Annotated in this window: 45 protein-coding genes (1 of these 45 running past the window's edge); 23 read left to right on the forward strand and 22 right to left on the reverse strand. The window is 36.9% G+C overall.

Going from position 1 to position 57671, the window contains the following annotated elements; genetic code table 11:
- A partial coding sequence (locus QUH73_RS04950) for a hypothetical protein (RefSeq protein WP_289529353.1) occupies positions 1 to 224 on the reverse strand: 224 nt, incomplete at its 3' end.
- Positions 225 to 602: 378 nt separating this feature from the next.
- Between QUH73_RS04950 and QUH73_RS04955 the strand changes: the two genes are divergently transcribed.
- Positions 603 to 1616, forward strand: coding sequence for an AAA family ATPase (locus QUH73_RS04955; protein WP_289529354.1), 1014 nt, complete (start codon positions 603 to 605; stop codon positions 1614 to 1616).
- A gap of 33 nt (positions 1617 to 1649) precedes the next feature.
- Here the strand turns inward: QUH73_RS04955 and QUH73_RS04960 are convergent, their stop codons facing one another.
- The 3 genes from QUH73_RS04960 to QUH73_RS04970 all read right to left on the reverse strand — a co-directional run bounded on the left by QUH73_RS04960 (position 1650) and on the right by QUH73_RS04970 (position 5503).
- On the reverse strand, positions 1650 to 4151 hold the full coding sequence (locus QUH73_RS04960; RefSeq protein WP_289529355.1) for a S8 family peptidase: 2502 nt from the start codon (positions 4149 to 4151) through the stop codon (positions 1650 to 1652).
- 18 nt (positions 4152 to 4169) lie between these two features.
- Positions 4170 to 4940: an HNH endonuclease gene (locus QUH73_RS04965; RefSeq protein WP_289529356.1), complete on the reverse strand. Its 771-nt coding sequence runs from the start codon at positions 4938 to 4940 to the stop codon at positions 4170 to 4172.
- Positions 4941 to 5080: 140 nt separating this feature from the next.
- A complete protein-coding gene (locus tag QUH73_RS04970) occupies positions 5081 to 5503 on the reverse strand; it encodes a very short patch repair endonuclease (protein ID WP_289529357.1) in 423 nt (140 codons plus the stop codon).
- 766 nt (positions 5504 to 6269) lie between these two features.
- Here QUH73_RS04970 and QUH73_RS04975 point away from each other — a divergent pair.
- Positions 6270 to 6983, forward strand: a complete 714-nt coding sequence (locus QUH73_RS04975; RefSeq protein ID WP_289529358.1) for a hypothetical protein — start codon at positions 6270 to 6272, stop codon at positions 6981 to 6983.
- A gap of 225 nt (positions 6984 to 7208) precedes the next feature.
- Here the strand turns inward: QUH73_RS04975 and QUH73_RS04980 are convergent, their stop codons facing one another.
- The 6 genes from QUH73_RS04980 to QUH73_RS05005 form a co-directional block, all read right to left on the reverse strand.
- Entirely contained in the window at positions 7209 to 7772 is a 564-nt protein-coding gene (locus QUH73_RS04980; RefSeq protein WP_289529359.1) for a transposase, read from the reverse strand.
- Positions 7773 to 7908: 136 nt separating this feature from the next.
- Positions 7909 to 8523, reverse strand: a complete 615-nt coding sequence (locus QUH73_RS04985; RefSeq protein ID WP_289529360.1) for a GyrI-like domain-containing protein — start codon at positions 8521 to 8523, stop codon at positions 7909 to 7911.
- A 178-nt stretch (positions 8524 to 8701) separates the two neighbouring features.
- Positions 8702 to 9211: a GNAT family N-acetyltransferase gene (locus QUH73_RS04990; protein WP_289529361.1), complete on the reverse strand. Its 510-nt coding sequence runs from the start codon at positions 9209 to 9211 to the stop codon at positions 8702 to 8704.
- Between the two features lie 101 nt (positions 9212 to 9312).
- Entirely contained in the window at positions 9313 to 9762 is a 450-nt protein-coding gene (locus QUH73_RS04995; protein WP_289529362.1) for a hypothetical protein, read from the reverse strand.
- 291 nt (positions 9763 to 10053) lie between these two features.
- On the reverse strand, positions 10054 to 11409 hold the full coding sequence (locus tag QUH73_RS05000) for a sensor histidine kinase (RefSeq protein ID WP_289529363.1): 1356 nt from the start codon (positions 11407 to 11409) through the stop codon (positions 10054 to 10056).
- On the reverse strand, positions 11399 to 12763 hold the full coding sequence (locus tag QUH73_RS05005) for a sigma-54-dependent transcriptional regulator (RefSeq protein ID WP_289529364.1): 1365 nt from the start codon (positions 12761 to 12763) through the stop codon (positions 11399 to 11401). Before QUH73_RS05005 ends, QUH73_RS05000 begins: the two co-directional genes overlap by 11 nt.
- 448 nt (positions 12764 to 13211) lie before the next feature.
- Between QUH73_RS05005 and QUH73_RS05010 the strand changes: the two genes are divergently transcribed.
- The 9 genes from QUH73_RS05010 to QUH73_RS05050 all read left to right on the forward strand — a co-directional run bounded on the left by QUH73_RS05010 (position 13212) and on the right by QUH73_RS05050 (position 32120).
- Positions 13212 to 14465 (forward strand): efflux RND transporter periplasmic adaptor subunit, encoded by a 1254-nt coding sequence (locus QUH73_RS05010; protein WP_289529365.1) that lies wholly within the window; start codon positions 13212 to 13214, stop codon positions 14463 to 14465.
- Between the two features lie 72 nt (positions 14466 to 14537).
- Complete coding sequence (locus QUH73_RS05015; protein ID WP_289529366.1) at positions 14538 to 15227, forward strand: ABC transporter ATP-binding protein; 690 nt, start codon at positions 14538 to 14540, stop codon at positions 15225 to 15227.
- A 47-nt stretch (positions 15228 to 15274) separates the two neighbouring features.
- Positions 15275 to 17593, forward strand: coding sequence for an ABC transporter permease (locus QUH73_RS05020; RefSeq protein WP_289529367.1), 2319 nt, complete (start codon positions 15275 to 15277; stop codon positions 17591 to 17593).
- Positions 17594 to 17656: 63 nt separating this feature from the next.
- Positions 17657 to 20008 carry an ABC transporter permease gene (locus QUH73_RS05025; protein ID WP_289529368.1) on the forward strand — a complete coding sequence of 784 codons (2352 nt, stop codon included), beginning with the start codon at positions 17657 to 17659 and terminating at the stop codon, positions 20006 to 20008.
- A 15-nt stretch (positions 20009 to 20023) separates the two neighbouring features.
- Complete coding sequence (locus tag QUH73_RS05030) at positions 20024 to 22414, forward strand: ABC transporter permease (RefSeq protein WP_289529369.1); 2391 nt, start codon at positions 20024 to 20026, stop codon at positions 22412 to 22414.
- A gap of 71 nt (positions 22415 to 22485) precedes the next feature.
- Positions 22486 to 24852 (forward strand): ABC transporter permease, encoded by a 2367-nt coding sequence (locus tag QUH73_RS05035; protein ID WP_289529370.1) that lies wholly within the window; start codon positions 22486 to 22488, stop codon positions 24850 to 24852.
- A gap of 61 nt (positions 24853 to 24913) precedes the next feature.
- Positions 24914 to 27280: an ABC transporter permease gene (locus QUH73_RS05040; RefSeq protein WP_289529371.1), complete on the forward strand. Its 2367-nt coding sequence runs from the start codon at positions 24914 to 24916 to the stop codon at positions 27278 to 27280.
- 72 nt (positions 27281 to 27352) lie between these two features.
- A complete protein-coding gene (locus QUH73_RS05045; protein WP_289529372.1) occupies positions 27353 to 29719 on the forward strand; it encodes an ABC transporter permease in 2367 nt (788 codons plus the stop codon).
- Between the two features lie 16 nt (positions 29720 to 29735).
- Entirely contained in the window at positions 29736 to 32120 is a 2385-nt protein-coding gene (locus QUH73_RS05050; RefSeq protein WP_289529373.1) for an ABC transporter permease, read from the forward strand.
- A 186-nt stretch (positions 32121 to 32306) separates the two neighbouring features.
- Here QUH73_RS05050 and QUH73_RS05055 read toward each other — a convergent pair whose 3' ends face one another.
- The 4 genes from QUH73_RS05055 to lpcA form a co-directional block, all read right to left on the reverse strand.
- Positions 32307 to 32879 (reverse strand): GNAT family N-acetyltransferase, encoded by a 573-nt coding sequence (locus tag QUH73_RS05055; protein WP_289529374.1) that lies wholly within the window; start codon positions 32877 to 32879, stop codon positions 32307 to 32309.
- Positions 32880 to 33228: 349 nt separating this feature from the next.
- The gene (locus QUH73_RS05060) at positions 33229 to 33900 is read right to left on the reverse strand and encodes an inorganic pyrophosphatase (protein ID WP_289529375.1); all 672 of its coding nucleotides are present in this window, start codon (positions 33898 to 33900) and stop codon (positions 33229 to 33231) included.
- A 637-nt stretch (positions 33901 to 34537) separates the two neighbouring features.
- Entirely contained in the window at positions 34538 to 36076 is a 1539-nt protein-coding gene (locus tag QUH73_RS05065) for a YifB family Mg chelatase-like AAA ATPase (protein ID WP_289529376.1), read from the reverse strand.
- A gap of 205 nt (positions 36077 to 36281) precedes the next feature.
- Positions 36282 to 36857, reverse strand: coding sequence for a D-sedoheptulose 7-phosphate isomerase (gene lpcA, locus QUH73_RS05070; RefSeq protein WP_289529377.1), 576 nt, complete (start codon positions 36855 to 36857; stop codon positions 36282 to 36284).
- Positions 36858 to 37066: 209 nt separating this feature from the next.
- Here lpcA and QUH73_RS05075 point away from each other — a divergent pair, with 209 nt between their 5' ends.
- From QUH73_RS05075 to QUH73_RS05100, 6 genes are all read left to right on the forward strand, one after another.
- Positions 37067 to 37870 carry an ion transporter gene (locus tag QUH73_RS05075; RefSeq protein WP_289529378.1) on the forward strand — a complete coding sequence of 268 codons (804 nt, stop codon included), beginning with the start codon at positions 37067 to 37069 and terminating at the stop codon, positions 37868 to 37870.
- A gap of 260 nt (positions 37871 to 38130) precedes the next feature.
- Complete coding sequence (locus QUH73_RS05080) at positions 38131 to 38436, forward strand: hypothetical protein (protein ID WP_289529379.1); 306 nt, start codon at positions 38131 to 38133, stop codon at positions 38434 to 38436.
- 114 nt (positions 38437 to 38550) lie between these two features.
- Entirely contained in the window at positions 38551 to 40533 is a 1983-nt protein-coding gene (gene mutL / locus QUH73_RS05085) for a DNA mismatch repair endonuclease MutL (RefSeq protein ID WP_289529380.1), read from the forward strand.
- 94 nt (positions 40534 to 40627) lie between these two features.
- Entirely contained in the window at positions 40628 to 41449 is an 822-nt protein-coding gene (locus QUH73_RS05090; RefSeq protein WP_289529381.1) for a rhomboid family intramembrane serine protease, read from the forward strand.
- A gap of 21 nt (positions 41450 to 41470) precedes the next feature.
- Positions 41471 to 42403 (forward strand): rhomboid family protein, encoded by a 933-nt coding sequence (locus tag QUH73_RS05095; RefSeq protein WP_289529382.1) that lies wholly within the window; start codon positions 41471 to 41473, stop codon positions 42401 to 42403.
- Between the two features lie 4 nt (positions 42404 to 42407).
- Positions 42408 to 43481, forward strand: coding sequence for an endonuclease/exonuclease/phosphatase family protein (locus QUH73_RS05100; protein ID WP_289529383.1), 1074 nt, complete (start codon positions 42408 to 42410; stop codon positions 43479 to 43481).
- A gap of 5 nt (positions 43482 to 43486) precedes the next feature.
- On the opposite strand, the gene QUH73_RS05105 is transcribed toward QUH73_RS05100, so the two are convergent.
- From QUH73_RS05105 to dnaE, 4 genes are all read right to left on the reverse strand, one after another.
- On the reverse strand, positions 43487 to 44209 hold the full coding sequence (locus tag QUH73_RS05105; protein ID WP_289529384.1) for a toxin-antitoxin system YwqK family antitoxin: 723 nt from the start codon (positions 44207 to 44209) through the stop codon (positions 43487 to 43489).
- A gap of 148 nt (positions 44210 to 44357) precedes the next feature.
- Positions 44358 to 45278 (reverse strand): DUF58 domain-containing protein, encoded by a 921-nt coding sequence (locus tag QUH73_RS05110; RefSeq protein WP_289529385.1) that lies wholly within the window; start codon positions 45276 to 45278, stop codon positions 44358 to 44360.
- Positions 45279 to 45359: 81 nt separating this feature from the next.
- A complete protein-coding gene (trxA, locus tag QUH73_RS05115) occupies positions 45360 to 45677 on the reverse strand; it encodes a thioredoxin (protein ID WP_101310028.1) in 318 nt (105 codons plus the stop codon).
- 47 nt (positions 45678 to 45724) lie between these two features.
- On the reverse strand, positions 45725 to 50101 hold the full coding sequence (gene dnaE, locus QUH73_RS05120; protein WP_289529386.1) for a DNA polymerase III subunit alpha: 4377 nt from the start codon (positions 50099 to 50101) through the stop codon (positions 45725 to 45727).
- A gap of 292 nt (positions 50102 to 50393) precedes the next feature.
- On the opposite strand from dnaE, the gene QUH73_RS05125 reads away from it, so the two are divergent.
- Both QUH73_RS05125 and rimM read left to right on the forward strand, forming a co-directional pair.
- A complete protein-coding gene (locus QUH73_RS05125) occupies positions 50394 to 50939 on the forward strand; it encodes a 30S ribosomal protein S16 (RefSeq protein ID WP_289529387.1) in 546 nt (181 codons plus the stop codon).
- A gap of 10 nt (positions 50940 to 50949) precedes the next feature.
- On the forward strand, positions 50950 to 51492 hold the full coding sequence (rimM, locus tag QUH73_RS05130; protein ID WP_289529388.1) for a ribosome maturation factor RimM: 543 nt from the start codon (positions 50950 to 50952) through the stop codon (positions 51490 to 51492).
- Positions 51493 to 51566: 74 nt separating this feature from the next.
- Here rimM and QUH73_RS05135 read toward each other — a convergent pair whose 3' ends face one another.
- Positions 51567 to 51989 (reverse strand): acyl-CoA thioesterase, encoded by a 423-nt coding sequence (locus QUH73_RS05135; RefSeq protein WP_180327299.1) that lies wholly within the window; start codon positions 51987 to 51989, stop codon positions 51567 to 51569.
- Positions 51990 to 52226: 237 nt separating this feature from the next.
- On the opposite strand from QUH73_RS05135, the gene QUH73_RS05140 reads away from it, so the two are divergent.
- Positions 52227 to 52946 (forward strand): head GIN domain-containing protein, encoded by a 720-nt coding sequence (locus QUH73_RS05140; protein ID WP_289529389.1) that lies wholly within the window; start codon positions 52227 to 52229, stop codon positions 52944 to 52946.
- A gap of 35 nt (positions 52947 to 52981) precedes the next feature.
- Here the strand turns inward: QUH73_RS05140 and QUH73_RS05145 are convergent, their stop codons facing one another.
- Positions 52982 to 53545, reverse strand: a complete 564-nt coding sequence (locus QUH73_RS05145) for an L-threonylcarbamoyladenylate synthase (RefSeq protein WP_289529390.1) — start codon at positions 53543 to 53545, stop codon at positions 52982 to 52984.
- A 95-nt stretch (positions 53546 to 53640) separates the two neighbouring features.
- Positions 53641 to 54459: a 2,3,4,5-tetrahydropyridine-2,6-dicarboxylate N-succinyltransferase gene (locus QUH73_RS05150; RefSeq protein ID WP_289529391.1), complete on the reverse strand. Its 819-nt coding sequence runs from the start codon at positions 54457 to 54459 to the stop codon at positions 53641 to 53643.
- Positions 54460 to 54733: 274 nt separating this feature from the next.
- Between QUH73_RS05150 and QUH73_RS05155 the strand changes: the two genes are divergently transcribed.
- The 3 genes from QUH73_RS05155 (at position 54734) to QUH73_RS05165 (ending at position 57285) form a co-directional block, all read left to right on the forward strand.
- Positions 54734 to 55477 (forward strand): uracil-DNA glycosylase, encoded by a 744-nt coding sequence (locus tag QUH73_RS05155; protein ID WP_289529392.1) that lies wholly within the window; start codon positions 54734 to 54736, stop codon positions 55475 to 55477.
- 110 nt (positions 55478 to 55587) lie between these two features.
- Entirely contained in the window at positions 55588 to 56430 is an 843-nt protein-coding gene (locus tag QUH73_RS05160; protein ID WP_289529393.1) for a carboxypeptidase-like regulatory domain-containing protein, read from the forward strand.
- 21 nt (positions 56431 to 56451) lie between these two features.
- Complete coding sequence (locus tag QUH73_RS05165; protein WP_289529394.1) at positions 56452 to 57285, forward strand: carboxypeptidase-like regulatory domain-containing protein; 834 nt, start codon at positions 56452 to 56454, stop codon at positions 57283 to 57285.
- Here the strand turns inward: QUH73_RS05165 and cls are convergent.
- A protein-coding gene (cls, locus tag QUH73_RS05170) for a cardiolipin synthase (protein ID WP_289529395.1) crosses the window boundary here: on the reverse strand, positions 57269 to 57671 show its final stretch. It continues 1070 nt past the right edge of the window; the window shows 403 of its 1473 coding nt (coding positions 1071-1473); its start codon lies off the right edge, out of view; the stop codon is at positions 57269 to 57271. The genes QUH73_RS05165 and cls overlap by 17 nt on opposite strands.

A 57671-nucleotide genomic window follows, 5' to 3' on the forward strand; every position in this document is an offset into this window, starting at 1 on the left:
TCCCTACCATGCACAACACAACATAAATCCACACAAATAATTTGTTCACGAAAACCGTAGGGACACGACATGGCGTGGCCTTTTATTTTCAGGTGTCCCTGATTTTCAAATTCAATAAAATGTTTGTTTGATGATTGCAAAAATTTGCAGATTGTTTGGAAATAATTGATTGGGATTCGGTGAATGGTCATTAAAACGGTAACACCATGGTGTTTTACGGACACGACATGTCATATTTCGGTCACACCATGGTGTGACCCTACCGCGCAATGCATGCGATATTCATTTTAAAAACCTTTGGGTTAAACCCCTACACAAACAAAATGCGCCAACAATTGGGATTGCCATTGCTTATAAAAATTTGCAACTAATCTCATCAAGCAGAATAATAAAATATTTCACAAGTCAATTTTAAATATCCGAACATTCTTAATTAAATAAATTAGCTTTGTTGTTAATATTAAACCTTAATTCTACATTTTCATTTTTCATACAGTCAAACATTTTTTTCTTAAAATCAGACTATCTTCATAATCAATTAAATTATTGCACTTTACTTAAATTTAGTTTATTTTGTAGTAGTTTGTTAATATACGCTAAGAATGACTCAATCTAAATACATAAAAGAAATTGCTAAATATGGTCTTGAAAACGATCAGGATAGGTTGTTGCATGCCCTTAATGAACTTATTGATCATTCTAAGAAAACAAGAAAGACAAATTTCGCGCTACAATTACAATCCTTATTAAAAGATTCAATAAGGCAGCAGTCTTCGACTGGATTAGCTATTCATGGATCTAAAAAACATATTTCACAAGAAGAAGACAGAGAGATTAATGAATTCATTCTTGAAAAATTAACTTCAGATTATAGTTTTGATAATTTAGTATGTACTGATAATATTAAGGAAGAACTAGATTATTTTGTCCAAGAACATCGGAGAATTGAAATTTTACAAGAATTTAATCTTCCTGTATCTAATAAACTCCTTTTTCATGGACCTTCTGGCTGTGGAAAAACATTAGCCGCATATGTATTAGCAGGAGAGCTAAATAAATTAATGATTGTGATTAATTTAGGTGCAATCGTCTCTTCAAAATTAGGTGAAACAAGTAAGAATCTTTCGAAGATATTTAAAAGAGCAGCAACAGAAGACTGTATAATCTTTTTAGATGAATTTGATTCTTTAGGAAAGGTTAGAGATTTTTCTCAAGATCATGGCGAGATGAAAAGAGTTGTAAACACCATCTTGCAATTGTTTGATTATCTACCACAAGATAATATTATAATTGCTGCAACTAATCATGCAGATATGATTGATACTGCTTTGATGAGAAGGTTTGATTTACAGGTAAATCTGGAATTACCAGACGAAACTCATATTAAAGAAATCATTAACAAAACTCTTAGTAATGGTATTTTTGAATTTGATAATAAGAGGAATTTGGCTAAAATCATAAAAGCCTGTCAAGGTTTATCGTATTATACCATTCAGAAATCATTAATTACAACTATTAAAAGAAGTCTATTAAGTCTCGATCATCAAAAGAAAGATCTTAAACCTAAGATTGATACTAAACTTTGGATTTCTTTAATCGAAAAAGAACAAGCATAAAAAAAGCTCCAAAATTGGAGCTTTTTTTTATTACTATAATTCTGCTTCTAGGTCACCCTCTATTATTGCAGATGGAATTATCTCAAGATCATTTATTAATTTTATTTTATTGTATAATTTCCCTTCTAAACATGATTTCTTTTGGTTATCGGAGACTCTTATTACCAATGAAAAACTATATTCATTGGGTAATGTTTCCGTTACGAAATCGGGTAATATTTTATGAAAATGGGATCCAATAGCTAATTTAAAACAATTGTTTTCATTAATAATATCCTCCCTTTTTGCAGTGAAATTCATTTTCTGAACATTACTTAACATTTTACTACGATCCATACCATCTTGGTATTGTGACCATCCTTCCTTAAATGCAAAACTACTTTTAGAAGCACCTGTGATACCAGTATAAACCGTTCGATTACGCCCAGCTTTATCTTTAGTTTTATGACTTCTTTCTAGGGGGACATTTTTAAAAATACCGAAATTTATATTTACAGGGCAGTAAGCAATTTGATTATTGTTTATAGGTTTAAAGTTATAACAAAGTGTGACTTCAAATTTCAATAAGCTTTTTTCTTGCTCTACCGTATTGAAATAATCAGGAATTTGAAGTGTGAAATTTCTACACCTGTTAATGTTGATTTGATCTTCTAAAATTAATGTCGCTGAGTTCTCATCTGAAAATAAGCACTTTTCACTATTAGGTACACCATGTCCAACGAGGCAATTGAATTCTGAATTAGTGAATGAATCAAATTTCTTATTCTTACTAACCTTTTTTGAAGAATTAATGATTAGTGCTTTAACTGTTTGTGGTTTTAATGTGGGATATTTATTTAATATTTTAGCAGCTAAGTTTGCTATAAGAGGAGTCGATAAGCTTGTTCCAGTCTGTTTAATTATTATGTCATTTTTATTAGCTGACAACACTTTCAGTGCAGATGAACCAGCAGGCTCTACGATCCATGAATTATTAAAATCCCATCTTTGCAAACTAAAGTTTCCGCCTGCAAAAACAACATCAGGTTTAATTAGCTTAGGGTTTGGTTTTTTCATCCGTTTGCTATCTAAATGATATTTTCGGGTATAAACGGCAGGTTCATCAGCACTGGAGAGGGGTAATTCACTGTTTGTTAGTTTTTGATCTTCAAAATTGTCTCCAATCGCTCCAATAGTCATATTATTCATGCTTTCAGAAGGACTCTTTAAATTAGAGCATGATTTTTTGAAATGATCTGGATATTCAGCATCTAAATTATTCCAATCCAATTCAGAACCTTGATTAGCTGTACTAATAAAAATTAGAATATCGTAATCAAAAGCAAGTTTGTCCAGTTGGTATGCATATTCAGAAATATTATCATTTGACTCTAAGTGGCTTTCATAGTTTATTGTTAATGTAAATAATTTGATATTTAAAGAAGGGTCTTCACAAACTGTTTTTATTAAACTAAGAACATCTGTGTTAATTATGTTTCCAGAACTTTCACCTAATATTTTCATGGACAATACCATTGCATCCGCATAGATTTCAGCCTCAAACCCATTTGATAATTTACCCCCGAGTGCAGCTAGAGCAGCTACAGATGTTCCATGTCCATATCCTCCATCAGCCTCATCTACTAATGGATTCATTCCATTTATAGCGAAAGTATTGTCCTTATTTATTATAATACTTGATAAAGGTGTTTCTGAAGATATTCCCGTATCTATAATTCCAATTGTTGGTATATTATTATGTGCAAAAATTTTAAACGGATAGCCCTTCATGTTTAATCCAAATTTATTTGGATATGTTATTGTATGACGGAAAGAATTTACTGAATGGATGGCATCAAAATTTCGAGCAATAATTTCGATTAATTCTCTTGGTACTTTTGGTATTTCAAAACTTTGGATTTCCTCATTGAAGATGAATTCAATTTTATTCTCATTAAGATATTGTTTTAATGAATTCGTTGTTGGCTTAATAAAGTCGTAATCCATTAATGCTGAGTCGATCATCTCAAAATAAATTGCATATTCAGGTTGAGTATATCTTTGTAACCTGTCAGTTGTTGTGTGAAGTTTAAAGTTTTCTATGAATAGAAGGTTCCTATTATAATTCGGAGTGTTATGATTTTCACATTTTACAAAATTCCTAAGGTTTAACCAAAATGATTTAAAAGCTATTTTATCAATAACAGTAAATAGACCTTTTGTATTAAAATCAAAATACTTTAATGGAGCTAAACCAAAATCGCTTAAGTAACTTTTTTCAAAATCATTCGCTTTAAATAAACCATGAAAATGAAGTTCGATTGAAATGATTTCTTGAGGAACAGGAGCGTCTTTAATTCTTTCTTCTTGCCTTTTAGAATACTCATGTTTAAAATCCCTTATTGACTTTTCGAAAACTTTGACTTTTTCAGGGTATTCATTTATTTCTTCTTCTTCCTCTTTGTCCTTGGAATTGCTAGGGTATCTAATTCCATATTTAAAGTTAGCATTTGCTTCCGGAGCTTTATTAAAAAGTAAATGAGGTTTTAAAGCCATTGTAGTATGATTTGAGTATTAATAGTTTATTAAATCGTTTCTATGTATTGCAAGAAATTCCTCACTCGGCAACCCCCTGCTAGGTAAGATCATCTCTTGTCCTTCCAGTTTGCCGAAATGGTTTTGATAGTATGCTTTGGTGCAGTGTTCTTTTAGGTTTTTGGAGAGAATCATGCGGTAATCCTCATCGAAACTAATTAGGTGTTGGTCGAATGCCTTGTCGTAGAGTGAAGAAAGGCAAATGCCATTTTCAGGGTTTAATCTTTCCTTTTCGTTTTCGGCCCAAGGGATGATGTGACTGGCTATGAGTAGTTGTGGCAAGTCGATACCTGTAACTGCACATTTGCTGTGATAATTGGTGAGTATCATCTTACGAAAAAAGTTTTGGTTCACCCGTGTTTTCACGTATCGTTCGCGGGTTTCGCCAAGCAAGTTGCCTAGTTCGGGAAGTTGTGCCTGATATTTATTTTCGATGCTGTTGCCCTCGAATTGCGCAAGAATTCGTTCGCTTTCAAATATCAGTGCTTCCCTGTCATTCTGAAACTCCACAAAAATATCTTCAGTTGCTTTGCCTGCATTTGCATGTCCTTTTTTACCCTTGCTTTTTACAACCGGATCGAGACTGGCTAAATTCGAAAGTTTAAAACTAACTGCGCCGGGACTTCGGCCAATGCGTTCGGCCAATTGAATAATCTCAGGATTTGTTTGGGTAATCTTTCGATATTCGGTTTGCAGGTATAGGTTAAAGGCAAGAACCAATTCTTCTCTTGTCCAATTCGGGTTTCGCATTTAAATTGAGTTAGGTTGTTTGGGTTCTCTCAAAAGTAATAAAAATATCATAATACATAACCAATCTTCACAAATGCCTTATTCACAGAATTAGAACAACACTCTAGTAAACTTTAAGGTAAAAACAGAATAAGCTATCACTATTTTATTTTCCGAAAATATGATAAAACAGCAGTAAGCGTCTCCTCCACCCTTTTTGGTTTTAGTTCGCATTCCCAAATGGTGATTACACGCCAACCCAAAGTGTGGAGTTCGGTTTTGGCCTGCCGGTCGCGCTTTTGGGTGTTGGTGATCTTTTGCAGCCACCACTCGGTTCGTGTTTTGGGCAGTACAAAGTATTTGCAGTTTGGGTGGCCGTGCCAAAAGCATCCGTTTACAAAAATTACGGTTTTGTATTTGGGCAGCACAATATCCGGCTTGCCCGGCAGGTTCTTTGCATGCAGGCGGTAGCGAAATCCGTTGGCAAACAAAAACTTTCGTACTACCAACTCGGGTTTGGTGTTCTTCCCTTTTATTCGGGACATGTTGTAGGATCGTATTTCTTTGGAATGCGTATCGGTCATAAAATTCTTATTGGCCCCTTCGCAATTTACAAAAATCCTGTCATCTGGTGGTAAATGTGTGTTGCTTGTAAGCACACCTTTTTATTTCCTCCTCCCCACTTTCTTACTTGCCGTTTTAGGTTTATCTGTTTGGGGAATCAGTTTCGGATTGCCGGGCATCGCACAAGTATAAACTTAGGACGGAACGCTTCAGACTTATGCCGGAACACTTCAGACTTAGGGCGGAACGCTTCAGACTTAGGGCGGAATACTTCAGACTTATGCCGGAACACTTCAAACTTAGGGCGGAACGCTTCAGACTTATGCCGGAATGCTTCAAACTTAGGGCGGAACGCTTCAGACTTGTTTGATAACAATTTAAATTCAAAAATAATGAAACATAAATGATTCCATGCAATCACAAACATCAATAAAAACAACATAATCAATTGAATAAGAAGCAAAAACAGCATTTAAAAGCAAACTGCCTCATTGCCAAACTTACTTTTTAATTCTTCAGAAATAATTTCGAGAAATATTTAAACACCCTTGAAAAATACCCTTTAAAAATGTATGAATAGAAGCTTTTTATTCTTAAACCGATGATTATTTATGAAAATAAAATATTCATAAATAAAAACAATATGATTACTTTCTCTTTGTTTTAGGGCGTTTCACCTGTCTGCATACTTATAAACTTAATTATTTAATTCCTTCCTCTTGTTTTTCACATCAAGATCTAGTAATTTTCATACTGTTTATACTAAAATTTAAAAAAACAATTGATATGACGCAATCAAGATCGTATTATGGCACAGATGCCAATTTTATCAGTTTCTCGGGTCCGAGAATTAAACTAATCGAAGAAAAACACAATGATTTTATCAATTTTTCGCCCATTTTTACTCCTGAGGGGCTGACCGACCTAAAGGTTGTTTACGATGAAGCCTGCAACATCACTTCCGATAATGCTTATGTAGACATACAGGCAAAGGCAACCGAAAATGTAAAGCTCGATCTGGATGCTTGCTGTAAATTTTTTCAGCGATGCAAATTCGATATCCAAATGGCATTTCCCAACGATAAAAAAATGTGGGATCAGTTTGGCTTTAACGACTACGAAGAGGCCCGAAAAAGTGGAAAGAACATGTATATGTTTTTAACCGATCTTCATATGGTTTCGGTCCGTAATGCGGAACCCTTACTAAAATTAGGATGGACAGATGAAAGCTTTAGTAAGATATTGGCTCACCGCGACAGCCTTAAGGCAAATATGATTTTGCAATCGGACTGTATTATGGATCGTAGTCGTGCAACTGAAAACCGCATGTTGAAATTGAACAATTTGCACGAAAAAATGGCTGTTTACTTTAAAGCGGCGCGCATTTTATACGAAGACAACGAGGAAACTTTAAAATGGTTCAAGTTTCCTGCTGCCAGTAACAGCAAACCAAACGAAGAAACTAAAGATGAACAGGAAATAATAGTGGCAGAAAACTAAAAATCATTTTTTTCAATCAATAAACATCTCATTTCTCATCCCCCAGACCTTTGTGTTTGGGGGATTTTCTGTAGGACCACGACATGTCGTGGCCTTTTCAGGCATCCGTATTTTAAAATTCAATAAAATATTGGTTTGATGATTACAACAATTTGCGGAATGTTTGGGAATTAATGATTGGGATTTGGTGAATGGTCATTAAAACGGTCACATCATGGCGTTAGCCTACCGGTGAAATTTGTCGGTGATCCAATTGGCTGGATTATTTTCAACGTATTCCGAAATTCGTTCAAACGATTCGTCGGTGCGGATCATGTGATCGTGAAAACGTGATTGCCATGCGAAACTGTCATAATCATTGGCTCTGCACCATCGGGTTAATGTGGATTTAAATTGTCCGATGATTGCTGATAAAGAACCGGGAATTGTTTTGCCAAATTGATTCAATTGCACAACATGATCCAATTCGGACACGCCATTTTTAAATTCGTTGGTGACCTCGGTATCCATTGCCTGGACGGACACGACATGTCGTGTCCCTACGATTCCCACAATGATGTGGATGTGGTTGGGCATAACAACAAATTTACCCAATTCAACATGTGGAAAATGATTGCAAATTTCCTGTATAAATACATTTGCCTGTTTTCCGATTGTGTTTGGGTGCATAACATCATTTATTATTCTGCCAAAACAGCATTCGCGGTCTTTGGTGCAAATGCTTACAAAATACCATCCATCACTGCTGTAATCATGATTTTGTTTTCTGATTATTTTCCTATTTCGCATACCTGTCTTTCATAAAAAACAAGAAGTTACAATATTATATTAAACAATACAATTTAATTGATTGTAAAACGGTAGGGACACGACATGTCGTGTCCGTTTATTGTATTCAATACAGAAATCACACCGCGGTGTGACCCTACAATTTCACAATGGGTTGGCGAATAATTGTTTTTAGGTTTTCGGGGGCGGTTCGTCGGGGATCATTCAGGTAAATTTCGCGGTGTTTGCCACTTCGTTCGAAGCCATTATCGGCAATGTATTTATGCAGTTCCCCGATGCTTGTAGCCTCATCGGCATAAGATCCAAAATGCCCTATTTGTGCAGACAATCCGTCGCAGAAATCGACCAATTCGATGTTGCCCAAATAGGGCAGTTCCTTCTTTTTGCTCACCTGTTCGCGGGCAGTCTCTACAATTTCTTTGGTTATAAAATTGGGTTGCATAATCATGGCCGACCATTTCCACTCATCAATCCTGTCTCTCGAAAATTCGTTCATATCATCCATCCACCACAAACATTCCAGTGGCATTACCCCATAATCCACATCTTTACTTTCCCGTATTGCGAATTTAATTTTGTACGACAAAGCATACAATGCCTCTATTGCATTTTTATAATCAACCGAAGTATTTGGATTTCCTTGTCCGCTGCATTGCAAGTACTTAAATTCCGGCACTTCAACTATCGAAATACGGCCTTTCCGCTCGGAATAAAAGGGTTTGTATTTTTTCTTTAGATCGATTTTCTTCATATGAATCATTTTAGCTAAGAAGTGCTCTTCCATTTCGAAATGCACTTGCTGTGATTTTCCAAGTTAGAAAATGTGGGGGAATGTGTTGATATGAATTTTGAAAAAATAAGTGTCACCATTCTATTTTGTCGAATTTTCACTGAATTAAACTGATGAGCGGACACGACATGTCGTGCCCCTACGGTCTCCATTCCGATTTCAGTACCGACATTACCAACTTGTCGTGATATTCCCCATTTCGAAGCGCTGCTTCCCGAAATCGGCCTTCCAAAACAAAACCGGCCCGTTCGTATGCTTTTACGCCTCCAACATTAGGCACCGAAACACTCAGCATAATGCGGTTCAAACCCAATTCTTCAAAACCCATTTTCACAATCATTTGGGTGACTTGGGTACCAATTCCCTTTCCCCAATAGTTTTTATCGCCTATAAAAATGAAATATTCTCCCGACTTGTTGATATTTGAAATGCCGCTGATGCCTGCATAACCAACAAAAACACCATCTGCATAAATTCCGTGATTGCTGTTCCTGTTATCCTTTATTGATTGTGCATACCAATCTTCAATCTGTTGATCGGTTTTCATCGCCTGAAATACCGATAAGGAATAAATGATTGCTTCCTCATCTCGGATCCATTTGTAAAATAAAGAGAGGTTTTCGGGGGTGAGTGGTTTTAGTGTGATCATTTTGCAGATTTAAATGTATTGTAAAAGGTAGAGTCAAGATATAAAAAAACTCCCTTTCGGTTGAAACAAAAAGGGAGCTTTTACAGGTATTGATATCTTTTTTAGAAGCCCTGACTTGCAGCAACAATAACGACAACAATCATTACAATTGGGTATAAGGCAAGCATCACAATGGTGAAAATTCCCATAAATTTGTAGTGCGATTTCATGTACTTCATCGACTCGGTAAGGCTTTGCGTGCTCTTACCTGCAAGTGCAAACTTTGCTTTATTTGCAAATTGCAGCAAATAATAGATTGGAAAGAAGTACACTCCCGCTAGTACCAAATATAAAAAACCGATTCCTCCAATAGGAAATGGTATTATGTTTGCCATTGATCCGGCCAAAGCAAACACTACAAATGATCCCAACACCATGAATCCCATAAAAATAAAGCCAACAATGGCTAAAAACTTCGCCCACTTAGTGGTTTCACGTAAATATACTTCTGCCTGAGTTTCCAACAACAACTCATTTTTAGTTTCAGTTCCTTGTGTTTCTAAATTTTCCATGAATCAATAATTAGTTTTATGATTTTTATAAAGAGCGCTAAGGTATTATTTATTTAAAAATCTAAAAAATTAAAATTCAAATTTTACTTGTTCATACTATTTATTTTAAGAGTCCGTTAGATTTTAGTAATTAGTAACTAGTTTGATTTACATCTTGCTTATTTTCAATTTTTTAACCAACAATACTTTGTTCGTAAAACACACTAAAAATCAAACGCTTACAATAGCCTAACAAAGCATTGCATTTAAGAGTCTTCGAAAAATATATGCTATTAATTCATCAGTAAAGCGCTACCACCTCACCGTAAACACGGTTTCTCCCACTTTCGAACGGCAAAGCAGACTGCCGCCATGGGCACGCATAATTTGTCGGGAATAACTCAAACCAATGCCCGAACCATTCTCTTTTGTGGTGAAAAAAGGAATGAAAATTTCATCCGCAATTTCTTCATCAATACCATGTCCATTATCTGTTACCCTTATCTCCGTAATTTCGCCTTTTTTAATTGAGGTCACGCTTATGTTTGCGTTGGCATTGAGTTCAGAGCTTTGTCCGTTGAAAGCTTCTGCAGCATTCTTCACCAGATTAATAATTACCTGAACCATCATTTGTTCATCAGCTGTAAAATTAAAATTTTTAACCGGTGGTGTCAATTTTAAATTTCCCGAAAAACTCTCTTTTATGGGCGACAACAGAATATTTAAACGGTCGAAAAAAGAATGCGCATCGATGGTGGTTAATTTAGGTTCCGGTGCTTTGGACAGTACCCGATACGATTGTACAAAACGAATCAGTGCTTCGCTCATCTCGGTGATCACACCCAAACCGTTAATGGTTTTTTCTACATGAATATCATCGGACACATCGGGTATGGCTCCCAATTTCTGTTCCCATATTCTTTTCAGAGATTGAGAAATGGAAGTAACCGGAGCCAATGAATTCATTATTTCGTGACTGAGTACTCTAATCAGTTTTACCCAGGCATCAATTTCCTTTCGTTCCAGTTCTCCCCGAATATCCTGTAAAGTTATTAGCTTCACTTCTTCATTCTCCAGACGAATTACCGAACATCTCGAAATCACCTGTATCCGTTCTTTTTTTAAGATGAGATCCAATACTTTTTTCTGGCGGTTTTTTAGTTCTGTAAGACCTGATGTAAATTTTGAATCGACTTGATCGAGTTGCTTGATATGAGTAAATGTCTGCAAGCCGAGTAGTTCCAAAGCTGAAGAGTTCACATCGGTAACGTAACCATCTTCGGCAAGTACTACGACTCCGGTTGCAATGTTTTGAAGAATTTCTCCGAAATATTTCTCCTTAATTTTGCTTTTCACCTGCACTTGCTGCAAAATTCCATTCAACTCGTTCAAACTTTGATGCAGTTCGTTTATAATGGCATTGCCTGTTTTAATGGGGAAACGCAAAGTGGTATCTTCATTTTTAATGGACTGAACAAAGTAGTTCATCTCCTTGTGCGTTTTGTTCAGAAAACGAACAAATTGAAATACCAAAACAATTTCGACCAAGACAATTGGTAAGACTAAATAATAGGATGCCTGCGACAAAAAACAGCCAATCAGCACTGCGAAAAAAATCACAAAACCAAGCCGTACAAATAAAGCTGAATTGTAGTGTCTATAAGCCATACTTCTTAATTTTATTGTACAATGTTTGACGTGTTACTCCTAATTGCGCCGATACGGCAGACAAGTTGCCCATTTGCTTTTCGATTGCTCCCAAAATCAACTGTTTCTCCATATCTTCCAACGTGCCGCCATAAGCCTCCGCAGCCGAAAACTCATCCATTTTAAAAACAAAATCTCTTGTCCCAATTAAATGTGTATCGCTAAGAATTACGGCTTTTTCGATTGCATGCTGCAATTCACGTACATTTCCGGGCCAACGGTAAGTTTGTAACTTTGCAATTGCATCCGAAGAAATACTGAGCCCCTTCTTATTGTATTTTTCAGCGTAAAGCTTCACAAAAAACTGCACCAATTCGGGAATGTCAGCAATACGGTCGCGCAAGGACGGCAATTCAATTTGTATGGTGTTGATCCGGTAAAGCAAATCCTCCCGAAAACGTCCTTCTCCAATCATTTTGGACAAATTGCAATTGGTCGCACAAACCAATCTCAAATCAATATCAACCGGTAAATTTTCGCCCAGGCGGGTCAATGTCCTGTTCTGCAAAACCGATAACAATTTTGCCTGCATTGGCATGGATAAATTTCCTATTTCGTCGAGGAAGAGTGTGCCTTCGTTGGCCGCTTCAATTTTCCCCATCCGATCGGTTCCGGCATCGGTAAATGCTCCCTTTTTGTGCCCGAACAATTCACTCTCGAACAAATTTTCGGCTATGGATCCCATATCAACGGTAACCATCACATTCTGGCTTCGGTTCGACAGGCGATGGATCTCCCGGGCAACCAATTCCTTTCCGGTTCCATTTTCTCCGGTAATCAAGATATTCGCATTGGTCATGGCCACTTTTCGAACCACATCCATCACTTTTTCCCAAGCCGGCGAACTTCCAATAATGTGATTCTTATTTTTGTTAATCTCAGCAATGAATTCATTTTCCTTTAACCGAAGATTCTTTACCTCTTTTCTGGAGTGACTTAATTTCCAGGCCATCTCGATAGTTGTCAGCATCTTCTCATTCTCCCAAGGTTTCAGAACAAAATCGACAGCTCCCGAACGCACTGCTTTCACAGCCAACTCTACATCTCCATAGGCAGTAATCATTACCACACTCAATCCCGAATTGTATTCCAAAATTTGATTCAACCAATAAATCCCTTCGTTTCCGGTATTAATTCCTGCTTTAAAATTCATATCCAAAAGCACAACATCGTAGCTGTCACTTTTCAATTCTGAAAGCAAGGCATTTGGGCTCGACAAACATTTTACTTTTTTACAGCTTCCGGTTAGTAACAAATCCAAAGCGCTTAAAATGCTTTTATTGTCATCAACAATTAAAATTTTGGCCTCTTTCATATTTTTTTGGAGTAACTAGTCATTAGTAAAAAGTAGTTAGAAATCACATCGATTATTCATTTGTCTTATACCAGATTCATTTTTCGGCTCTCAATATCCCAAGCTTTTTCATAAATGATTTTAGACTGGAATGGGAAACTCGTTTACTTTTCAGATCTAAAGTAAAAAGCTTTTCAAAAAATTAGACAACGATTGTCTATTTTTTTTACACTTCCATTTTACAACCACAACACAAACCTCTACTAATATGAAACTTACAAGCCTTGGCACAGGATTGGATAAGCATTGGGTGAATGAATTGGAATAAACATGTATTTGAAATTGTTCAATCGAATTTATTCTTGATGATGCAGAAAAGAATAAACCACAGAGCACACTGAGAAATGCACAGAGAAAAAATACAAACAAGGAATCAAATATTCCGCTTTAAAACAAAAAGAGCTTACATATGTCAATGGATCGTAAAATAGAAGTGAAGAAAGGTTTTAAAACCAAGCATATTTATATCCTGCTTGGAGTCATTTTTCTGGGTTTGTTAGTGTGGATGCTGCTGAGTAGTTCTACCTCTACCTATCGTACCGAACTCGATAAACTCACCATAACAGAAGTTTCGCAGGCAGAGTTTAAAGATTACATTTCGATTGTTGGAACCGTTGAACCGAAAACGACCATTTACATGGATGTAGAGGAAGGTGGTAAAGTCGTCGAAAAATTAATTGACGAAGGAGAATTGGTGAAAAAAGGCGATGTTATTCTCAGGCTGATTAACAACGATCTTAAATTGCAGATTCTCAATACTGAGTCGTCACTTGCCTATCAGGCCAATGAGCTGCGCAATACTTTGATTAATATGGAACAGCAGAAAATCAGCAACAAACAACAAATTCTTAGTATCGACAGCGACATCATCAGACAAAAGAGACAATACGAACAGAACCTGCTTTTATTCGAAAAGGGATTTATTTCGAAAGAAGTCTACTTAAGATCGAAGGAAGATTATGACCTTTCCCTGCAAGACCGCCAGTTAAGATATCAACGAATGGTGCAGGATTCCATCTTTCGGGAGAATCAGAAAACACAAATGAACAGCAGTCTGAATAACATGAAACAAAACCTTGAAATGGTTCGGGAACGACTGGAGAACCTGAATATTAAAGCACCGGCTGATGGTCAGCTGGGAAGTCTGGATATTGAAATCGGTCAATCGATTAGCCGTGGCGAGAGAATAGGTCAGCTTCATATTTTGAACAATTTTAAGGTGAGTGCCGAAGTCGATGAACATTATATTGACCGTGTCCGCCGCGATTTAAGTGCTTCGCTGCAGCGCAACGATCAGGAGTTTATTCTGAAAGCTAAAAAAGTATATCCTGAGGTTCGCGATGGCCGTTTTAAGGTCGATCTTATTTTCGATGGAAAATCACCTGATAATTTACGTACCGGGCAAACCTATCACATAAAACTTGAATTGGGACAAGCGGTTGAAGCTACTCTGCTGGCCCGTGGGGGATTCTTCCAAAGCACCGGCGGACAATGGGTATTTGTTTTGGATGAATCGGGGCGGTTTGCCACCAAACGAAACATCAAAATCGGCAGACAGAATTCTCAATATTTCGAAGTATTGGAAGGATTGCAAACCGGAGAAAAAGTGATTACCTCGAGTTACGATACTTTCGGAGACAATGAACGGATTGATTTTAAATAATGTTCATGTACTGAACTTAAAAATTCGAATTAGTAAATTACACATGAAAATAAATTCTAAAATTAAATAGCTATGATTAACACAGTAAACCTAAGTAAGGTATTTAGAACTGATGAAATTGAGACTTTGGCGCTTAACAATGTAAATCTGAAAATCAACAAAGGCGAATTTGTTGCCATTATGGGTCCATCGGGTTGCGGCAAATCTACCCTGATGAACATTCTGGGTTTGCTCGATAATCCTTCGGAAGGACAATACACTTTTGATAACACTGAAGTTGCAGGTTTGAAAGAAGGTCAGCGCACCGATCTGCGAAAAGGAAACATTGGTTTTGTATTTCAAAGTTTCAACCTGATTGATGAGTTGAATGTATTCGAAAATGTTGAAATGCCATTGGTTTATCAGCGCATCAGCAGCAAAACCAGAAAAGAGATGGTAAACAAAGTGCTGGAACGCATGAACATGAGCCATCGTGCAAAGCACTATCCTCAGCAACTTTCGGGTGGTCAGCAGCAACGTGTGGCAATTGCCCGGGCGGTGGTTTCCAACCCAGGATTAATACTTGCCGATGAGCCAACCGGTAATCTGGACTCAAAAAACGGACAGGAAGTGATGGAACTGCTTACCGAACTGAACCGCGAAGGAACAACAATCATTATGGTGACCCACTCCATTCAAGATGCCGGCTATGCCCACCGAATCATCAATCTGTTTGATGGAAAAGTTGTGATGGAAGAAAGTTTGATTGCTGAGGTAATGTAAATCTATTCTTCCCTATTAATTGTTGATAACCGTTAAATACATAAACCATGATCTCTAATCATTTGAAATCTTTTGCTCTGCACCTTTGGAAAAATAAACTTTATAGTGTGATCACTATTCTGGGTTTTGCCATATCTATCATGTTTATTCTCCTTTTGAGTATTTATATAAAAAATGAATATTCGGCCGATCAGTTTCATTTGAAAAAAGACAAGATTTTCCGTTTGACACATGGGGAAGAATCTGGTTTTGCACCTCCATCCGGATCATTGCTAATGCAAAAATTTCCGGAAGTAGAAAATTTTGCCAGAACCCGAAATATAGGAGTTTATGTAAAAGCTCCCGGCACTCCTAAATTGAAAAACCTGGCACTATTTGCGGATTCATCCTTTCTTAGCATTTTCTCATTCAAGATGCTTAACGGCGATAATAAAACTGCATTAATCAGGCAAAACACAGTCGTTTTAACGAAGTCTTTTGCTTATAAACTGTTTGGTAAACTTCCGGAATTAGGAACGACTCTTACAATTAACGATGATTTTGATTTTGAAGTAACCGGCATTATGGAAGATGTACCTGACAACACGCACTTTCAGAAATTTGATATGCTTGTTAATTTCCCCACAATGGGGAAACTATTTGGGATCAGTGATTTTTTGGAATCGTACGACAGTAATTCTTATGGCTTGTATATTTTAACGAAACCCAATACCAATATCCAGGCTAAAGCACCCGAAATATTAAAAATATTCAAGGAAGTGAATTGGATGTTTAAAAGAGAATATGTAAAATCTATTGAATTAGAGCCAATTGTTGATTCGTACTTCAGCACGTCCAAGTCCTACGACACTAAAAATAAAAGCAAAGGTTTTCTTCAGATATTATCGGGAATTGTATTTCTGATATTGGTGCTTTCCATTATCAACTACGTGAATCTTACAGTTGCTCAATCGTCTTTTCGCAGCCGTGAAATTGCAATCAAAAAATTAATTGGCGGAAAGAAAAAAGACTTGTTTTTGCAAAGTTTGTCCGAATCAATTATCCTTAGTTTCCTGTCTTTGCTGCTGGCAATTATCTTGTGTTTTCAGGTAGTACCTGTTTTCAATTATTTGCTGAACGCGAAACTCAATTTTATTGCGGAATTTACATGGATCAACATTTGCATTGCTCTTTTATTTATGGGGGTTATTGGCATTATCTCAGGAATAATACCAGCCATTAAAATTGCCCGGTTCGATCCCATTGATGTATTGAAAGGCAAAATCAGAATGAAGGAGAAAAGTATCTATTCCCGAATCATGGTTAGTTTTCAATACCTCATTATTATTAGCTTAATCACCTGTGCTTTTTTTATCAGCAAACAAACTAATTTTCTTCGGAATCATCAATTGGGTTTCGAACAGGAAAATATGCTTTGTTTTGAGAGTGAAATACCTCGTGAGAAACAGCGTGTTTTGGAGGAAATACTGAAAAAAATCCCCGGAGTTGAAGATGTTTGTTTAAGTGCCGGAACACCTCTTGACGGAGGAAACAACTCTTGTTTTAATTATAAGGATAAAGAACTAAGCTTTCAACATTTTATTGTGGATACTAACTTCTTTAAATTGTTGAACATTCCGATTAGAAAAACGGGCATTGCCTTTTCTAAAAACATTTGCCTGCTGAATGAAGCCGCGGTAAAAGAATTGGAATTGCCCGAAAATGAGAGCAATTTCAAACTAAATGGTACTGAATATCCCATTTACGGAATCGTCAAAAATTTCCATTTCAGGGATTTAAAAAGCAAGTTAGGACCCGCCTATTTTCATATTCTAAAACCCGATCAGTATGCCTGGAGCTATGTAATAAAATTAAACGGTAAGAATAATTACGAAACCATTCAAAAAATTAAAAAAGCACATAGCGACTTTACCGATGGTACGCCATTACAATTGGAATTTTTTAACGAAACAGTTCACAACTGGTACGAAAAAGAAGACAAAACCGGAAAAATTGTAATGTACTTTACTCTACTTACCGTAATTATTTCGGTTATGGGATTGTTTGCCATGTCGCTGTACTACGTTCAGCAAAAAAGGAAAGAAATCGGTATCCGCAAAGTGAACGGAGCCAAAACCAAAGAAATATTGGCTATGCTAAACAAAGATTTCCTGAAATGGGTAGTCATCGCCTTTGTATTTGCCTGCCCAATAGCCTGGTATGCCATGCACAAATGGCTCGAAAACTTTGCCTACAAAACAGAACTTAGTTGGTGGATTTTTGCCTTGGCAGGACTCATTGCTTTGGGAATTGCATTGCTTACGGTTTCGTTTCAATCGTGGCGGGCCGCTACAAGGAATCCGGTGGAGAGTTTGAGGTATGAGTAAATAATCGTTCCAAAAAACTCCTGAAGCAGCAAAAAGAAAACACCAACAGTAAAAACACATCCCATGATAGCATACGACATAAAATCAGCTTTAAAGAGTCTTTTCTCAGATAGAAAATTCACTTTGATTAATATAACTGGATTTGCTTTTGCAATATCTGTCTGTTTGGCTATCTCCTTATTTTTACTTCAAGAGTATTCCTACGATAGTTATCCTCAAAATGCTGATCGTATTGTTCGAATTATTGATTCGAATAAAAACTCCAGCAATATAGATTATCGAGCAAAAGATATATTATTGGAAAACTATCCTGAATTTGAAAATGCATGTTTGGTACAACGAGAAACGAATCCAACAAATATCAATATTGGCAACAAAGCATTCAGCATTTCAGATATCATGTCCGTTGACGATCAATTTTTTAAATTGTTTTCGACTTCTTTTCTATATGGAAATCCATCAAAACCATTTGAAAATATCAATTCGGCAATTCTTACAGAAAGTATGTCCAAACAATTATTTGGTACAGAAAATCCAATTGGAAAGGAAATTTTATTTGAAAGAACAAATCTTCTAACCATAACAGGAGTTATTAAGGATTTTCCATCCAATTCCAGTATATCTGCAGATTTATTATTAAATGCTGAAAATGATGATTTTAAATTCTCATTTAGTTGCGAGAAATTCTCAGATAAAAGTACTCATCGCTGGGAATTTAGAATATATGCTCTTATTGGTGCAGACATAGATCATCATGTTCTAAGTGAAAAAATAAATTCTAAACTTGGTTCATTACAACCATATATTGATAAAATTGGGTTTCTTCCTATTAAAAACATGTATTTAAATGACTCCACTATTGGGAGTCACTCAAAAAGAGGAAACCCGGAACTTCTAAAATTACTTGCAGCAATTGCCTTCATTATTTTAATCCTTGCCGTGGTTAATTACATCAACCTAACACTGGCTCAACAAAATAAGCGAAATAAAACTACAGGTATCAAGAAAAGTTTTGGAGCATCCACTTCCGATTTATTTGTTCATTTTATTATTGAATCGGTAATCGTATCTGCAATTGCTTTCATTTTATCTATTGTTTTGGTTTATGCCTTATCTCCTTTATATACTTCGGTATTTGGTTCTCCCATTTATATTGACAAATTGCTCGACACCTCTGTACTGTTATGCTTGCTTATGTGCATCTTAATTGTTGGTTGCATTAGTGGTATAGCACCAGCTCTTGTTTTATCCAGATCGAATCCAAACGATATCATAAAAAAAACTGCCCGTCAAGGTAAAACTCAATCCTACTTTCGTAATGCACTTATCATTTTTCAGTTTACGGTTTCAATCATCTTGATTATCTCCTTATTGGTTGTGCAAAAACAAATTTCATTTGTCAAAAACAAAAATCCCGGATTCTCAGAAGAACATCTGATCTGCCTTTCAATCCCCTATCTTCCAAAGGAAGAAAAATCAAAAACTCAATCATTAGTAAATGAACTAAGAAATTATCCGTTTTTTCAAAATATATCTCTAACCAATGGTGTACCCGGCAAAATAAATTTTCAAATGGGATCTGGGATCGAGAATAAAGATCTTGCTATTCCTTGTTTAATTGTTGACACAGCTTTTATTTCCACTTTTCAACTTCAGATTGTAAAAGGTCGAAATTTAGAATCCGGAGATTACGGAAAAGTCTGTATGGTTAATGAATCATTCTATAATTACTTTGATTTTAACAATTTAGAAAATAAAAAATATGATAATTACCGAGACGATGGTTTAGAGATTATAGCCGTTGTGAATGATTTTCAATACAGATCTTCGCACAATAAAATAGCACCACTCTGTCTTATATTTGCTGAGAATAATAATTATTATCATCTAAACATAAGGATTGCAGCAAATAGTCTTCCCTCTGCAATGAAAACAATAAAAGAAAAATGGGAAGAAATAATGCCGGCCTACCCTCTTAAATATCAATTCTTCGATGATTGGTTTGATCAGATGTATGAGAAAGAAGAACGTTTTGCCAAAACGATTGGGCTATTTGCTCTATTGGCTATTGCTATTTCTTGTTTTGGAATTTTAGGACTCGCAATTTTCTCTTCAGAACAACGCACAAAAGAAATCGGTGTTCGTAAAGTGAACGGAGCCAAAACCTACGAAATCATAAGCATGCTAAACCGAGGATTTTCTAAATGGATAGCCATTGCCTTTGTAATAGCCTGCCCCATTGCCTGGTATGCTATGAACAAATGGCTGCAAAACTTTGCCTACAAAACAGAACTTAGCTGGTGGATTTTTGCCTTGGCAGGACTCATTGCCTTGGGAATTGCATTGCTTACGGTTTCGTTTCAATCGTGGAGAGCCGCTACAAGGAATCCGGTGGAGAGTTTGAGGTATGAATAAATCTAAAATGACAATATGCTTTGGTACAATTTTAAATACGCAATAAGAAACATTCTTAGACAGAAAACCTATAGTATCACAAATATTATTGGCTTGTCCGTTTCGCTTGCTTCCGTTTTTTTAATTCTTTATTACATTCAATTTGAGACTGGCTTTGATCAATATTTTTCTAATAGTGATAGAGTTGTCCGTTTCACAATAGAATATCAAAAAAAAGATTACAACAATCATTTTGCACGAGTAAAAAATCCTGTTATTCAATACTTGGCTGATGATTTTCCGGAGGTAGAATATATGGCTCGTCTTTCTCCATTTAAACAGTGTGCTGTAAAAATCGGTGAAAACAAATTTTACAGCAAAGGAGCTTATGCCACCGATTGGAATTATTTCAAAGTTTTCAATGGCACATTGTTGTTGGGAAATCCCAATAAAATATTAAATTCTAAAGGTCAGGCTGTTATTTCAGAATCACTTCGAAACAAATTCTTTGGCCCAGAAAATCCGATAGGCAAGCAAATTTCTTTGGAGCATCTACACGATCCAAAATTTCATAATTATACTATTGTTGGAATCCTAAAAGATGTTCCCGCACAATCTCATTTTCATCCTGAAATTCTAATCTCTCTCGAAAATCAAGCTGATTATTCAGCATGGAATTATACCTATTTACTCTTAGACAAAGCTGAGAGTATTAAAAGGGTGAGTAAACAGTTTAATCAATTTAAGAAAAAACATTTTAGTGAAAAAGATATAACCTCCAACATTCTTCATCTGCAAGCTATTCATGATATTCATCTTCATAGTAACAAGGACAGAGAAATTGAAATCAATGGAGATATAAAAAACATTCATTTCTTAATACTATTGACCATTCTTATCTTTCTTGTTGCTTTATTAAATTTCACAAATATTAATATCGTTTCTACAAAAGAACGATCTAGAAACATATTAATAAACCATTTATTGGGTGGAAAATTGCAGCACATTGCAATGGTTGCTTTGTGGCAAAACTTACTAATTGTTGGGGTTTCGGTTGTTTTAGGAATTGGCTTGGCTCGAATTGCTTATTCGGGTTTTCAACAATTATTTTACTTACCAGATTTTATTATTACAAAGTCTACTCTCAAGCACTTCTTACAAATAATCTTTTTTCTTATTGTATGTGGTTCTTTAATAGGAACCTTACCATTACTAAAGCACAAATTAAAATCTAATTTACTCAATAAGACTTCTCTAAGTTTACAAGCCAAATCTGGAAAAAAAACAAGAGGAGTGTTACTATCTCTTCAATTTGCAATTGTAGTCGGCTTATTAATTACCACTTTCGTTATTCAAAGTCAAATTAATCTGTTAATGGAAAACCGACTGGGAGGAACGAACAAAAATATTATCAACATTACCGATATATCGCCCTCTCTAACTTCTAAATATGATCTCTTTAAAAATAAATTATTAAAAATCTCAGGAATTGAAAACGTTACTGCTTCAATGGAGGAACCCAGTGGTGAAATAATGGATGCTTTTCCCTATCATCTGGAAGGTGTTACCCAAGAAGAATTCTCCAGTAATCCGTTAAATGTATTTACATGTGATCACAATTTCCTTGATTTTTATCATGTACAAATATTGGCTGGAAACAACTTCACTTCAGATACTGTAAGCAAACAATATATTCTTAATAAAACAGCATTACAATACATTGATCCAAAACTACAAGCCGAAGATTTCCTAAACAGATCATTTGAGTTCAACTTTTTTTACAAGAAACTTTTACCCAAAGGACAAATCGTTGGAATTTGTGATGATCTGCATTTAACCAGCATGAATGAAAAGGAAAAACCATTGGCAATTCATTATCAAAACATGGTTAATTCGTGCATAAGCATACGCTTTACCCCAGAAGCCCTTCAAAGTGCTTTAAGTGGCATTCAAGATACATGGCAAGAATTATTTCCTGATTATGCACTAAGCTATCAATTCATTGATGATTTGTATTTACAACGATATCAACAATACATCAACCAGCGGAATTTCCTCAGTGCTTTGTCCTTACTGGCAATCCTAATTGCTTGTATCGGCCTAATTGCAATCTCTATTTCAATTATACAAGCAAGAAAAAGAGAAATAAGCATTAGAAAGGTGAATGGAGCCAAATCTTTTGAGATCATACACCTGCTTAATAAAGATATATTAAAATGGATAGCCATCGCCTTTGTTATAGCATGCCCCATTGCCTGGTATGCTATGAACAAATGGCTGCAAAACTTTGCCTACAAAACAGAACTTAGCTGGTGGATTTTTGCCTTGGCAGGACTCATTGCCTTGGGAATTGCATTGCTTACGGTTTCGTTTCAATCGTGGAGAGCCGCTACAAGGAATCCGGTGGAGAGTTTGAGGTATGAGTAATGAATTTGATTCCAAGTTAATCTGTGTTTAGCCCATAATTTACTATAAAAACATTCTTAAGAATATAAATCATGCTTCTATACAATCTTAAACTTGCTATTAGAAACCTTTTAAGTAACAAAGTAGTTTTGCTTATTAATATTTTGGGACTTTCAGTAGGAATAACCATAGGATTGTTAATATTCTCTTTTGCACAAAAAGAATTATCAACTGATCATTTTCTTCGTCAGTACGAACAGGTATTTACCCTGCTTCGAAATGATCAGCCAGGAGTAGCAAAACAAATGAGTCAATTGGTAAAAAAAGAAATACCAGAGATCGAATCCATAACAAACTGTCATTACGAGCAGGCTCCTCAGGTATTCGTGAAAAATAATGATGTCAGTTTTAAGATTAAAAGACTTTTGATAGCCGATTCTTCTTTTTTTAAGGTTTTTCAGCTGGCATCAGTTTATGGAAATCCATCTAATTCTTTGAACAAATCAAATCAATTGGTATTGACAAAATCGCTGGCAAAAAAGATTTTTGGTGATACAAACCCTATTGGAAAAAGTTTACTATACAATACCACTCATTTACAGAATGAATTAGTAGAAGTAACAGCTGTTATCGAAGATTTACCTCATAATTCGTCATGGGATTTTGAGGCTGTTCTTTCAACACTAACCAATTATAAAATTGATGGGTATCGAAATCAGGGATGGGGGAATCAAAATTTTATCTCCTTTCTCAAGACCAAGGAAAATATCGATCCAGAGCTTCTGCAGGAGAAGATCATGAATATGTCCCAAGAAAATATACCTGACGAATACAAGAATCTCATTCAATTTTCCATATTTCCATTTTCTCAACTCTATTTTAACTTTCCAAAACACAGCAAGTTAAAGCATGGAAATAAATTTACCCTGGCGATCATCCAAATCATTGGTTTTCTAATTCTATTTCTTGCCTGTGTTAATTACATTAATTTGGTAACTGCCCAGCGCGGAAAAAGATATAAGAATGTTGCTATTATTAAAACCATGGGCAGTAACAAACGACATATCTTAGCTCTGTTTACATACGAATCGGCAATAACTCTTCTTATTGTTTTAGTGCTGGTAATCAACTTCGTAATGATTCTATTAAGCGGATTTAACCAGTTAACTCATTCTGCTTTTTCCTTAATCGAAATATTTACCGGTTGGAATCTATGTATGTTAGTTTTCATCATGCTATTTACACTGGCAATAACAGGTTTGTTTCCCGGATTGATTTTTAGCAGGCAAACCACAAGTGCTCTTATTAACAGGCATGTTGATAAAAAACAAAAAAATAGCTTAAGAAATGGCTTGCTGGTGTTCCAGTTTTTTATTTCAATCATATTAATTACTTGTTTACTTGTAATCAACCACCAGAACAAACTTCTATTCAACAACAATCCTGGATTTGAAAAGGAACATATTCTCTACGCAAGTACCAACACTGATCTGGAAAACAACATTCAGGCTTTTACAAACCAACTACTGCAAACACCGGGAATAGATGATCTTACCTTTTCGAGCGAACCAATCTTAAAAATTTCTGAAAATTGGGGTTTATCCTTTATAAATAGAGGAAAGGAAGAAACAATCAGTTTTGCCAAGTTTAGAGTTAGCTCTAATTTTTTCAATTTCTTTACCATTCAATTAAAACAGGGCAAAAGTTTTACAGAACACTCAAAAGCAAAGTGGGACTTTATTCTCAACGAAACGGCTATTCACAATTTCGACATCAAAGAACTTTCTGATGCCCGAATGCTCTTTGGTAAAGACCCCTCTTCCGGAACCATAATTGGTGAGGTGGAAGATTTTAACTTTGAATCGATGCATTCCCCCATTCGCGAAGCTGTATTTACCTGCTCAGGAAAAAGCGATGAAGTTATTTACCTGAAGACAACAGCCAATACTCCGGAGATATTGGAACAAACCATTCACTCAATTAAAAAAAAATGGAACGAATTTTCACCGAATTTCCCTTTTGAATATCATTTTCTTGATGATTCCTGGGAACAGCTTTATAGAAAAGAAAAGCAGTTTCAAAAAATCGTCAGCTATGCCGCTCTAATTTCTCTCTTTCTATCCTGTTTAGGACTGATAGGATTAAGTTTTTTTGTAATTGAAAACCGAACCAAAGAAATAGGAATCCGAAAAGTAAATGGTGCCAAAACTATCGAGATAATGAGTATGCTAAATCTGGATATATTAAAATGGACATTAATCGCCTTTGTTATAGCCTGCCCCATTGCCTGGTATGCCATGCACAAATGGCTCGAAAACTTTGCCTACAAAACAGAACTTAGCTGGTGGATTTTTGCCTTGGCAGGATTGATTGCCATGGGAATTGCACTGCTTACCGTTTCTTTTCAATCGTGGCGGGCAGCTACAAGAAATCCGGTAGAGAGTTTGAGGTACGAGTAAAACAATTAGTAATAAATCAATGGAAAGACTGAAGGTAATATCATTATAAAAACTTAAAATCATGATAAAGAATTATTTTAAGATCGCCTTTGCAAACCTTGTTAAAAGTAAAGCTTATTCTTTAATCAGCATCGTAAGCCTTACTATAGGCCTTGCTGTTAGTGTTTTGCTTTTAATCTATGTTTTGGATGAATTGAGCTTCGATCGTTATCATGATAAGGCAGATCATATCTACAGATTGTGCCAGGAGCAACATCCTTACCAATCGCCTCAAACAGCAAAGTATCTCGATGATAATCTCCCTGAAATAAAATCTCATGCCCGAATCTTATCCCGTCCATATGAGATTATTCAGTATAAAGAACTCCGGTTTAAAGAAAACAAAGTTGCCTATGTTGATCCTGCATTATTTCAGATTTTCTCCTTTAAATTCTTAAAGGGAAACCCATATACAGCACTAGATCGGCCCGCTACAATTGTGATCTCCGAAAAAATAGCACAAAAATATTTTGGCAATGCAAATCCCATTGGCCAAACATTCAGGGTAAATAATAAAACTGATTATACAATTACAGGGGTGATAGCTGATATACCTCACAATTCCCATTTTCGATACGAAATTTTTGCAACACTGGCCGATGCCAACACTGTTTATGGTGTTGAATCTATGAATAGTTGGGGCTGGCAAAATTTTCTGGTCTATTTTGAGATGCAGGATGAATTTTCAAAACCCGACGTAGAAGCAAAAATCGGTCAGATACTTAGAAAGGCTCAAAACACAGATCCTGATAGCCCACTGGCAAAATACACGATACAGCCGTTAAAAGATATACACCTTTATTCTTCTCATTTTTTGGGTGATATTCAACCACAAAACAGCATCACTTATATCTTGATTTTTTCGACTATCGGTCTTTTAATATTATTGATTGCCTGTTTCAATTATATCAACTTACTAACAGCGAATGCCACAACACGCGTAACCGAAATTGGCATCAGAAAAACTTTTGGTGCTTCCAGAAATCAATTGGCAATGCAATTTATTAGTGAATCAATAGTGGTGTTCATGATATCATTAATTCTGGCACTGGCAGTTGTTAAGATTAGTTTACCAATTTTTAATTCCCTTTCTGAAAAAGAACTGTTTTTTTCAATACTATTCGATGTCAATATAAGCTTCGGCATTCTTGGAATCATGTTGATTGTAATAATTTTAGCTGGATGGTATCCCGCCTTCATTCTTTCATCTTTTAATCCGATAAAAATATTAAAGGCATCAAAAAGTAGTGGCCGTTCTAAATTTCAATTCAAAACAATTCTTGTAGGTACACAATTTACCATTGTAATTGCTCTAATAGCTTGTGCAATTATCATGTCCCGGCAAATCAATTTACTTCAACAAAAGGAATTGGGATTCAATAAGGAATCTGTCCTTTTATCTGTAGTTGACTTTGGTGATGAGGAAAAATACAATACGCTTAAGGAAACACTACTCAATCAGAGTTTTGTGAGTTCTGTTTCTTCAGCGAGTCGGGTTCCTTCAGGCTCGCTCAATAATGAAGGCGGGGTTTTGCTGGAGGGTAGATCCAAAAATGAAGCGACTGCAATTGCATATGTTCATGTCAACTTCGATTACTTTGAAACACTTGGCATAAATGCAGCACAAGGTCGATTATTTTCGAATCAGTTTAAAACGGATAAAACCGAGGCAGTCATTTTAAACGAAGCTGCCGTAAAAAAAATAGGGATAAATGGTGATCCGATCGGACTGTCGCTTCAGTGCAATTGGCCACAATCCAAAAGGACGATTGTGGGTGTTATCGATGACATTAATTTCGAATCACTCTATGACAGAATTAAACCAATAGTTTTCGTTATTAAGCCGGATGAGTGCTCAGAGCTTATGATTAAGATAAAACCTTCCTCCGCCACAAACCACATTCAGTCGATAACGCAAATATGCGAGAAAATTTATCCCGATCAGGTATTTGATTTTCATTTTTTAGATGCAAGCCTGGATCAACTCTATCAAAAAGACAAAAAAACGTTTCAACTTCTGGGATATTTTTCAGCACTGGCAATTATACTTGCCTGCATGGGACTGTTTGGTATGGCATCCTTTATTTTAACACGACGAATCAAAGAAATAGGAATCCGCAAAGTAAACGGCGCCAAAACCTACGAAGTTATTGCTATGCTAAACAAAGATTTCCTTAAATGGGTAATCATCGCCTTTGTAATAGCTTGCCCCATTGCCTGGTATGCCATGAACAAATGGCTCGAAAACTTTGCTTACAAAACGGAACTTAGCTGGTGGATTTTTGCTTTGGCCGGACTCATTGCCATGGGAATTGCGCTGCTTACCGTTTCTTTTCAATCGTGGCGGGCAGCTACAAGAAATCCGGTAGAGAGTTTGAGGTACGAATAAACGAAATTAAGTAGATACCTGCTTACAAGTGAAATACAATAACAAGAGTAACGAAACTATATAAAAACAAATATGAATCTTCCACTAAACCTGACATTAGCAATCCGTAATATCTTCAAGAAGAAGACACAATCCATAATCAGTATTTTAGGATTGGGAATAGGTGTAGGCTGTGTTTTTCTTTTGATGCTGCTTTACATCCACGAAAATTCATTCAATGGCTCCATACCGAACAAGCAATTAATATATAGAGTATTGCAAGGCAACGATTGTCGCACTTCATTCCCATTGGCAAGCACAAGTAAAGATGAAATCCCTTTGGTTGATAATTATTTCAGATATTATCAAACCGCCGATGTTGAACTAAAAGATTCCCGCAACGAAATTGTGCAGGATCATCGGTTTGCTTTTGCAGATGCCAGCATTTTTGATTGTCTTGGTATCGGGTTTATACAGGGAAAACCTGCCCAATCAAAATCGGAAGTCTGTCTTTCTGAAACTACTGCCCAAAAGTACTTTAACAGCCTCAACGTCTGCAATCAACTTCTTAAAATCAAGCTGAATAATCAATTTATATCTTTACGGATTACAGGCGTTTACAAAAATTTTCCCACCAATTCTACTTTCAATGCCAATTTCATTGCCCACATTGATTTAACACAAGAGGTACTCAGTCACAACCAAGAAATGTTCGGTCATTACGGACAGGAAAACGAAGAGTTTAAAGACTGGAATCACTTTCCGTTTCATAGTTATTTGCTCCTAAATCCGAAGGCAAATCCAGAGGTAATTGTTCACAATATCCAAAACTATAAAACACGAACAAATCATGAAAAACGGAAAACAATGGATTTTAGTTTGCAGACAATTACCGATATCTATTTAAAGTCAAATGATGTTACGGGAGATACATTTACACCATCGGGAAATGCAAAACAGTTAATTTATTTTTTAGCCATTGCTTTATTCATTTTACTCATCGCAATTGTCAATTACATTTTTTTAACCAAGGCAAAAATCACCTCCCGTTTAAAAGAGTTGGGAACCCAGAAAGCATTGGGAGCCTCAGGTGTTGCCATCAAAAAACAAATCGTACTCGAATCAAATTTAATTTCTTTCATCAGCCTTGTTCCTGCTTTTTTCATCCTGATTGTTGGCATTCCATTTCTGAACGCAACTTTGGATCGCAACCTGAGTATTGAATTGTTCTCGATGTGGCAGGTATGGTCCTTATTGATTCTCATTGTTTTGCTTACCGGTTCCGTTGCCGGATTAGTAATCGGTATACATGTTTCCAGAGTTTCAACTGTTCTTTTGCTTTTGGGTAAAGTTTCGCAAACACCAAAAGTAAAATCATGGAACAACTCCTTTCTGAGTTTGCATTTTGCCATATTTATAGTATTGATTGTTGGTGTTCTAACAGTCAAAAAGCAACTCCATTATGCTCAAACCAGTTCCCAAAACATCAATCCCAAAAACATTATTATCTGTGAGTTAAATTCAACAGAATTAAGAAATCAGTTTAATGTTATCCAAACGGAAGTGGAAAAAATTCCTGGGGTTAAGTATTCCGCCGGATCTTCTTTTATTCCGCCTTTCAATTACTTTCTGCCGGTTAATTTGCAATACGAAAATGAAAGAATTCAATTCGATGGACTAATTATGGGTAAGGGAATGGCAGAACTTCTGGAGCTTAAAATTATAGAAGGAGAAAGTTTTGGAGACTTCCGCACCGATCAAACAGAAATGATTTTTAACGAATCAGCAGCCAAACAATATAATCTGAAAGCTGGTGAGATGTTTAATGGATGCTATGTAAAAGGAATTGTTAAAGATTTTAATGCTCATTCGTTACGAAGGATGATTCAACCCTTGGTTATTCTTCAGCAAGACCCTAAAAAAATGAGTTTGTTTGCCATAAAAACAAATGGGGAAAATGATGAGGCAATTACAGAGTCTGTTCAAAATTTATTCAAAGAAATTTCTCCTGATAAAATAGTAAAAGTCTATTCTCTTGCCGATCAGATTACCGAATTCTACCAAACAGAACAACAACAGGCAAAACTAATCAGTGCCTTCTCACTGCTTGCAATTGTTCTTTCTGTAATGGGATTATTGGGAATGGTACTCAACACCATATCAAGAAAAACCAAAGAAATAGGTGTCCGCAAAGTAAACGGAGCCAAAACCTACGAAATTATTGCAATGCTTAACAAAGGTTTTGCAAAATGGGTAGCCATCGCCTTTGTGTTGGCCTGCCCGATTGCCTGGTATACGATGAACCAATGGCTCGAAAACTTCGCTTACAAAACAGAGCTCAGCTGGTGGATTTTTGCCGTAGCAGGATTAATTGCCATGGGAATTGCGTTGCTTACCGTTTCTATTCAATCGTGGAGAGTGGCAACAAGAAATCCGTTAGAGAGTTTGCGTTACGAATAAACCTAAAACAAACAACATGCTTTGGTATCATTTAAAATTATCGGTTTTACGTCTGCTTAAAAACAGAGCTTTTTCAGTAACCAATATACTGGGTCTCAGTATTGGAATTGCATCCTTTTTTGTCTTGTTCATTCATGTGCAAAACGAACAAGGCTACGACAGGCATATCACGGATTATCAGGATATCTACAGAGTCGCATCAACTCCTTCGCATGTAGATGATCCTTGGGCCAGAAGTTTAGGATTCATCAAGGAAGCCTCTGCCAATTTTCCGGAGGTAGAAGACGCAGCACAATTTTCACATTGCCAGTCGGGAACCATTAAAATACACGAACAAAGCGTATCGCAAAAAGACATTTTATCGGTCGATACCAATTTTATGAACCTATTTGGTATTGAAAGTTTGGTTGGCAATTTGTCTGAAATTACAAAACCCAATGTTGCTTTTATATCAGAACGATTTGCTCAAAAACATTTTAAAGACAGAAACCCAATTGGCGAATACATTGATGTTGAGGGCTTGCAATACAGAAGAGATCTTGGAAAATATGAAATTGTTGGTATCGTTAAAAACACCCCCATCAAAACTCATTTTAATTGCGAAATCCTGCTTTCCCAAAAAGGTTCGCTCGATGCAGCCTATACCTCTTTGTCTGAAAGAAAAACTCAATGGGTTTACAACTATCTAAAATTGAAAAAAGGAGTTGCTCCTTCCATTGTTGAAGAAAAACTCCTCAATGCATTCAATACTTCAAGCTTTAGACAAACCCGGGGACCAAAAGATTACAAATTCAGCCTTACAAAACTTTCCGATATTCACTTAAAATCCAATTTCAGATTTGAATTGAAAGAGAGCAATACAAAAATAAATATCAATTTATTCGCAGTAGTAGCCATTATTATTTTACTGGTTTCCTTAATCAACTTTGTTAGTTTAATCACGGTTAACCTCTTCAAAAGATCAAAAGAATTTGGATTAAAATCATCAATCGGAGCTCACCGAAAACATTTATTGACACAAGTTCTTATTGAAGTAATTCTGCTTTGTTCGTTGTCAATCATTATCGCTCTAATTTTAATTGAGGTACTAACACCTTACATTAACAACTTCTATGATATTCAATTCTGCGTTTTTTATTCTGAACCAATCATTTATCTGGCAGCAGTGGCCGTTCTGCTGTTTAGTGGAATTCTAAGCATCCTTTTTGTGCGCTTTTTTATTCTAAAAAACAATTCAACCAGCGATATCATTAAAGGTCATACATCTTTAACCGGCAGGCGTATTTTACAACCATTAATGATCTTTCAAATCCTGATTGTAATTGTGCTCATTTCATCTGCAATTTTGGTCAACAAACAAATCTCATACCTGCTGAATAAACCTCTTGGCTTTACAAAAGAAAATATTGTTGTCCTCAACATGAAAGATTTTTCGAAAGATCCCAATGTGTTTGCCAATGAGTTACGGAAAAAATCACCCATCGAATCAGTTGGTTTTACGCTGCAGCATTTTGGATATCCCACACAAACCATATCGCTTGATGGATTTGGGATTGATGGCACTGCAGAAATGTCGATGGCTAATTATGATTTCTTAAAAACCATGAACATTCCATTTGTTCACAACTACATCAACACTTCATTGGATACCATTGAAGGAATGGTTATCAACGAACATTTGTTTAAAAGATTGATGGAAAAACACAAAACTCTTGAGGAACTGAATTCATTTCGATCAGGAATACCATTGGAAGCAGATCAGAGAAGAGTTGATATCATTGGCGTTGTAAAAGATTTTAATTACAGTTCTGCACACGATCAAATTGGCGACTACGTTTTCCTCATCGATGAATCCCGAAGCAGAGCAAGGTTTATGCATGTTCGAATATCCCCGGGGAATACAAGAAGTGCCATGACCAGCATTCAGGAAGAATGGCAAAAACATTACCCCAACCAAAAAATGGATTACTTCTTTATGGATGATAAAATTGCGCAGCAATACAAATCGGAGAACATCCTGAGACGGATATTGATGAGTTTCTCAATTCTTGGCATCATCATCGGAATCCTCGGAATTAGTGCTCTCTCCTATTTTACCTCCGAACAACGCACCAAAGAAATAGGCATCCGCAAGGTAAACGGAGCTAAAACTTTTGAAGTAATTACAATGCTAAACAAAGGATTTGCAAAATGGGTAACCATCGCCTTTGTGTTGGCCTGCCCAATTGCCTGGTATGCCATGCACAAATGGCTCGAGAACTTTGCCTACAAAACAGAACTCAGCTGGTGGATTTTTGCCTTGGCAGGACTCATTGCCATGGGAATTGCGCTGCTTACCGTTTCGTTTCAGTCGTGGCGGGCAGCTACAAGAAATCCGGTGGAGAGTTTACGTTACGAATAGATCTAATAATCTGTTCACGAAAACCGTAGGGACATGCCATGGCGTGTCCTTTTTCTGAAAAACCAATTACCAAAAAACACCCCAAACCCCTAAAGGGATTAAAAAAATCCTCTGCTAAAGCCAGAGGCAAAGCATTAATTTTCAGATGATGCGAATTCATCAGCTGCCCCCTGTATTTGGTAATCACTATTTATTTGTCCGTTTATACCAGGTAATATCATCCCCCTGAAACTTAAATTTATCTTCCAACTGAAAGCCAAGCTTGTCCAACACCCGTTGCGATTTCAGATTGCGAAGTAAAGTCATGCTGTAAATTTCGGGAATTTTAAGCTCGGTAAAAGCATAATGAATAGCAGCCTTTGTTGCTTCAGTAATGTATCCTTTGCCCCAATACTTGCGCAGCAATCTAAATTTCAGATTGTAAAAATCACTGTGCCCGTTCTGGTTTTCCTTTTCAAATTTAAAACCAGTCCAGCCAATAAAATTCCCCGATTCCTTTTCAACAATTGCCCAACGTCCAATACCAACCCGCTCATACTGATCCCGAATCGATTCAATCATCTTTTTACTCTCGTTAATATTCCGAATGGGTTTTCGACCTAAAAATTTATACACCTCAGCATCCGAATCCATCTCGAACATGCTTTCGGCATCGCTTGGCAGTATTTCCCGTAGATACAATCTTTCTGTTTCACACAATATTTTCATTCTTAGCTCTCCTTTATTCATTAAAAAATCAATCTTTTTAATCTCGGACATATCTGCCAATTGTGCAAGTTTTTAAACAAATAGATTCTTATTTAGACCAAAATATAATATTTAAGTAAGTTTCAATTAATATTTCACACTCAATCTAACCACAATTTGTTAGCTCAAAAAAAGTAATTTCCAATTCTATACCACAAAGTTCACGGAGTTCCACAGAAATTCCTATTACAACTTTAGATTTAAAAGATAAGCCTGTGGTTCCTTTTTTAAACACTCACAAAACACAGAGAGTCAAGATAAATATCAACTGCCTCATTATTATTTTCACCATAAACAGAACAAAAAAAGCGACAGCCCTTTCGAACCATCGCCATTTATCGTTTCATAATTACCAATTGATTTAAACGTGTCTTAGAATATCTTCCAGATTCTCAAATTTGGTTTTGTAATCGTTCATCGACCGAACAATTACTTCGTGAGCTTCTTCAACACCATAAATATGTGTAATCTCGGCTTCGCTTTCCAAACCCGGCATATCCTTATAAGTCAAAAAATAATGTTTCAAACGGCCTACAACCACATCCGAACAATCCGAAATATCAGTATAAGCACCATAAGTAGCATCATTCATCAAAACAGCAATAATCTTATCATCTGCCTCTTTTCCGTCAATCATTCGAAAACCACCAATCGGACGAACCTCTGCAATAATATCACCGTGCGATATCACTTTCTCAGTCAAAATACAAATATCCAAAGGATCCGAATCACCCTGAACATTTTCCTTGCCCGATTTTTCACTACAATATTCACCAACAGATTTCCCACAATAAGTTTGAGGTAAAAATCCGTACAAAGCAGGAACAACATTCGAATATTTCTGAGGACGATCAATCTTCAAATAACCACTCGTTTTGTCTACTTCATATTTAACGGTGTCAGTCGGAACCATCTCAATAAAAGCCATTACCGAATTCGGCGCATTGTCTCCAACATCAATTCCATGCCAAGGATGAGACTTGTAACGCAATCCCATTAATCTTGCGATAGGATCATTCAATTTGTTTCCCATAGTAAGTATTTCTTTTTAAGCTTCGTTTTTTAGCACAACGACTCTATTATCTAGGTAAAAACAAATGTAAGAAAACAATATAAAAAACGAGCCAATCGTCTTTTTCTTTTCCGTTAAATCTGTTATTTGAGTGATTTCCGCCATGTAAATGTGGGGCTTACCTCCTTTTAGTCGGCCGGGCTTTTCGCTCCAAGTCCTCGCCATCCCACCCACCGGCCAATTCTGCCTGCGGGCTTTCCGCTTCAATCCCTAAGCCAAAATCAAGGAGCAAGTTTCAAGGATAAAGGAACAAGGGTAAAGGAATTAATGTTGTTAATTTTTACAGATAAATTATGCGGTAAAATAGGTTTCTTCACGAACAAATAAAAAAATCCTCTGCCTGAAGCCAGAGGCAGAGAAATGCAGAAACGACCGATGTAAAAAAAAAAATGGTCATGCCATGGCATGACCCTACAAACATTCAATCAAAACACATTGGTTCAATACAATTACCAATCTATTCGGCAATGCCGTAGGGATACGACATGTCGTATCCACAATTCAGATCATCGCATTCAACGCAATCCGAAATCATGAATCACAAAAAAGGTCACGCCATGGCATGACCCTACAAATATTATTAATTCATAACTCTCACCTATCCTCCCCATCCATCGCGATCTAAACTGCGGTACTGAATGGCTTCGGCCAAATGGTCCGTTTCGATGCTTTCTGAACCTTCCAAATCGGCAATGGTGCGCGAAACTTTTAAAATCCGGTCGTAGGCACGGGCAGAAAGTCCCACTTTTTCCATGGCGGTTTTTAGCAACTGGTTGCCGGCCTCGTTGGGCTGACAATGTTTCCGCAGCAATTTCGAACTCATTTGAGCATTGCAATGAACGCCATCGTGCTCCGCAAATCGCTTTTCCTGAACCTGTCTGGCTTTTTCAACTCGTTTGCGAACTATTTCACTCTTTTCCGACAGTCGCTGATCCGATATTTTATCGAAAGAAACGGGAACTACCTCAATGTGAATGTCAATGCGATCCAAAAGCGGACCACTAATTTTACTCAGGTATTTTTGCACCATTCCGGGGCCGCACAAACAATCTTTATCGGGGTGGTTGTAGTAGCCGCACGGACAAGGATTCATGGAAGCAATCAGCATGGTGCTGGCAGGATATTCAATGGTACATTTAGCTCTCGATATGGTGATGGTTCTGTCTTCCAATGGTTGACGCATCACCTCAAGCACGGTTCGTCTGAATTCGGGCAGCTCATCTAAAAACAACACGCCATTGTGCGCCAAACTTATTTCACCAGGTTGTGGAAATGTGCCACCACCTACTAAAGCTACATCCGAAATGGTATGGTGCGGCGATCTAAACGGCCTTTGTGTCATCAGGGCACTGTTCTTTTCCAAAGTACCGGCCACCGAGTGTATTTTTGTTGTTTCCAACGCTTCCTGCAGTGTTAAGGGAGGCAAAATTCCTGAAATTCGTTTGGCCAGCATGGTTTTCCCTGCTCCCGGAGGCCCAATCATAATGATATTGTGTCCGCCGGCAGCGGCAATTTCCAAAGCACGTTTCACATTCTCCTGTCCTTTTACATCGGCAAAATCGTGAGGGAAATTGTTTAAGTGTGCGTAAAATTCAGCCCGGGTGTCGACTTCGGTGGGTGGAATTTCCAAATCACCTTTCAAAAATTCAATCACTTCCTTAATCGTATCGGCGCCAATTATTTTCAGTTTGTTTACTACAGCGGCCTCGCGTGCATTTGCTTTTGGCAAAATTAAACCTTCAAAACCTTCTTCCCGTGCCTGAATGGCCATAGGCAACACGCCTTTAATAGGAACCAAACTGCCATCGAGCGACAATTCGCCCATAATAATATATTTGCCAAGCACTTCGCAATTAATTTGTTCGGTTGCCGTGAGTATTCCTATCGCCAGCGGCAAATCGTAAGCCGATCCTTCTTTTCGGATATCGGCAGGAGCCATATTAATAATGATCTTTTTACCGGGAATTTTATAGCCAACTTCGCGCAAGGCAGAATCTATTCGCTGCTGACTTTCCTTCACCGCATTATCGGGCAATCCAACCAAGGAAAAACGAACTCCGGGAAAAACATTTACTTCTATTGTTATTGTTGTGGCATGAATGCCATATACTGCACTTCCGTAGGTTTTAACAAGCATATTTATAAATTTTACCAATAAACAAAATCAACCCGTGAATGTAACAATAATACACAAACTAACCAAAACATAATTCAAATTATAGAACAGCAATCCGCATTCAAAAATTCAGGCACAAAAAAAAGGATGTCATTCCAACATCCTTTTTCTACACTTTTTTATCTGTGAAAAAAACTTCATTTCTCACATCTAATATCTACAATACTTATTTCATTTTTGCTTCGATGTACTGAATCAGGCAATGAATCACTTTAATGTGTATTTCCTGTACCCTATCGGAGTACTTCTCCCAAGGCACCCGAATTTCAACATCGCAAAGAGCAGCCATTTCACCTCCTGTTTTCCCGGTTAAACCAACAACAATCAGTCCTTTTTCTTTGGCCGCCTTTACTGCATTAATAATATTCGCTGAATTTCCCGAAGTACTAATTCCTAAAAATACATCTCCCTTTTGGCCCATTCCTTCCACATATCTCGAGAAAATATAATCGAAACCATAATCGTTTGCCACACAAGTTATATGACTGGCATCTGAAATGGCTACGGCTGGCATCGAGGGTCTGTCTCCTCGAAAACGACCCGTTAATTCTTCGGCAAAATGCATGGCATCGCACATCGAACCACCATTACCGCAGGAAATAATCTTTCCCCCGTTTTTTATGGATTTTGCCATTGCTTCACCTGCCGCTTCGATTGCTGAAAAGTTAGCCTCATCGGCAATAAATTCATTCAAAACTTTTTGTGCATCCAAAAAGCTTTCTTTTATATCATTTATAATCATCTTGTTCAAATTTTATTCAAAAGTATAAAAAAAAGAGCAATGAGATTTACGAGATAAGGGGTCAGATTCATTCATCCCCCAACTTTTATATTATTTTAAGATTTCCCCGACCTTTTGACCATTTGACCGTTAGACTTTTCAAGACCCTTCCAGACTATTTTAGACTTTTTTAGTAAGTTTATGTTCTGAAACCCAAATCTCTTTCTTTCATGAGTACTACAAAAGATCGTCTTTACGAAATCATATTCGAGGCTGACACCAAATCGGGGAAAATCTTCGATATTGCACTGCTTATTGTTATTATTCTAAGCATCCTTCTAGTTGTTTTGGAAAGTGTGCCTTCCATCGAAAGAGATTATCACGATGTATTGAAACTTTCGGAATGGTTGATTACAGGGATCTTCTCTTTGGAATACATGCTGCGAATATGGATCGTTCAAAAACCCAAAGCCTATATATTCAGCTTTTACGGCATTATCGATTTACTCTCGGTTCTACCCTCCTACTTAGGCCTTGTAATAGTTGGAACTCACGGCTTCATGGTAATCAGAGCCTTACGATTACTTCGGATTTTCCGGATTTTAAAACTCAACAGATATATTAAAGAGGGAGCTATTATTGTTCGAGCGCTTCGACAAAGCAGAATAAAGATATCCGTCTTTCTTTTTGCTGTTCTAACCATGGTAATCATCATCGGAACCATCATGTATTTGATTGAAGGCGGCGAAAACGGGTTCACCAGCATTCCCCGCGGCATTTATTGGGCAGTTGTTACGCTTACCACCGTTGGCTATGGCGATATCTCCCCGACTACATCTCTTGGTCAGTTTTTTGCCAGCTTCGTAATGATTATTGGTTATGCCATTATCGCCGTTCCAACAGGGATTGTAACTGTTGAACTGAGCAAACAAAGTTCAAAAGCTGCATCCACTCAGGTTTGCCCAAATTGTTTAGCCGACAATCATGCCGAAGATGCTCTGTACTGCAATCAATGTGGTAAAAAACTTAACTAGACCCTGTTCTTACGAAAGAAAATAATTTTAAAACCCCACAAGCAGATCCAGTTTTTTTAGGATATATTAACTCATGGCTGTGCAATTAGAGGGAAAATAAATTCAGAAAAAAACGATATATTTGTGTGTCTTTTTTAGACGAAAAGTATTGCTTGTATTGAATCTTTTGCTTTAGATGGGCGATTTTCCAAATTGAGCAGCAGAAGCATTCAAATTATACCTACAACATTACACTTTTAACTGGTATAAAACATTTTATCATGGGATTTACAAGTTTTTTTAAAAAACCTCAATACAAAAGATTTAATATTCAACCCAGATATTGGGATCCTGCAAAAGAAGCGAGAGAAGACAGAGAAAAAAGGATACGAGGAGAACTGGGTTTGAAGGATGAAAATGAACCATACATCCCCAACATAAAAGGACGAATGAAAAGTGAACTGCGTCATGGTCACTTCGATTCTAATGGCTCCAGAAATAAATCGAACATTAGATTGTTAATTATCTTTGTCTTGCTTGCACTGGCAGCATATATTTACCTTTATGGATGGAATGGAGTCATTTAAATTTCTCCTTTTCTAAATTTATTTTTGTCTCTTCTTCAGAATTCCTGAAATCAGACAATTTAAATTTCACCCAACACGTTACTAGAAAGTTAAACTTTAGAAGTAGAAATTTATATGTCGGATTTGATACAGATTCTGCCTGACAATGTAGCCAATCAAATTGCTGCAGGTGAGGTAGTTCAAAGACCAGCTTCAGTTGTAAAAGAGCTTGTGGAGAATGCCATTGATGCTGGAGGTAACTCTATAAAAATCAACTTAAAAGATGCTGGAAGAACATTAATTCAGGTAATTGATAATGGATGTGGTATGTCCGTTACCGATGCGCGTCTTGCTTTTGAACGGCATGCAACTTCTAAAATTCGAAAAGCGAAAGATCTGTTTGCGATTCGAACCATGGGTTTTCGCGGCGAAGCACTCGCCTCTATTGCGGCAATTGCCAATGTTGAATTAAAAACCAAACGAACCGAAGACGAATTAGGGACTCACATTGTTATTAGTGGTTCCGAAGCAATTTCTCAGGAAGTTTCGGCTTGCAGCGATGGAAGTAATTTCATTGTAAAAAACCTCTTTTTTAATGTTCCTGCCCGTCGAAAATTCTTAAAAGCAAATTCTACCGAACTTCGCAATATCATTACCGAATTTCATCGAATCGTGCTTTCGCATCCCGAAATTGCTTTTCAACTTCTCCACAACGACTCAGAAATATACAACCTGCCTGCCAGTCATATCCGCCAACGAATTATCAATGTTTTTGGCAAAGGTATGAACCAAAGGTTAATCAGTATAAATACAAGCACCAGCATTGTTAATTTGACCGGTTTTATCGGGAAACCGAAAAATGCGAAAAAAAATTTAGGGGAACAATTCTTTTTTGTGAACAACCGCTACATGCGGCACCCTTATTTTCACAAAGCAATTATGCAGGCTTACGATAAAATATTGCCACCTGAAACCATACCGCCTTACTTTATCTTTTTTGAGGTCGATCCACAGATTATTGATATCAATATTCATCCGACCAAAACAGAAATTAAGTTTGAAGACGAAAGAGCGATCTATCAAATTATTCAAGCATCTATCCGCGAGGCTTTGGGGAAATTTAATATTGTGCCTTCCATCGATTTTGATGAAGACAACAGTTTGGAAATTCCTGTGGCCGGCAGCAATGCCGATATTGAGGCTCCAATGATTAAGGTGAATCCTGAATTCAACCCTTTCGAAGCGGATTTGAACTACAACCCTTTTGATGGAGAAAAAAGCTATAATCCCTTTGACGAGGAACGAAGATCTTTTGAATCGAACCAATTCTATCAGGAATTTAAAGCGAAAACACCTCATCAGCAAAGTGGAAGTACTAGAAAACCAGTACCCGAAAAATGGGAGACTCTATACGAAGAACCTTCTAAAAGAGAGTCGGATGAGAAATTAAATCAGGCGAAAATTGATCGGGAAAATATTCCGGATTATTTTCAGCCGCAAAAACCACCGGAAGAATTTGTACAAAAGAAACTGCATCCGCAGGAACAAATTCAGAAAGCAAAGAATTTTTTTCAGTTAAAGAACAAATACATATTAACACCGATTCGCTCCGGCTTGATGATCATCGATCAGCGTAAAGCACATGAGCGCATTTTATTTGAGAAATTCATCAATTCGTTGGAAAATCATCAAGGAATTGCTCAGCAAACTTTATTCCCTCAAACCATAGAACTCAATGCTTCGGATTACACTCTTTTACAGGTAATTATTGAAGATGTGAGAGCCTTGGGGTTTGACATCAGAGAATTTGGGAAGAAAACCTTTGTGATTAATGGAACTCCGGCTGATATCCACAATTGCGAACCAAAAGAATTGGTTGAAAACCTGTTGGCGAACTACAAGTCGAACCAAATGGATGTGAAACTGAAAATTCGCGAAAATTTAGCAAAGTCATTGGCAAAAGCATCGGCTTTAAATTATGGCAAAACCCTCTCGAATGAGGAAATGAGTTCAATAATCGATCAACTTTTTGCCTGTGCAACTCCTAATTTCACACCCGATGGGAAAGCAATTATTTCGGTTCTTGAATCTCAGGAATTGGAAAGCAGATTTAAATAAGGTGACAATCTGTCGTAGATTTGTTAATCACACACACAAATTATAAATTGGTCTGACTATTGTTAGCTAAAAGGAAATATTAAAATAAATTCGAATGAGTCAATTCAGATCTTCTCTATTAAACCTCCCTCCGGTTGTAAAAAACCTGATAATTATAAATGTGCTAGTCCTGCTCGGAACCATGGTAATCGGCGACCGGTTTGGCTTTAGTATGGATAATCTTTTTGCGTTGCACCAACCGGCATCAGAGTATTTCAGACCGCATCAGTTCATTACGCATATGTTTATGCATGGAGGAATAGGTCATTTATTTTTTAATATGTTTGCCCTGTTCATGTTTGGTCGCGTACTGGAAGAAGTTTGGGGACCAAAACGATTTTTACTGTACTACATGATAACAGGACTTGGTGCGGCTGCACTTCACACATTTGTAGGGTGGCTTGACTATTCCTCAATGAAAGCTGCTGCAAATGCATTTAGCAATACGCCATCTCCCGATTTAATGCTTCAATTTATTCGTGAGCACATGGGACCGGTTAAACCTTGGGTTACCGATTTTGTAAACAGCTGGGCCGAACATCCGAATAATGCCTTCGATACGCAAAAGGCTATTGCGATGGTAAACCAAATGATTACTGAGAACATTAATGTTCCTACAATTGGAGCTTCGGGAGCAGTATTCGGAATTCTTTTGGCTTTTGGTATGTTATTCCCAAATACTGAGCTGATGCTTTTATTTCCTCCTATTCCAATCAAAGCAAAGTATTTTGTAGTTGGATACGGTGCAATTGAATTATTTATGGGCTTTCAACATCAAAGTGGCGATAATATTGCCCATTTTGCTCACTTAGGTGGAATGTTATTTGGATTTATCCTGATAAAGTATTGGCAGAAGAATTCAAACCGATTTTATTAATAGTTAAATGATTGATATTTCATGAGCATGAATTTCAACAATCCATATCAGTCCTATTCCCACCAGAGTATTTGGGACGGAATTAAAGACTCATTCAAAGAAGGAAGTAATTTAACAAGACTGATCTACATCAACTTTGGTGTTTTTCTGATTGTTAAAATTGTGAATGTATTAACATTTTTTGCAGGCATTGAAACCTCACAAGTTCCATTCCTTGTTCACTGGTTATCGGTACCTGCCGAAACCAATGCATTATTAAGCAGACCATGGACTGTGTTTACCTACATGTTTTTACATGAAGGATTTCTGCACATACTAAAGAATATGCTTTGGTTATTCTGGTTTGGAAGAATTTTCCTAAGTTATCTTGATCAGAAAAAACTGGTGAGCATTTATTTGATTGGCGGTTTAACCGGTGCTGCAACATATATATTTGCCTATAACCTCTTTCCTGTTTTCGAAAGTCTTCGATTTGGATCGTATGCTTTGGGTGCTTCTGCTTCGGTTATGGCAATTGTCTTTGCTACGGTAATTTATACTCCCAATCATGTTGTTCATCTCATGTTTATTGGTCCGGTTAAAATTAAATACATCGCCTTATTTTTTATTGTTACAGATATACTTAGCATTCCAATGGGTAACGCAGGTGGTCATATTGCTCATTTAGGCGGTGCTTTTTATGGTTGGTTATTCATAAATCAGCTTCGTAAGGGTAAAGATATTTCTTCTGGATTTAATTCACTTATGGATTCGTTTTTTGGCCTTTTTAAGAAAAGAAAAATGAAAGTAAGTTATAAGAATACCCAGAAAATGGACGATAAAGAGTACAACAAAGCAAAAAAACAACACCAGGAACACTTAGATGCTATTTTGGAGAAAATTGCAAAATCGGGATACGACAGCCTAAGTAAAGAAGAAAAAGAAATCCTTTTTAAATCCAGTAACCAGAAGTAATCGCTTGAAGAACTTTCTGCACAAATCACTTGTTATCTTTAGCCTGATATTTTCAGGCTCACTTTTGATTTCCTATCTGGCAGCTTACATCAACCCGGACAATTTTTGGCCACCAGCCTTTTGGGGGTTAGCCTATCCTTATCTGCTGGCTATTAATATTTTATTTACTATTTATTGGATGATTAGAAGGCGTTGGAGTTTTTTAATTCCTCTTTTGGCCATATTAATTGGTTATCAATCTTTTTCCAATTTCATTCAATTTAACTTCTCCGGTAATTCAACAAACAATGAAAATTCCATTAACGTTTTAAGTTACAATGTGCGCTCATTTGACATTTACAAATGGACAAAAGACCCAAAGACACCTTCAAATATCATTCAGCTCTCTAAAGAGCTTGGAGCAGGAATTATTTGTTTTCAGGAATTCAGAGCTACAAAATCAGGTTTACTTTCAATTAGTAATCTAAAAAAAGAATTGAACACGAAATATTCAATCAGAAGCAAGCATGGAACAGGTATCGCAATCTTCTCCCGATATCCAATTATCCATCATGGGGAAATTAATTTTGAGAAGGGAAATTTATGCAGTGCTGTTTTTGCAGATTTACAAATTGGAAAAAAAATACTTCGTGTTTATAATCTTCATTTGGAGTCGAACCGTTTTGCAGGTAAAAATTACGAATTCATCAACAAAAAAGAGTTCAAGGCTGATGAACAGGAATTAAACGAGCTTAAAGACATTTCCTTCCGATTGCGTTATGCATTTATCCGCAGAGCCAAACAAGCCCAAATAATTCGGGCACATATCGATAAATCGCCTCATCCTACAATTGTATGTGGTGATTTTAACGACACACCTCAATCCTTTACCTATAAAACTTTGAGTGATCAGTTTAGCGACTGTTTTAAAGACAAAGGCAGTGGAATCAGCACAACTTATGTAGGAGATTTTCCATCGTTCAGAATTGATTATATTCTTCATGATGAGCATACAATCTGCAACGAGTATCAGAGAATCAAAAAACAATACTCCGATCATTTTCCAATTCTATCCAAACTCTCCTTTGTTAAAGAATAAGCTTTCTATTTAATAATTACCTGGAATTTTCGCTCAGAAACATTGATGTTGTAATCCTGCGTTTGGTATTTTGCAACAATATTCAAGGTGGTATCAAGTCCTGCAACACGATCGTAAGGAATTTCGAATCGTGCTAATCCTCCTTTTGCATAAAGAGGCTTGGCTGCAAACGGAATGTATTTATCTTCCATTAAATCGGTGATGTAGAAAATCACATTCTTAGAGTAATTACTTAGTGACAATGTTAAAACCACAACATCTTCCTTCACAAATTTCTGCATTTCAATACTTGGTAAATTAGTCCGCAAACGTCCATCCTGTCTGTATTCTTTCAGACCAATACCGGGCTGGCCTTTCCTATAAGGCGTTTCAGCCCAGATATTACCATTGGAATAGTATTTCTTCTGAACACCATCCTTTTCATCTTTGTGATAAGGAGTAATGCTATACAATTTGCCGTTTTTATGGAATTTTTTGGCAACGCCATTCTTCTGGTCATCAACATACATGATTTCATCACTCAACTCACCTGATGAATAATAAATTTTACATACCCCATGACGCACACCATTTCGAAAAGTAATTTCGGCAGTTAATCTATTCTCATCATCATACTGCTTAACAACTCCATTTTCCACAAAAGATTCATCCAAACTTACCGATTGCACTTTCTTATGCTCGCAGGCAAACAGCAAAATCAATACGAATAGGCAAATCCAATTTTTCATTTGGGGAGTTCTCTACGTGTTAGAAATTATTGAGTGTTTCATAAAAATAATGCAAAGGTATGGAAGATGAAAATTATTCATCAACAAATAAACAGTAAATAAGTGGAAGGTAAGCCTTTGGTCTATTTAATAATGAAGAATGGCTGATTTACATCATTTTTTTTCTCTTCAGCAAATAAGCCTTAAGAACGGTATGAAATTCTTTTCGGATGTCTGCTTCTGCATAATCAATCGCAAACTTTCCGCACAAAAGCTCTAATTCTGTAAAGAACTCCTTCTGCTTTTGGCTGTATAAACTTCTAATATCCGAAGGATTCAATTTAATGCTTTCTCCTGTCTCCAAATCGATAAACTGACTGGGGTGATTTGCAAAATTGAATTCGTTTTCAAATTCTTTATCCCGAATGGAAAAGAGTAAAACCTCGTGTTTATTAAAACGTAAATGCTGCAAAGATTCCAGGATTTCCTTAGGCGTTTCATCACCCATAAAATCAGAAAAAACAATTACGAGTGAACGTTTATGCAATCCTTCGGCAAGCTTGTGCAATGTATCAGAAATTTTGGTTTCCCGATTTTTCTCAATTCCTTCTTTGTTATAGAGTTTGCTTAAATGAGCATACAGCAAATGAGCATGAGTATTTGAAAGTTTTGCCGGAGTAAGAATATCTATTTTATCGGAGAAGGTACACAAGCCAACTGCGTCTCTTTGTTTTCGTAATAAATGAATCAAAGCCGCTGCACAAAGCACCGAAAATCCCAATTTAGTTTGGTGTTTCTGCTGATAAGGGAACAACATTGAAGAAGAGGTATCTACAACAATATGAGCCCTTAAATTGGTTTCTTCCTCAAATTGTTTTACAAACAGCTTATCGCTGCGTGCGTATAGTTTCCAATCGATGTGTTTGGTTGACTCTCCTTTATTGTAGAGTCGGTGTTCTGCAAACTCAACCGAAAATCCATGATACGGACTTCGGTGCAAACCAATTAAAAATCCTTCAACAATCTGCTTGGCCAAAAGCTCCAGATTATCAAACTCTTCGAATTGTATCAGATCTGAGAGTTGCTTCAAAAAAATCTATTTTGAATGTGAACAAAGAAAAAAAAGGCATAGAAAGAATCTCTCTATGCCCAAATATTTTGCAATCAACACTTACAATAAAGCGTCAATTTTTTCAGCAAGACTTGATTTTGGAACAGCACCAACTTGTTTGTCCACAATTTCACCACCTTTAAAGAAAAGAATAGTAGGAATATTACGAATTCCAAATTTTGCAGAAGTAGCAGGACTACTGTCAACATCCATTTTTGTAACTACAACTTTACCGTCGTAATCATTAGAAAGTTCGTCTACAATTGGGCCAACCATTCTACAAGGGCCACACCATTCGGCCCAGAAATCAACCAATACAGGCTTATCTGATTTCAACACAACTTCTTCGAAATTAGCATCGTTTACTGCAATTGTCATGGTAATCTATTTTTAATTGTTTTGAATTTTATATTTATCCGTGCAAGTTAATTAATTTTGAATTCAATATCAGAATTATTTTTAAAATATTCGATCAATTCATTGGAAAGGTTTACCCTACAAGTTCTTGAGAACATTTTTACCCTCACATTTCTATCATCAGTGATCACAAAATTCACCTTCAAATTCCCCTTGTTCCCCTCCATACAACTTGCCATTTCGGTTACTAATTCATCTGAAAGACTGCTTACCGGAATCTCAATGGTAACCTCTTTCACGCGCTTCTCCATTACCTCGGAAAGCAGGTTTATCCCTTTAACTTTAAACTCCAATTCGGTCGAACCTCTTGGCCAGGATCGGGTTTGCACTCTCCCGTTTATAAATACAGATAAACCTTCAATAAAATAATTGCTGTATTCCACAAAATCTTTAGCAAAAAAAGCCATTTCAAACGAGCCTGTGAAATCTTCAATGTTAACAATTGCAAAAGGATTGCCGTTTTTTGTAGTTCCCCGACGAATGGCAGTTACCATTCCTGCAATATTTACATCCTTATCCTTAAAATTTACAATATCCGCTGACAATTGTGTTAAAGATGCATTACAGAAGGAATCGATTTCCAATCTGTAATCATCAAGTGGATGAGCTGACAGGTAAATTCCAATTAACTCTTTCTCCTTATTCAAGCGCTCCAGCTTATTCCACTCGGCACATTCAGGGATTTTTGGCGGTGTAACCACATAATCTTCTACATCGCCGAATAAGGTTTGCTGCGAATTGTCTTTCTCTGCCTGCAGTTTGTTTCCATACTTCACCAAATATTCCATAAAGGTAACATCGGTTTCATCTGGATGAAAGTATTGGCTCCGCTTTAATCCGAAGCTATCGAAACCTCCCGACATGGCAAGATTTTCAAGAGTTCTCTTATTTACAGATCTTAAGTTTACCCGCTCTATGAAATCAAAAATATTTTTGAACGGACCATTTTTTCTTTCTTTAATAATATCATCAACAGCTTGCTCTCCAACTCCTTTCACCCCAGCCATACCAAAACGAATTGCACCTTCTTTGTTTACCGTAAACCGGGCATAAGATTCATTCACATCAGGTCCTAACACAGGCATTCCCATGCGCCTGCACTCATCCATAAAAATAGTCACTTTAGTGATATCAGATAAGTTACGGCTAAGCACCGCCGCCATAAATTCAGCTGGATAATGTGCCTTTAGGAAACCAGTTTGATAAGCAATATAAGCATAGCAAACCGAGTGAGACTTATTAAAAGCATATTTTGCAAAAGCCTCCCAATCGGACCAAATTTTTTCAATCAGTTTATCAGCCTTAACATTATCGCCACCAACGCCTTCCATAAACTTAGGATTGTCATGACATCCATTGATAAACTCTACCTTAAGCTTATCCATCATGGCAATCTGTTTTTTACCCATCGCCTTACGCAAGGTATCCGACATGCCTCGGGTAAATCCACCCAAAGCACGGGATTGAAGCATCACCTGCTCCTGATAAACCGTAATTCCATACGTATCCTTCAGGTAATCCTCCATTATTGGGTGATCGTAGGCAATCTCCTCTTCCCCGTTCTTCCTTCGGGTAAACGAAGGAATATATTCCATTGGCCCAGGACGATACAAGGCATTCATGGCTACTAAATCTTCAAAACGGTTTGGTTTTAGGGCCCGAAGGTGTTTCTTCATTCCCGGCGACTCGAACTGGAATATAGCCGTAGTTTCTCCCCGACTAAACATCTGGAAAGTCTCTTCATTCTCAAGATCTACATTGTTGATATCAACATCAATACCTTTGGACAGCTTTACATTGGCCAGTACTTCTTTGATGATGGACAATGTTTTCAAGCCGAGAAAGTCCATCTTTAACAGTCCAATATCTTCTACAAAACGACCATCGTACTGGGTGGTCAATAGGTCCTCTCCTTTAGTAGGCATAACCGGCAAATGCTCGTCCAGAGGATTTTTTCCAATTAAAATACCGCAGGCATGCACTCCAGTTTGTCGTACCGATCCCTCTAAGGACTCGGCAAATTTGATTGTTTGGGCGATGAGCGGATTAGGAGAATCTTTTTCATCCAGAAGAGCAGGCTCTTCTTCGTATGCTTTTTTAAAGCTCATCTTGGGTGCTTCGGGCACCAGTTTGGTCAGGCGGATGGCTTCAGATAATTCTAAACCCAATACACGCGCTACATCCTTAATAGAACTTTTGGTAGCCATTGTACCAAAAGTGCAGATATGAGCAACTTTATCGTGTCCATATTTATTTGTTACATAATCGAGTACTTCCTGTCGCCCGTCATCATCAAAGTCAATATCCACATCGGGCATTGAGATACGATCGGGATTTAGGAAACGCTCAAACAGCAAATCATATTTTATGGGATCAACATCGGTAATGCCAATACTATAAGCTACCACAGCACCGGCAGCTGAACCACGTCCCGGACCAACAATTACGCCATTGTTTTTTGCCCAATTAATAAAATCCTGCGTTATCAAGAAATATCCGGGGAAACCCATTGTTTTAATGGTGTTCAACTCAAAATTCAGGCGCTCAATTACATGATCTTCCAGAGTATCGCCATAGCGTTTTTTCGCACCTTTGAATGCAAGATGTTCGAGGTAGTCCGACTCTAACTTAATCGGCAGCACTTTATCATAACCTCCAAGTTTCTCGTAACGTTCCTCTTCAAACTCCTTAATAAGTGTTGTTTCGTCGTATTTCTCTTTATAGTCTTCCAGAGTTCCGAACTCTTCAGGTATGTCAAATGAAGGCATGATGGGATTGGAGTTTAGCTCAAAAGCCTCCACTTTCTCAGCGATCTCCATGGTATTAGCAAGTGCATCCGGTACATCGGCAAAGAGCTCATTCATCTCTTCTCTTGTTTTAAACCATTCCTGCTTGGTGTAACGCATGCGTGTACTATCATCGTAATCACGCCCAGTATTTAAACACACCAATACATCGTGTGCTTCGGCATCTTCGGGATTAACAAAATGGGAATCATTCGTGGCAATCACTTTAACACCAAGTTCTGCTCCCAATCTACGAATCACTTTATTCACTCTCACCTGATTTTCCCAAACATCGCCCTTTAAGCGTGGATCATTGTTGGGGTGACGCATAATCTCCAGGTAATAATCCTTATCAAAAACATCCTTAAACCAAAGAATAGTTTCTCTTGCCTTATCAATATTACCGCCCATGATGTGTTGCGCGACTTCACCACCCAGGCAAGCACTACTTACAATTAGTCCTTCGCTATATTCTTCAAGTAAATCCTTGTCGATACGTGGTTTGTAGTACATACCGTCGATATGGGCAATAGATGTTAACTTTAAAAGATTCTGATATCCTTTATAGTTTTTAGCCAGTAAAATAATGTGATGACCTGACCCATCCCCTTTATTTTCTTTTATTAAATGTCCCCGCCGTGCCATATAGGCTTCAACACCAATAATTGGTTTGATGCCTACTCTGCCACATGCTACGTGAAACTCTTTTACACCAAACATACTGCCATGATCGGTAATTGCAACAGCCGGCATACCATCTTCCTTGGCTTTTGCTGCAATATCAACTGTTTTGGCAGCTCCGTCGAGTATGGAATACTGAGAATGAACATGCAAATGAACAAAAGCCTGTGGAATGATATTCTTTGCTGCCTCCTGTCTCTTGCGCTCTTCGTCTTCAATGGAAATTTCGTCGAAAGCAGTATTAACCTTAAAAGATTCGTATTCGATACCTACCAGCTCAATAGCGTCCGGATTATTGCGTTTAAATGCCTGAATCTGATCATTCGACAATATCTGAAACTCAGTCCTTAAACCATCCACCCGAATCAACTCCAGAAAACAACGTGAAGTAGCTTCCACATCGGCCGCCGCATTATGAGCTTCGGCAAAAGGAACACCAAACAGCTTCATATGAAGTTCGGTAAGAGTAGGATTTTTAAGCTGGCCTTTGCGTTTCAAATCACAATATTCCTTACTGCCAGTCATGGTATCGAGAGCAGGCGCTGTAATAAGCTCATGCTCATCCATCTCACAACGCAGCAGTTCACAGCCTGCTATATTTATATCGAAAGAAACATTGTGTCCGATGACATACTTCGATTTCCTGACATCCTCCATAAAGTTAAGCAGGGCTTCTTTCAACGGAATTCCTTTTTCCAGAGCTATTTCAGTTGAAATACCATGAACCGCCACTACATCTTCAGGAATGGCAAAGCCTTCAGGTATGATAACATGATTTTTAGCAAAGAGAAAATTACCCTCCATATCATGACATTGCCAAGCCAGCTGTACCATGCGCGGCCAGTTGTCAAAATCACTTAATGGTGCTTTCCATTTTTTGGGTAAACCTGTAGTTTCTGTATCAAATATTAAAAACATCTCAGTATCAGAATTATTATAGTTATGCCTTTAAATGAGTGGCGATTTGCGAAGACTTAAGGAATTCATCCAAGCAAAATTAGTAAATATAGACATACTATTCTTTCTAAATTACCAACATCTGTATAATAATAGTAAAGGGCTTGGATGCTACATTCTTATATACATGAGTATTAGGCAATGAAATAATCTTTTTGAGTGCTGTTTTTAATCAAAAATAAAATAGTATCTTTGTCGCGCTTATAAATCGTGGTATGCATACCACAACTTATTCATTTATTAAAATAAAGTTATGCCAGTAAAAATTAGACTAGCTAGACACGGTCGTAAAAGAAACGCATTCTACCACATTGTGGTAGCAGATAGCAGATCACCACGTGATGGTAAATACATTGAGCGTATTGGATCTTACAATCCAAACACCAATCCTGCTACAATTAACTTGGATTTTGACAAAGCTGTTAACTGGCTTGGAAACGGTGCTCAGCCTACTGACACTGCAAGAGCAATTTTATCTTACGAAGGTGTAATGATGAAAAGACACTTGCTTGCCGGTGTGAAAAAAGGAGCTTTTGATGAAGCTGCTGCTGAAGTAAAATTCGAAGCTTGGAAAAAAGAGAAAGAAGCAAAAATCAACGCTAAGAAAGAAGGTCTTTCGAAAAATGCTGATGATGCATCGAAAGCTCGTTTAGAAGCTGAAGCTAAAATTAGCGCAAGCAGAGCAGAAGCTATCGCTAAGAGAGCTGCTGATGCTGAAGCTGCTGCCAAAGCGGAAGAAGCTGGAGCAACTAGCGAAGAGGCTGCAACAGAAGAAGGTTCGGAAGAAACTGAAGCTTAATATTGAATGCATGCTTACAATAGAAGATTGCTATCTTGCCGGAACATTTACTAAAACTCATGGAGTTAAAGGCGAATTAGTTGCCAAGAAAAACAGCAAGCTTCTTGAAAAAAATAAATTGGAATCAGTTTTTGTCGATATCGACGGAGGACTGGTTCCTTTTTTTATTCCTAAAAACGGAATTACTCCCCGAAATCATTCTACGGTTCGTATTGTTATAGAAGATCTGGATTCGGAAGCGAAGGCACAGCGATTTATTGGCTGTGATATTTACATTCCCATGAAGGATGCTCCGGAATTTATTGAAGAAGCAGATGATCTTGATCCGAATTTGTTGATTGGCTTCCTGTACATTGATGAGGAAAAAGGTGAATTGGGAGAAATTGAGGATATTCAGGATTACTCGGGAAACATTGTTCTTGTTATTTCGGTTAATAATCAGGAAGTTTTGATTCCTTTTGCCGAAGAAAACTTCATTGAAATAAATGAGGAAAATAAAACCATCACCATGGAAACTCCCGATGGACTTATCGATATGTATCTTAGTGAATAAATCACTTCCTGTTCTGCTGCATTCCAAAACTTATTTTCTTGTTCCTCACAAAGTAAAAAGCTGTTATCTCTATATTATTTAATCAGCAATTCTCCTTCGAACTCAAGAATTCTAATCTTTAAGGTTTCCGGAACTTTTATGCTTTCTCCTAATTTTTGACTGTAGGCTACCATTACCTGTGATGTTTTGGTCTTAATTTCGCCTGTTTTTAAATCGACAATATTCTGGTACATCCCTACACTTTTATTACCAATCCGGAAAATTTTTGTTTGCACTTCAATTTTATCACTCAGGGTGATGGATGACAAATAATCTATCTCAAGATGAGCTACGATTAATGCAGATTCATTCCAATCAATTACTTCCCCATATACTTGCTGAAAATAATCCATTCGTGCCAAATCGAGGTAACTTAACTGAACTCCATTATTCGCATGTCCTATTAAATCGATATCGCCAAAGCGGATTTGTATTTTCTTTTTGTGCTTGAATTCCATTGTTCTGATTTTTATGCGAATGTATAGACAAATTGTGAAAAGAATCAATGAGATGCAGATTTTTATGATTTTTTAAGGTGCACTACTGTTCCTAAGTATACTTAATGCGCTGCAAAATTGTATGTTTTAAACTTAGTTACTCAAATATTTAAAGCATTAAAATATTTCTTAGTGCAACTTTTTGCCGACTTATTCGTCCTTTATTTGAACATGATTTTTTATCTAAAACTAATTTATATGAACACAAAACGTATTACTTCCCTGCTGACAGTTTTTGCTCTTGTCTTGAGTGGTAGTTTAGCCTTTGCCCAAAAAACAGAAACCCGAAATGTTGGATCATTCGAATCAGTTAGTCTTGCCATTCACGCCAAGGTATTTATCACTCAGGAAAATTCTACTTCAGTAAAAATGAAAGGCGATGCTGATGATTTAGAAGAAATTATTACTGAAGTTGAAGATGGAACTCTAAAAATTAAGCGTAGAAAAAATAAAAGCTGGGGCTGGAACAATTCATTCAAAAATATTGAAGTGTATATATCCTCCTCGCAAATAAAAAATTTAAGCATTTCCGGATCGGGTAATATTGTCGCCAAAAGCCCAATAGAAACTACCAATGCAAAATATGCAATCAGCGGAAGCGGCAATATTTTTATTGAAGATTTATCTGCCGAAAATGTTGAGTGTCATATTTCCGGATCGGGAGATATTAATCTAAAAGGTAATGGATTGAAAGAACTTGAAATTCATATTAGTGGTTCGGGTGATGTTGATGCAGGTAATTTAAAATCTGAAAACGTAAGCGTTCGCGTATCCGGATCGGGTGATTGTAAGGTGTATGCAACAAAAAACCTAAATGCAAGAGTAGCTGGCAGCGGTGACATTTACTACCGCGGAAAACCAGATTTCATAGATTCAAAATCCGCAGGTTCCGGCCACATAAAATCAATCGGAATGTAAAAAATATATCCGTAGGGAAACAGAATACTGTATCCCTACGGTCTTATAATTTGAATCTCACCTCCCAATCCAATTTTAATGATACTGGAAGCTTTGCATTTTTCCATATCCTCCTGCCGGTATTCCACAATATAATCTACCGCTTCTTTTATTTCATCACCAATCTCGTAAAAATTTGCAGGAGAAACATCACCACTTCTATTTGCTGAAGTAGAAACAATAGGTTTCTTAAATCGCTGAATCAGATTTTGTGTAAACTCTTCATTGGTAATTCGAATACCAATGGTTCCATCTGAATTGATCAGATTTGGAGCCAGATTTTTCGCACCCGGATAAACCAGAGTCATTGGCTGATCATTTGTATCAATTAAATCCCAGGCTATTTCCGGAACCTCATCAACATATGAATTCAGGCGATTGGGATTCTCCATTAAAACCAACATGGCTTTGGAATCTTCCCTATTCTTAATTTCATAAACTCTTTTTACCGCTTCAGGATTTGTTGCATCGCAACCTATTCCCCAGATAGTATCGGTAGGATATAGAATAACTCCCCCGGCATGAAGTACTTCCAAAGCTTTTTTAATGTCGTTGTGCATTTCTAATTTGTTAGTATTCTTTCAAATCATTAGAAACAAATGAGTAATCAATTTTCATTAATTACTCATTATTGATTTATTCATTATTAATTAAACTATACCGCTACATTGTATTCACGCAATGCGTCGTTCAACGAAGTCTTTAAATCAGTAGATGGTTTCCTTTTTCCGATGATTAAAGCACAAGGAACCTGATAATCCCCTGCAGGAAACTTCTTGGTTCTTGTTCCAGGAATCACTACCGAACGTGCCGGAATAAATCCACTATACTCAACAGGTTCTTCTCCTGTTACATCTATAATTCTTGTTGATCCGGTAAGCACTACATTAGCTCCCAAAACAACTTCTTTTTCTAAATGAACTCCTTCTACAACAATACAACGGGAGCCAATAAAACAATTGTCTTCGATGATTACCGGAGCAGCTTGAATCGGCTCTAAAACACCGCCAATACCAACTCCACCACTAAGGTGAACATGTTTCCCAATCTGAGCACAAGATCCTACTGTTGCCCATGTGTCGACCATGGTTCCTTCGCCCACATAAGCACCAATATTTACGTATGATGGCATCATTACCACATCTCTGGCGATAAAAGCTCCATATCGTGCCACTGCATGAGGTACAACCCTAACTCCCAATTCAGCATAGTTGGTTTTCAATGCCATTTTATCGTGGAATTCAAATGGACCTACTTCAATAGTTTCCATTTTACGAATCGGAAAATAAAGAATTACGGCTTTTTTCACCCATTCATTTACTTGCCATCCGTCTGCCAGTGGTTCTGCAGTGCGAAGAACTCCTTTGTCCAACAATTCAATTACTTCTTCTATGTTTTTTTGTACTGCAGGAGTACTCAAAAGTGACCGGTCATTCCATGCAGCTTCAATATTTTCTCTCAATTTCTGGTACATAATCAGTTGTATCTTATCTATTTTGGTTAATATAGGTAACAAAACTAGTCAAAAAGAATAAAAGTAGAAAGGTCTGCAAGAGTCTAAAAAGTCGAAAAGTAAAACAGTCTAACCAATTGTAAAATTGACTGTTCCAAAAATGAATCCAAATAAGATCTAAATTTACGCAGGCACCTTAAAAATATTTAATATCCTAATCATGCAATTCTTAACTTATAATTATTAATTAATAATTGCATTCACTATTTTTGAGACTACAAAAATAATTATCAAAATGCATAGATCTACTTTCCTTTCTCAACTGTCAATACACCAAAGCTGGACCACTTTTCTATCAGAAGAAATTATTTGTTTGATTAAGGACATCGAAAAATCAATTCACATTGAAAAATCCACTCCAAAGTCAAATCTAACGCTGCGCTTTTTAGAAATGGATTTGAATAAAATACCGGTTGTAATTTTAGGACAGGATCCTTATCCTCAAGCAGGAGTTGCTACCGGAAGAGCTTTTGAAGTGAATGGATTAAACTCGTGGCATGATAAGTTTCGCAATGTTTCGTTAAAAAATATTCTGCGTTGCATTTACAAAGCTGAAACCAATAAAGAACTAAAATATTCGGAAATTCTAAGTCGGCTTAACGAAGGTGACCGATTGCTAATGGATAGTGATTTTAAGATACTCCCCCCCAATCAACTGTTTAAATATTGGTCGGAACACGAAAATGTACTCTTGCTAAATACTGCCTTTACCTGCGAAATCGGCAAACCAAATTCACACACTAAACTTTGGGCTCCGTTTACTCAAAAATTACTGCAATTTATTGCCGCAGTAAATCCTGAAATAGTTTGGTTCTTATGGGGTAACAACGCTCACCAAGTGGTGAAAAACATTGAAATTTCCAACAAAATAGAAACCACTCATCCAATGATGTGCTATCAACGTGAAAATGATATTCTTTATGGTCATATAAATCCGTTTCAAAAAACCAGTCAACTCGTCAACTGGACAGGTAGATAGACCTCTATCACAATATTAATTTGGGTTAAAGTCTGTTAAAAAATGTAACAATTACAGCATTCATTAAGATGGAAACCTATCTTTAGCCTTAAATAAAAAAATCAACCCAATTGAAAACAAGTTTACTGACCTTCTTTCTCACATTATTTCTTGCCTTCGGAGTCTTTGCTCAGGAAGAAATGAATGATGATAGTTTTATTGTATCCGGAAAGGTAATAAATGCTGAAAATCTGGAAGGAGTTTCCTTTGCTAACGTAAATCTTCAAGGAACTAATTGGGGAATTGTATGTGACAGCGCCGGTTTTTTCCGCTTACGAATTCATCCCGATCAAAATTTAAGAATATCTGCTCTCGGATTTAAAGAACAATTTGTGAGTATTATACCTCCGCAAGCTGAAGAAGAGGAAGTTTTTCAAGAAATTTTCATGGAACAGGGAAGTATTCTGCTTAATGAAGTAAGCATTTACTCATTGGGAACCTGGAGTCAGTTTAAAGAAAACTTTATTAAGACCGATGCCCCCGAAGAAGAAAATATTGCAGCGAATTTTGATTTTGGAAACTTGAAACTTGCACAGGCGGAAGCCAATACGTTGAGCAGACAGGGTTTTGGATTCAATCTTCTCGATGGAATCAGTGCAATAAAATCTATTGGACAGAAAAGAAGAGCTCGAAAAGGAATTGTAGAAATGACAGATTGGCAACTTCGGATTCTTCAGCAAAAATATAACAAAGAGGTAATTGCTGAATTAACTCACGAATCTGGTTTTAGATTAGATCAGTTAATGGAATATATTAATTCGAAGCAGAATTTCACATATCAAACCAGTGAAATGTATATAGGAGTAAGAATTCAACAACTTTACACAGATTTTTTACAAGAAAAACCACAGATTGAGAACGATCTGAGCTTTACTGATTCTTTAGGTACCATAAGAAACCACCTGCGCCCTTAAACAATGAATTAAACTCTTCTCATGAAATTAAAGAGGGTATTGTACATTTCATTAATTCTAGTTCTTAGCTCCCGTTACTGCTCTTTTTCGGAAGACTCTAAAATAGATTCCATTATCAGTATTTCCGGGCAAATTCTCCATTCGGAAAGTTTAACTCCTATTCCATTGGCGACCGTTAGTATAAAAAGAACACGCAAAGGAATTATTTGCGACAGCCTTGGCGTTTTTCATCTGCAAATTCAGCAATACGATACACTTCGAATTAGTGCTTTAGGGTACAAAGCTATTGATTGGGCAGTTCCATTCATTTTTAATGCCGATTTCCCTCCCTTTTTTCAAATTAAATTGGAAGACATTTCTTATTTATTAGATGAAGTGGATATTTATGCATTGGGAACCTGGGATGAATTTAAGGAAGATTTCATCAAAACCAAACTGGAAGAAAAGGATCCAATAAATAAAAGCATTATGAAACAATTGGCTCCCTACAATACAAAAAAACCAAATATTGTGCCTGCTCAGTACCGCCCGAAAAGAGATGGGAAAATGGGCGTTTTAGGTGCAATTTTTGCACCCACAGATTTTTTGTACAGCAAATTGAGCAAATCAGAAAAAACGAAAAAGAAATTATCCAAAATAATCAGAAACGAGGACAAGACAAAAAAGATCAGTTCGAAATACAATGCTAAGATAGTGGCTGATGCAACGGGTTTAGAGGGAGAAGAATTACTGAAATTTATGGAATATGCAGGTTCGGAAATTAAAGTAACTCCAAATTCTTCAGAGTACTATGTGATGAAACAAATTTTATTCTGGTTCAAAAAATATCAGGAAGAAACTATAGAAGTGGAGTAAATAATCTGGCCATTGATTCTTTCACTCTCTGACTTTTGGATCTATTCCGCCATTGGGGCAAAAGTAACTCCTCGCTGTTCTCCAAATCAGCTAAAAAACGTGTTCTAAGTTCCAAAGTTATGTCCTCATCGTAAATCAAGGCATTTACTTCAAAATTCTGTTCAAAACTCCTGACATCCATATTTGCTGTTCCAACCGTTGCCATTATTCCATCCACCATCATTATCTTGCTGTGATTAAACCCTCCTTTGTAAAAAAAGATTCTCACACCTGCTTCCAGCAATTCTTCGATGTAGGAAAGTGTTCCCCAATAGGTCATGAATGAATCTGATTTATGAGGAAGCAATACACGTACATCAACCCCGCTCATTGCCGACGTTTTTAGT

Origin of the sequence: Labilibaculum sp. K2S (assembly GCF_030372765.1) — a bacterium.
Lineage (GTDB): Bacteria > Bacteroidota > Bacteroidia > Bacteroidales > Marinifilaceae > Labilibaculum.

Excerpts from the sequence above, each read along its gene's own strand:
- QUH73_RS05035 (WP_289529370.1), top strand. The coding sequence starts at position 22,486 with ATGCTTCTATACAATCTTAAACTTGCTATTAGAAACCTTTTAAGTAAC.
- QUH73_RS05080 (WP_289529379.1), top strand. The coding sequence starts at position 38,131 with ATGGGATTTACAAGTTTTTTTAAAAAACCTCAATACAAAAGATTTAAT.
- QUH73_RS05065 (WP_289529376.1), bottom strand. The coding sequence starts at position 36,076 with ATGCTTGTTAAAACCTACGGAAGTGCAGTATATGGCATTCATGCCACA.
- QUH73_RS04985 (WP_289529360.1), bottom strand. The coding sequence starts at position 8,523 with ATGAAGAAAATCGATCTAAAGAAAAAATACAAACCCTTTTATTCCGAG.
- dnaE (WP_289529386.1), bottom strand. The coding sequence starts at position 50,101 with ATGTTTTTAATATTTGATACAGAAACTACAGGTTTACCCAAAAAATGG.
- QUH73_RS05055 (WP_289529374.1), bottom strand. The coding sequence starts at position 32,879 with ATGTCCGAGATTAAAAAGATTGATTTTTTAATGAATAAAGGAGAGCTA.
- QUH73_RS05155 (WP_289529392.1), top strand. The coding sequence starts at position 54,734 with ATGCATAGATCTACTTTCCTTTCTCAACTGTCAATACACCAAAGCTGG.
- lpcA (WP_289529377.1), bottom strand. The coding sequence starts at position 36,857 with ATGATTATAAATGATATAAAAGAAAGCTTTTTGGATGCACAAAAAGTT.
- QUH73_RS04980 (WP_289529359.1), bottom strand. The coding sequence starts at position 7,772 with ATGCGAAATAGGAAAATAATCAGAAAACAAAATCATGATTACAGCAGT.
- QUH73_RS05015 (WP_289529366.1), top strand. The coding sequence starts at position 14,538 with ATGATTAACACAGTAAACCTAAGTAAGGTATTTAGAACTGATGAAATT.
- QUH73_RS04970 (WP_289529357.1), bottom strand. The coding sequence starts at position 5,503 with ATGACCGATACGCATTCCAAAGAAATACGATCCTACAACATGTCCCGA.
- rimM (WP_289529388.1), top strand. The coding sequence starts at position 50,950 with ATGCTTACAATAGAAGATTGCTATCTTGCCGGAACATTTACTAAAACT.
- QUH73_RS05045 (WP_289529372.1), top strand. The coding sequence starts at position 27,353 with ATGAATCTTCCACTAAACCTGACATTAGCAATCCGTAATATCTTCAAG.
- QUH73_RS05010 (WP_289529365.1), top strand. The coding sequence starts at position 13,212 with ATGTCAATGGATCGTAAAATAGAAGTGAAGAAAGGTTTTAAAACCAAG.
- QUH73_RS05005 (WP_289529364.1), bottom strand. The coding sequence starts at position 12,763 with ATGAAAGAGGCCAAAATTTTAATTGTTGATGACAATAAAAGCATTTTA.
- QUH73_RS05025 (WP_289529368.1), top strand. The coding sequence starts at position 17,657 with ATGATAGCATACGACATAAAATCAGCTTTAAAGAGTCTTTTCTCAGAT.
- QUH73_RS05145 (WP_289529390.1), bottom strand. The coding sequence starts at position 53,545 with ATGCACAACGACATTAAAAAAGCTTTGGAAGTACTTCATGCCGGGGGA.
- QUH73_RS04995 (WP_289529362.1), bottom strand. The coding sequence starts at position 9,762 with ATGGAAAATTTAGAAACACAAGGAACTGAAACTAAAAATGAGTTGTTG.
- QUH73_RS05150 (WP_289529391.1), bottom strand. The coding sequence starts at position 54,459 with ATGTACCAGAAATTGAGAGAAAATATTGAAGCTGCATGGAATGACCGG.
- QUH73_RS05020 (WP_289529367.1), top strand. The coding sequence starts at position 15,275 with ATGATCTCTAATCATTTGAAATCTTTTGCTCTGCACCTTTGGAAAAAT.
- trxA (WP_101310028.1), bottom strand. The coding sequence starts at position 45,677 with ATGACAATTGCAGTAAACGATGCTAATTTCGAAGAAGTTGTGTTGAAA.
- QUH73_RS05030 (WP_289529369.1), top strand. The coding sequence starts at position 20,024 with ATGCTTTGGTACAATTTTAAATACGCAATAAGAAACATTCTTAGACAG.
- QUH73_RS05000 (WP_289529363.1), bottom strand. The coding sequence starts at position 11,409 with ATGGCTTATAGACACTACAATTCAGCTTTATTTGTACGGCTTGGTTTT.
- QUH73_RS04975 (WP_289529358.1), top strand. The coding sequence starts at position 6,270 with ATGACGCAATCAAGATCGTATTATGGCACAGATGCCAATTTTATCAGT.
- QUH73_RS05075 (WP_289529378.1), top strand. The coding sequence starts at position 37,067 with ATGAGTACTACAAAAGATCGTCTTTACGAAATCATATTCGAGGCTGAC.
- QUH73_RS04955 (WP_289529354.1), top strand. The coding sequence starts at position 603 with ATGACTCAATCTAAATACATAAAAGAAATTGCTAAATATGGTCTTGAA.
- QUH73_RS05040 (WP_289529371.1), top strand. The coding sequence starts at position 24,914 with ATGATAAAGAATTATTTTAAGATCGCCTTTGCAAACCTTGTTAAAAGT.
- QUH73_RS05105 (WP_289529384.1), bottom strand. The coding sequence starts at position 44,209 with ATGAAAAATTGGATTTGCCTATTCGTATTGATTTTGCTGTTTGCCTGC.
- QUH73_RS04965 (WP_289529356.1), bottom strand. The coding sequence starts at position 4,940 with ATGCGAAACCCGAATTGGACAAGAGAAGAATTGGTTCTTGCCTTTAAC.
- QUH73_RS05060 (WP_289529375.1), bottom strand. The coding sequence starts at position 33,900 with ATGGGAAACAAATTGAATGATCCTATCGCAAGATTAATGGGATTGCGT.
- mutL (WP_289529380.1), top strand. The coding sequence starts at position 38,551 with ATGTCGGATTTGATACAGATTCTGCCTGACAATGTAGCCAATCAAATT.
- QUH73_RS05050 (WP_289529373.1), top strand. The coding sequence starts at position 29,736 with ATGCTTTGGTATCATTTAAAATTATCGGTTTTACGTCTGCTTAAAAAC.
- QUH73_RS05135 (WP_180327299.1), bottom strand. The coding sequence starts at position 51,989 with ATGGAATTCAAGCACAAAAAGAAAATACAAATCCGCTTTGGCGATATC.
- QUH73_RS04960 (WP_289529355.1), bottom strand. The coding sequence starts at position 4,151 with ATGGCTTTAAAACCTCATTTACTTTTTAATAAAGCTCCGGAAGCAAAT.
- QUH73_RS05140 (WP_289529389.1), top strand. The coding sequence starts at position 52,227 with ATGAACACAAAACGTATTACTTCCCTGCTGACAGTTTTTGCTCTTGTC.
- QUH73_RS05165 (WP_289529394.1), top strand. The coding sequence starts at position 56,452 with ATGAAATTAAAGAGGGTATTGTACATTTCATTAATTCTAGTTCTTAGC.
- QUH73_RS05090 (WP_289529381.1), top strand. The coding sequence starts at position 40,628 with ATGAGTCAATTCAGATCTTCTCTATTAAACCTCCCTCCGGTTGTAAAA.
- QUH73_RS05095 (WP_289529382.1), top strand. The coding sequence starts at position 41,471 with ATGAGCATGAATTTCAACAATCCATATCAGTCCTATTCCCACCAGAGT.
- QUH73_RS05125 (WP_289529387.1), top strand. The coding sequence starts at position 50,394 with ATGCCAGTAAAAATTAGACTAGCTAGACACGGTCGTAAAAGAAACGCA.
- QUH73_RS04990 (WP_289529361.1), bottom strand. The coding sequence starts at position 9,211 with ATGATCACACTAAAACCACTCACCCCCGAAAACCTCTCTTTATTTTAC.